The 55631-nt window shown below is 62.1% G+C and carries 58 protein-coding genes and 1 tRNA gene (1 of these 59 running past the window's edge); 27 read left to right on the forward strand and 32 right to left on the reverse strand.

Annotated features, from left to right (window positions below; translation table 11 throughout):
- The 5 genes from ACKUUH_RS06370 to ACKUUH_RS06390 all read left to right on the forward strand — a co-directional run.
- Positions 1–1052, forward strand: a 1052-nt coding sequence (locus ACKUUH_RS06370) for a UvrB domain 3-containing protein (protein WP_407949046.1), incomplete at its 5' end; no start/stop codon positions are given.
- Positions 1039–1308 carry a type I restriction enzyme endonuclease domain-containing protein gene (locus ACKUUH_RS06375; RefSeq protein ID WP_407949129.1) on the forward strand — a complete coding sequence of 90 codons (270 nt, stop codon included), beginning with the start codon at positions 1039–1041 and terminating at the stop codon, positions 1306–1308. The genes ACKUUH_RS06370 and ACKUUH_RS06375, both read left to right, overlap by 14 nt.
- 485 nt (positions 1309–1793) lie before the next feature.
- Entirely contained in the window at positions 1794–2306 is a 513-nt protein-coding gene (locus ACKUUH_RS06380) for a hypothetical protein (RefSeq protein WP_407949047.1), read from the forward strand.
- A 184-nt stretch (positions 2307–2490) separates the two neighbouring features.
- Positions 2491–2817, forward strand: a complete 327-nt coding sequence (locus ACKUUH_RS06385; RefSeq protein ID WP_407949048.1) for a hypothetical protein — start codon at positions 2491–2493, stop codon at positions 2815–2817.
- 202 nt (positions 2818–3019) lie between these two features.
- Positions 3020–3349: a PepSY domain-containing protein gene (locus ACKUUH_RS06390; RefSeq protein WP_407949049.1), complete on the forward strand. Its 330-nt coding sequence runs from the start codon at positions 3020–3022 to the stop codon at positions 3347–3349.
- A gap of 76 nt (positions 3350–3425) precedes the next feature.
- Here ACKUUH_RS06390 and ACKUUH_RS06395 read toward each other — a convergent pair whose 3' ends face one another.
- The 4 genes from ACKUUH_RS06395 to ACKUUH_RS06410 all read right to left on the reverse strand — a co-directional run bounded on the left by ACKUUH_RS06395 (position 3426) and on the right by ACKUUH_RS06410 (position 7885).
- On the reverse strand, positions 3426–4244 hold the full coding sequence (locus tag ACKUUH_RS06395) for an MBL fold metallo-hydrolase (protein WP_407949050.1): 819 nt from the start codon (positions 4242–4244) through the stop codon (positions 3426–3428).
- The gene (locus ACKUUH_RS06400) at positions 4241–5047 is read right to left on the reverse strand and encodes a TatD family hydrolase (RefSeq protein WP_407949051.1); all 807 of its coding nucleotides are present in this window, start codon (positions 5045–5047) and stop codon (positions 4241–4243) included. Before ACKUUH_RS06400 ends, ACKUUH_RS06395 begins: the two co-directional genes overlap by 4 nt.
- Positions 5044–6603, reverse strand: coding sequence for a methionine--tRNA ligase (gene metG / locus ACKUUH_RS06405; RefSeq protein WP_407949052.1), 1560 nt, complete (start codon positions 6601–6603; stop codon positions 5044–5046). Before metG ends, ACKUUH_RS06400 begins: the two co-directional genes overlap by 4 nt.
- A 118-nt stretch (positions 6604–6721) precedes the next feature.
- Positions 6722–7885: a DNA polymerase III subunit delta' gene (locus ACKUUH_RS06410; RefSeq protein WP_407949053.1), complete on the reverse strand. Its 1164-nt coding sequence runs from the start codon at positions 7883–7885 to the stop codon at positions 6722–6724.
- 173 nt (positions 7886–8058) lie between these two features.
- On the opposite strand from ACKUUH_RS06410, the gene phnC reads away from it, so the two are divergent.
- Genes phnC through ACKUUH_RS06435 form a run of 5 tightly spaced genes read left to right on the forward strand, consistent with a single transcriptional unit; the run spans position 8059 to position 12500 of the window.
- Complete coding sequence (gene phnC, locus ACKUUH_RS06415; RefSeq protein ID WP_407949054.1) at positions 8059–8868, forward strand: phosphonate ABC transporter ATP-binding protein; 810 nt, start codon at positions 8059–8061, stop codon at positions 8866–8868.
- 10 nt (positions 8869–8878) lie between these two features.
- Positions 8879–9760 carry a phosphate/phosphite/phosphonate ABC transporter substrate-binding protein gene (gene phnD, locus ACKUUH_RS06420; protein ID WP_407949055.1) on the forward strand — a complete coding sequence of 294 codons (882 nt, stop codon included), beginning with the start codon at positions 8879–8881 and terminating at the stop codon, positions 9758–9760.
- 7 nt (positions 9761–9767) lie between these two features.
- Positions 9768–10565: a phosphonate ABC transporter, permease protein PhnE gene (gene phnE / locus ACKUUH_RS06425; protein ID WP_407949056.1), complete on the forward strand. Its 798-nt coding sequence runs from the start codon at positions 9768–9770 to the stop codon at positions 10563–10565.
- A 14-nt stretch (positions 10566–10579) separates the two neighbouring features.
- On the forward strand, positions 10580–11635 hold the full coding sequence (locus ACKUUH_RS06430) for an NAD(P)-dependent oxidoreductase (protein ID WP_407949057.1): 1056 nt from the start codon (positions 10580–10582) through the stop codon (positions 11633–11635).
- Positions 11592–12500 carry a LysR family transcriptional regulator gene (locus tag ACKUUH_RS06435; RefSeq protein WP_407949058.1) on the forward strand — a complete coding sequence of 303 codons (909 nt, stop codon included), beginning with the start codon at positions 11592–11594 and terminating at the stop codon, positions 12498–12500. Before ACKUUH_RS06430 ends, ACKUUH_RS06435 begins: the two co-directional genes overlap by 44 nt.
- Here the strand turns inward: ACKUUH_RS06435 and ACKUUH_RS06440 are convergent.
- From ACKUUH_RS06440 to ACKUUH_RS06455, 4 genes are all read right to left on the reverse strand, one after another.
- Complete coding sequence (locus ACKUUH_RS06440; RefSeq protein ID WP_407949059.1) at positions 12484–13170, reverse strand: M23 family metallopeptidase; 687 nt, start codon at positions 13168–13170, stop codon at positions 12484–12486. The genes ACKUUH_RS06435 and ACKUUH_RS06440 overlap by 17 nt on opposite strands.
- A 141-nt stretch (positions 13171–13311) precedes the next feature.
- The gene (gene tmk / locus ACKUUH_RS06445; protein ID WP_407949060.1) at positions 13312–13950 is read right to left on the reverse strand and encodes a dTMP kinase; all 639 of its coding nucleotides are present in this window, start codon (positions 13948–13950) and stop codon (positions 13312–13314) included.
- Positions 13951–13954: 4 nt separating this feature from the next.
- The gene (locus ACKUUH_RS06450) at positions 13955–15112 is read right to left on the reverse strand and encodes a D-alanyl-D-alanine carboxypeptidase family protein (protein ID WP_407949061.1); all 1158 of its coding nucleotides are present in this window, start codon (positions 15110–15112) and stop codon (positions 13955–13957) included.
- A 42-nt stretch (positions 15113–15154) separates the two neighbouring features.
- Positions 15155–16159 (reverse strand): septal ring lytic transglycosylase RlpA family protein, encoded by a 1005-nt coding sequence (locus ACKUUH_RS06455; RefSeq protein WP_407949062.1) that lies wholly within the window; start codon positions 16157–16159, stop codon positions 15155–15157.
- Positions 16160–16350: 191 nt separating this feature from the next.
- Here ACKUUH_RS06455 and ACKUUH_RS06460 point away from each other — a divergent pair, with 191 nt between their 5' ends.
- Positions 16351–17685: an MmgE/PrpD family protein gene (locus ACKUUH_RS06460; RefSeq protein WP_407949063.1), complete on the forward strand. Its 1335-nt coding sequence runs from the start codon at positions 16351–16353 to the stop codon at positions 17683–17685.
- Positions 17686–17689: 4 nt separating this feature from the next.
- On the opposite strand, the gene ACKUUH_RS06465 is transcribed toward ACKUUH_RS06460, so the two are convergent.
- The 9 genes from ACKUUH_RS06465 to ACKUUH_RS06505 form a co-directional block, all read right to left on the reverse strand.
- On the reverse strand, positions 17690–18022 hold the full coding sequence (locus tag ACKUUH_RS06465) for a hypothetical protein (RefSeq protein ID WP_407949064.1): 333 nt from the start codon (positions 18020–18022) through the stop codon (positions 17690–17692).
- Between the two features lie 189 nt (positions 18023–18211).
- Positions 18212–18637: a hypothetical protein gene (locus ACKUUH_RS06470; protein WP_407949066.1), complete on the reverse strand. Its 426-nt coding sequence runs from the start codon at positions 18635–18637 to the stop codon at positions 18212–18214.
- A gap of 46 nt (positions 18638–18683) precedes the next feature.
- Entirely contained in the window at positions 18684–19580 is an 897-nt protein-coding gene (locus ACKUUH_RS06475; protein ID WP_407949067.1) for a haloalkane dehalogenase, read from the reverse strand.
- Between the two features lie 22 nt (positions 19581–19602).
- Positions 19603–20244, reverse strand: a complete 642-nt coding sequence (locus tag ACKUUH_RS06480) for a hypothetical protein (protein ID WP_407949068.1) — start codon at positions 20242–20244, stop codon at positions 19603–19605.
- A gap of 126 nt (positions 20245–20370) precedes the next feature.
- Positions 20371–20460 (reverse strand) — tRNA-Ser (locus ACKUUH_RS06485).
- Positions 20461–20526: 66 nt separating this feature from the next.
- Positions 20527–20943, reverse strand: coding sequence for a PaaI family thioesterase (locus tag ACKUUH_RS06490; RefSeq protein WP_407949069.1), 417 nt, complete (start codon positions 20941–20943; stop codon positions 20527–20529).
- 48 nt (positions 20944–20991) lie between these two features.
- Positions 20992–21414, reverse strand: coding sequence for a hypothetical protein (locus ACKUUH_RS06495; RefSeq protein ID WP_407949070.1), 423 nt, complete (start codon positions 21412–21414; stop codon positions 20992–20994).
- 15 nt (positions 21415–21429) lie between these two features.
- Positions 21430–21825 (reverse strand): hypothetical protein, encoded by a 396-nt coding sequence (locus ACKUUH_RS06500; RefSeq protein WP_407949071.1) that lies wholly within the window; start codon positions 21823–21825, stop codon positions 21430–21432.
- Between the two features lie 137 nt (positions 21826–21962).
- Entirely contained in the window at positions 21963–22580 is a 618-nt protein-coding gene (locus tag ACKUUH_RS06505) for a glutathione S-transferase family protein (protein ID WP_407949072.1), read from the reverse strand.
- 167 nt (positions 22581–22747) lie between these two features.
- Here ACKUUH_RS06505 and ACKUUH_RS06510 point away from each other — a divergent pair, with 167 nt between their 5' ends.
- From ACKUUH_RS06510 to ACKUUH_RS06520, 3 genes are all read left to right on the forward strand, one after another.
- Complete coding sequence (locus tag ACKUUH_RS06510; RefSeq protein ID WP_407949073.1) at positions 22748–24028, forward strand: MFS transporter; 1281 nt, start codon at positions 22748–22750, stop codon at positions 24026–24028.
- A gap of 112 nt (positions 24029–24140) precedes the next feature.
- Positions 24141–25433: an MFS transporter gene (locus tag ACKUUH_RS06515; RefSeq protein ID WP_407949074.1), complete on the forward strand. Its 1293-nt coding sequence runs from the start codon at positions 24141–24143 to the stop codon at positions 25431–25433.
- A gap of 72 nt (positions 25434–25505) precedes the next feature.
- Complete coding sequence (locus ACKUUH_RS06520; protein ID WP_407949075.1) at positions 25506–26549, forward strand: HpcH/HpaI aldolase/citrate lyase family protein; 1044 nt, start codon at positions 25506–25508, stop codon at positions 26547–26549.
- Positions 26550–26555: 6 nt separating this feature from the next.
- Here the strand turns inward: ACKUUH_RS06520 and ACKUUH_RS06525 are convergent, their stop codons facing one another.
- Positions 26556–27659: an NADH:flavin oxidoreductase gene (locus ACKUUH_RS06525; RefSeq protein WP_407949076.1), complete on the reverse strand. Its 1104-nt coding sequence runs from the start codon at positions 27657–27659 to the stop codon at positions 26556–26558.
- A 158-nt stretch (positions 27660–27817) separates the two neighbouring features.
- Between ACKUUH_RS06525 and hspQ the strand changes: the two genes are divergently transcribed.
- Together hspQ and ACKUUH_RS06535 are read left to right on the forward strand one after the other, a co-directional pair.
- On the forward strand, positions 27818–28150 hold the full coding sequence (hspQ, locus tag ACKUUH_RS06530; protein ID WP_407949077.1) for a heat shock protein HspQ: 333 nt from the start codon (positions 27818–27820) through the stop codon (positions 28148–28150).
- A 74-nt stretch (positions 28151–28224) separates the two neighbouring features.
- Positions 28225–28947 carry an acyltransferase gene (locus tag ACKUUH_RS06535; RefSeq protein WP_407949078.1) on the forward strand — a complete coding sequence of 241 codons (723 nt, stop codon included), beginning with the start codon at positions 28225–28227 and terminating at the stop codon, positions 28945–28947.
- Between the two features lie 4 nt (positions 28948–28951).
- Here the strand turns inward: ACKUUH_RS06535 and ACKUUH_RS06540 are convergent, their stop codons facing one another.
- Complete coding sequence (locus ACKUUH_RS06540) at positions 28952–29503, reverse strand: invasion associated locus B family protein (protein WP_407949079.1); 552 nt, start codon at positions 29501–29503, stop codon at positions 28952–28954.
- Positions 29504–29687: 184 nt separating this feature from the next.
- On the opposite strand from ACKUUH_RS06540, the gene ACKUUH_RS06545 reads away from it, so the two are divergent.
- The 3 genes from ACKUUH_RS06545 to ACKUUH_RS06555 all read left to right on the forward strand — a co-directional run bounded on the left by ACKUUH_RS06545 (position 29688) and on the right by ACKUUH_RS06555 (position 34209).
- A complete protein-coding gene (locus tag ACKUUH_RS06545) occupies positions 29688–31499 on the forward strand; it encodes an extracellular solute-binding protein (RefSeq protein ID WP_407949080.1) in 1812 nt (603 codons plus the stop codon).
- Positions 31500–31590: 91 nt separating this feature from the next.
- Positions 31591–32514, forward strand: coding sequence for an NAD(P)H-dependent flavin oxidoreductase (locus ACKUUH_RS06550; protein ID WP_407949081.1), 924 nt, complete (start codon positions 31591–31593; stop codon positions 32512–32514).
- Between the two features lie 33 nt (positions 32515–32547).
- Complete coding sequence (locus tag ACKUUH_RS06555; protein WP_407949082.1) at positions 32548–34209, forward strand: class I adenylate-forming enzyme family protein; 1662 nt, start codon at positions 32548–32550, stop codon at positions 34207–34209.
- 3 nt (positions 34210–34212) lie between these two features.
- On the opposite strand, the gene ACKUUH_RS06560 is transcribed toward ACKUUH_RS06555, so the two are convergent.
- From ACKUUH_RS06560 to ACKUUH_RS06570, 3 genes are all read right to left on the reverse strand, one after another.
- Positions 34213–34806: a VOC family protein gene (locus ACKUUH_RS06560; protein ID WP_407949083.1), complete on the reverse strand. Its 594-nt coding sequence runs from the start codon at positions 34804–34806 to the stop codon at positions 34213–34215.
- A 70-nt stretch (positions 34807–34876) separates the two neighbouring features.
- The gene (locus ACKUUH_RS06565; RefSeq protein WP_407949084.1) at positions 34877–35635 is read right to left on the reverse strand and encodes a histidine phosphatase family protein; all 759 of its coding nucleotides are present in this window, start codon (positions 35633–35635) and stop codon (positions 34877–34879) included.
- Positions 35632–36762, reverse strand: coding sequence for a CaiB/BaiF CoA transferase family protein (locus ACKUUH_RS06570; protein ID WP_407949085.1), 1131 nt, complete (start codon positions 36760–36762; stop codon positions 35632–35634). Before ACKUUH_RS06570 ends, ACKUUH_RS06565 begins: the two co-directional genes overlap by 4 nt.
- A 163-nt stretch (positions 36763–36925) precedes the next feature.
- Here ACKUUH_RS06570 and ACKUUH_RS06575 point away from each other — a divergent pair, with 163 nt between their 5' ends.
- Entirely contained in the window at positions 36926–38476 is a 1551-nt protein-coding gene (locus ACKUUH_RS06575; protein ID WP_407949086.1) for an acyl-CoA synthetase, read from the forward strand.
- A 1-nt stretch (position 38477) separates the two neighbouring features.
- Here the strand turns inward: ACKUUH_RS06575 and ACKUUH_RS06580 are convergent, their stop codons facing one another.
- From ACKUUH_RS06580 to ACKUUH_RS06595, 4 genes are all read right to left on the reverse strand, one after another.
- A complete protein-coding gene (locus ACKUUH_RS06580) occupies positions 38478–38675 on the reverse strand; it encodes a hypothetical protein (protein WP_407949087.1) in 198 nt (65 codons plus the stop codon).
- A gap of 99 nt (positions 38676–38774) precedes the next feature.
- Positions 38775–40253 (reverse strand): sodium/proline symporter PutP, encoded by a 1479-nt coding sequence (putP, locus tag ACKUUH_RS06585; RefSeq protein ID WP_407949088.1) that lies wholly within the window; start codon positions 40251–40253, stop codon positions 38775–38777.
- Positions 40254–40369: 116 nt separating this feature from the next.
- Positions 40370–40642 carry a hypothetical protein gene (locus ACKUUH_RS06590; RefSeq protein WP_407949089.1) on the reverse strand — a complete coding sequence of 91 codons (273 nt, stop codon included), beginning with the start codon at positions 40640–40642 and terminating at the stop codon, positions 40370–40372.
- 93 nt (positions 40643–40735) lie between these two features.
- Complete coding sequence (locus ACKUUH_RS06595) at positions 40736–41515, reverse strand: SDR family NAD(P)-dependent oxidoreductase (RefSeq protein WP_407949090.1); 780 nt, start codon at positions 41513–41515, stop codon at positions 40736–40738.
- A 156-nt stretch (positions 41516–41671) separates the two neighbouring features.
- Here ACKUUH_RS06595 and ACKUUH_RS06600 point away from each other — a divergent pair, with 156 nt between their 5' ends.
- Positions 41672–42325 (forward strand): DsbA family protein, encoded by a 654-nt coding sequence (locus tag ACKUUH_RS06600; RefSeq protein WP_407949091.1) that lies wholly within the window; start codon positions 41672–41674, stop codon positions 42323–42325.
- A gap of 24 nt (positions 42326–42349) precedes the next feature.
- Positions 42350–42793 (forward strand): hydrogenase, encoded by a 444-nt coding sequence (locus ACKUUH_RS06605; protein WP_407949092.1) that lies wholly within the window; start codon positions 42350–42352, stop codon positions 42791–42793.
- A 1-nt stretch (position 42794) separates the two neighbouring features.
- Here the strand turns inward: ACKUUH_RS06605 and mfd are convergent, their stop codons facing one another.
- Complete coding sequence (gene mfd, locus ACKUUH_RS06610) at positions 42795–46304, reverse strand: transcription-repair coupling factor (protein WP_407949093.1); 3510 nt, start codon at positions 46302–46304, stop codon at positions 42795–42797.
- A 16-nt stretch (positions 46305–46320) separates the two neighbouring features.
- Positions 46321–46617: a succinate dehydrogenase assembly factor 2 gene (locus tag ACKUUH_RS06615; protein ID WP_407949094.1), complete on the reverse strand. Its 297-nt coding sequence runs from the start codon at positions 46615–46617 to the stop codon at positions 46321–46323.
- 94 nt (positions 46618–46711) lie between these two features.
- On the opposite strand from ACKUUH_RS06615, the gene recG reads away from it, so the two are divergent.
- On the forward strand, positions 46712–48796 hold the full coding sequence (gene recG / locus ACKUUH_RS06620; RefSeq protein ID WP_407949095.1) for an ATP-dependent DNA helicase RecG: 2085 nt from the start codon (positions 46712–46714) through the stop codon (positions 48794–48796).
- On the opposite strand, the gene ACKUUH_RS06625 is transcribed toward recG, so the two are convergent.
- On the reverse strand, positions 48788–49522 hold the full coding sequence (locus tag ACKUUH_RS06625) for a DUF502 domain-containing protein (RefSeq protein WP_407949096.1): 735 nt from the start codon (positions 49520–49522) through the stop codon (positions 48788–48790). The two genes, recG and ACKUUH_RS06625, sit on opposite strands and share 9 nt — an antisense overlap.
- A 196-nt stretch (positions 49523–49718) precedes the next feature.
- Here ACKUUH_RS06625 and ACKUUH_RS06630 point away from each other — a divergent pair, with 196 nt between their 5' ends.
- From ACKUUH_RS06630 to ACKUUH_RS06645, 4 genes are all read left to right on the forward strand, one after another.
- Entirely contained in the window at positions 49719–50753 is a 1035-nt protein-coding gene (locus ACKUUH_RS06630) for a hypothetical protein (protein WP_407949097.1), read from the forward strand.
- Between the two features lies 1 nt (position 50754).
- Positions 50755–51759 (forward strand): phosphotransferase family protein, encoded by a 1005-nt coding sequence (locus tag ACKUUH_RS06635; protein WP_407949098.1) that lies wholly within the window; start codon positions 50755–50757, stop codon positions 51757–51759.
- Positions 51760–51770: 11 nt separating this feature from the next.
- Positions 51771–52154, forward strand: coding sequence for a DUF6285 domain-containing protein (locus tag ACKUUH_RS06640; RefSeq protein ID WP_407949099.1), 384 nt, complete (start codon positions 51771–51773; stop codon positions 52152–52154).
- A 148-nt stretch (positions 52155–52302) separates the two neighbouring features.
- Positions 52303–52890: a PAS domain-containing protein gene (locus ACKUUH_RS06645; RefSeq protein WP_407949100.1), complete on the forward strand. Its 588-nt coding sequence runs from the start codon at positions 52303–52305 to the stop codon at positions 52888–52890.
- Here ACKUUH_RS06645 and ACKUUH_RS06650 read toward each other — a convergent pair.
- The 3 genes from ACKUUH_RS06650 to ACKUUH_RS06660 all read right to left on the reverse strand — a co-directional run.
- Positions 52879–53901 (reverse strand): hypothetical protein, encoded by a 1023-nt coding sequence (locus tag ACKUUH_RS06650; RefSeq protein WP_407949101.1) that lies wholly within the window; start codon positions 53899–53901, stop codon positions 52879–52881. The two genes, ACKUUH_RS06645 and ACKUUH_RS06650, sit on opposite strands and share 12 nt — an antisense overlap.
- Positions 53902–53904: 3 nt before the next feature.
- Complete coding sequence (locus ACKUUH_RS06655; protein WP_407949102.1) at positions 53905–55413, reverse strand: MBOAT family O-acyltransferase; 1509 nt, start codon at positions 55411–55413, stop codon at positions 53905–53907.
- A 157-nt stretch (positions 55414–55570) separates the two neighbouring features.
- A protein-coding gene (locus tag ACKUUH_RS06660) for an acetyl-CoA acetyltransferase (protein ID WP_407949103.1) crosses the window boundary here: on the reverse strand, positions 55571–55631 show its final stretch. 1142 nt of this gene lie beyond the right edge of the window; the window shows 61 of its 1203 coding nt (coding positions 1143–1203); its start codon lies beyond the right edge, outside the window; its stop codon occupies positions 55571–55573.

Below are 55631 nucleotides of genomic sequence, written 5' to 3' on the forward strand. Positions count from 1 at the left end.
TCGACATCTACGACATCAGCCGCGCCGTCGAGGACGGCGCCACCGTTCCGATCTATTACGAGAGCCGCCTCGCGCGCATCGAACTGCCGGAGGATGAGAAGCCGCGGATCGATGCCGAGATCGCGGAACTGACCGAAGATGAGGCCATCACCGAGCAGGAGAAAATCAAGCAGCGATGGGCGACCGTCGAGGCGCTGGTCGGCTCAGACAAGCGACTGTCCATGGTGGCGGAGGACCTCGTCCGTCATTTCGAGGAACGCGTGGACGCCATGGACGGCAAGGCCATGATCGTCTGCATGAGCCGGCGCATCTGCGTTGCGCTTTACCGGAAGATCGTCGAACTGCGACCCGAATGGCATAGCGACGACGATGCCGAAGGCACGGTGAAGGTCGTGATGACGGGATCGGCCTCCGATCCGCAGGACTGGCAGCCGCATATCGGCACCAAGTCGCGCCGCGATCTTCTTGCCAAGCGCGCGAAGAGCCCCGGTGATCAATTGAAGCTCGTCATCGTCCGCGACATGTGGCTCACCGGCTTCGACGCGCCCTCGATGCACACCATGTATGTCGACAAGCCGATGCGCGGCCATGGGCTGATGCAGGCAATCGCCCGCGTCAATCGCGTCTTCCGCGACAAGCCGGCCGGTCTCGTCGTCGACTACATCGGCATTGCCCAGAACCTCAAAAGCGCGCTCAGCCAGTATTCGGCGGACGACCAGCGCCAGGCCGGGGTCGACGAAGCCGAGGCCGTCGCTGCGCTGATCGAGAAGTTCGATGTCGTGAAAGCCATGTATCACGGCTTCGACTATGCGAGCGGTCTTGCCGGAACGGGCCATGAGCGGCTTGCCGTTCTTGCCGGAGCGATCGACTGGATTCTCGGAAAGCAGCACGAGGCGGCCGCGCGCGAAACGACCGAGGATGGCAAGCGGCGGGAGAACCGCCGCTATCAAGACGCCGTGCTGGCGCTCTCCAAGGCTTTCGCGCTCGCCTCGGGCCGCGAGGCAGCGCGGCGCGGAGGAGGGGCTCACTCAGGACGAAATTGCCTTCTATGACGCTCTCGCGGAGAACGAGAGCGCTGTCAAAGCTATGGGGAATGATGCTCTCAAGCTGATCGCCCACGAGTTGCTGGAGAGCCTCCAGGGCAATGTGACGGTGGATTGGTCCCGCCGCGAAAGCGCGCGGGCCCGCATGCGGGTTCTGGTGAAGCGGATACTCCGCAAGCACGGATATCCGCCGGACATGCAGGACGCTGCTGTGCAAACCGTGCTGCGTCAGGCCGAGGCGCTGTCTGCGAGTTGGGTGGCTTAGGCGGGAGCTATAAGAACCGAGCGCGTTCGGAAAAACGGCCCGAAATTAGAAAAAACGCCTCAGGTTTTACGGAGGTTGGTGGCCAAAGGCTGCTCGGGAATGCATTCCTTGAAAGTGACATCTTGTGCAGGAACCGCGTCCTATAGATCCTGATCTTCCGGCAAGTGGGCGGCGTAAGTACCTGTAGCCATTAGAAAAAATTGGATATTTCCAGATTCTCTTTTTGTGCAACCAGATTCAGGTTTTATGCGATCCTACACATTTCTTGCCCCCAAAAACCCATATCCATTTCGCCGATAATATATATTATGAAGAATAATAATTCTGCCAAAGACCGGGTTTCCGCGCATTCTTCCACTCGAGGCCACACTTCGCCCTGAACCGGCCCTCATTGGGTAATTCGGTGGCGGGCTGAACGGAAAGCCCGCTCGTTTGTTCTTCCTTCAATGGGCGCTGGGGGCGTCGAAGTCTGGAGGAACAGATCAATGACGCAATTCAGAAAGATCCTGCTTGCCGGTACCGCAAGCTTCGCGCTCGTCGCGACGCCGGTTGTCGCGGCCGATGTTCTCGGCGGCGCCACGGGTGCTGCCTCGGGCACGGCCTCCGGCGCGGTCGACGCCACCGGCTCCGCTGCCGGCAACACCATCGGCGGCTCCGCTGAAACGGCTGGCGATGCCGAAGTTGGCGCTGGTATGGCCCAGATGGACACCGGCGGCAGCATCGACGTCGACACGCCCACACCGCCCGCATCTGGCGTCGAGAATGCACCCACGGCGCCTGCAGCGCCCGGCGCCGCTGACGTCGATCCCACCTCGAAGCTCACGGAGATGGGATACACCGACATCGCGCCGGCTGAAGGTTCGGTCACGTCAGGTGGCGAAGCGTCTTACACGGCCACCAATGCCGAGGGCCAGCGCGTCAACGTCGTCGTTGACGGGCGCACCGGCGCGGTTGTGAGCGAGCAGCCTGCGGACGAGACGCAGGACAGCATGGAGTAAATCCCGCCGGGAAACGCTCAGAGATCGGATGAGGATTGGCGCGGAATACAGCAGTATTCCGCGCTTTTCTGTGTGAAGGCACGGACCGTCTGCGTGAGAGATTTTCTCCCTTTTTCTGAACGGTCCCGCCGCCCGTCCGTTGGTCTGTGAGAGGCGCGGGGCCACGAAAACCAGGAGGAACATGATGATGAAGTTCAGACAGAAGCTGTTGGCCGGCATTGGCGTTCTTGCGCTCAGCGCGACCCCTACCCTCGCTGGCAATGCGCTCCCGCAGGAAGGCGCCGGCACGACGACCGGCGCCGTCGACGCCAGCGCACCCCAGAATGTCGAAGACCTGGGCTACAGCAACATCGAGCCTGTCCGCCGGGCCAGCGTCCCGGCTGATCGGCTCGCTTTCAACGCTGTGGACCCGGTTGGCAATCCGGTGCTGCTGATCGTCGACCGTTCGACGGGCCGCGTTGTCGGAGAAGGGGAAATGCGGACGCTCCCCACGCCATCGAAGAACCAGTAACTGCACGGACCGGCCGATTCACCGGAACCGCATGGGGCGCGTCCGCAAGACGCGCCTCTTTTGCGTTCGGTCTGCCTTGTTCTCGCCCGGTGAGCGGTATTTTCAAGGCCTTGTGAACCGAAGGCGTCCTCGCTGGTTGTTAAGGAAGGCGCGCCTGACCTTCCAGCCGGGCGCGCGAATTGCACACAGGAGGAACATTGCAATGACCGATCTCAGGAAACTTCTTCTCGCCAGTGCTGCCGGCCTCGCTCTGACGGCCGGTCCGGTCCTCGCGGAAGGCACCTACGATCAGGCGCCCGAGAAGGACATGCAGACCGAAGGTGCGATGGAGCTCGACACCTCTGCCGATACGGACTCCGTGGCGCAGCTCGAGTCCCTTGGCTACACGGATGTGGAGCCCATCGAGGCGCAGGGCGATGCCGCGCCGGAAGGCCAGGCCTACTTCACCGGCACCAACGCGGATGGCGATCCCGTGACCATCCTCTTCGACGAGGAGGCTGGCACCGTCATCAGCGAGGAGCCGTCCCAGTAATCGGCTTTTCGACCGGTGATATCCGGAAAGACGGCGCGGAAGTTTCGGCTTCCGCGCCGTCGCCGTTCATCGGGTATCAGAGCGTGAATTCGATCTGCATGCCGTCGAAAGCGGGCCGGACGCCTTCGGGCAGTTGCGCCGCCAGCTCCGCATAGTCGAGGTCGACATGCATGTTGGTGAGCACACCCTGTGGCGCCCTCGCCCGCTTCAGCCACTCGAGCGCCATCTCCACATGCGCATGCGTCGGATGCGGCGTGTAGCGCAGCGCATCGACGATCCAGCAATCTATTCCGTCGAGTAGCGCGAAACTTTCATCCGGTATGCCAACGGCATCCGCCGAATAGGCCAAGGGGCCGAAGCGGAAGCCCAGCGACCGGATGCTGCCGTGATCCTGGTCGAACGGAATGGCCTCGATGGTCCCGCCCGGCCCCTCGATATGAATGGCGTGCCCAGGTTTTTCGATCAGGTGATCGTTGAGGATCGCCGGATAACCCGAGCCCGGCTTCTCCCGGAAGCAGTAGCCGAAGCGCGACAGCAGCGTCTCATGGGTCGGCCGGTCCATCCAGCAATCGACACGGCGGCGCTTGTTGATGGCCAGCATCCGCAGGTCGTCGATCCCGTGGCACTGGTCGGCATGGTCATGCGTGAAGAGAACCGCGTCGGCCCAGCCGATCTTCGCATCGATGAGCTGGTCGCGCATGTCCGGCGAAGTGTCGACGAGCACAACCGTTTTCGCCGTCGGATCCTTGTCCCATTGCTCGATCAGCAGCGAGCACCGCCGTCTGCGGTTCTTCGGTTCTTCCGGGTTGCAGGCGCCCCAGAACGGCCCGCCAATGCCGGGCCGGGGCACGCCGCCGGACGAACCGCAGCCGAGGATCGTCGCGCGCAGCTTCATGGCCGCAGCACCGCTTCCGGCGGAACGCGGGCAAAGAGCTTCAGGAAATTCGCCGTCGTCGCCTCCGCGAGTTCGGCCGCCGTCACGCCTTTGATCTCCGCGAGCCTGGCTGCCGTGTGAACGACGAAGCTCGGCTCGTTGCGCTTGCCGCGTTTCGGCACCGGCGCGAGATAAGGCGCATCCGTCTCGACCAGCAGCCGCTCCATCGGAACTGCCGCCGCCGTCTCGCGCAGGCTCTCCGCGTTCCTGAAGGTCACGATCCCGGAAAAGGAAACGTAAAGCCCGAGTTCGAGTGCTTTTTCAGCGAGTTGTGGGCTGGAAGTAAAGCAATGCAGGAGGCCCGGGAAAGCGCCCTTCCCCATCTCTTCATCCAGTATCTGAGCCGTGTCCTCATCCGCATCGCGCGTATGCACGATGAGCGGCAGGCCCGTCTCGCGCGCCGCCGCGATATGCGCCCGGAAATTCCGCTGCTGCGCCTCGCGCGGGGAATGCTCGTAGAAATAATCGAGCCCCGTCTCGCCGATGCCGACGACCTTCGGATGCTTCGCGAGCTCCACCAGCGTCGCCTTGTCCGTCTCGGGCTCGCTCGCCGCCTCATGCGGATGAATGCCGACGGTGCAGAATACATGCGGAAAGCGTTCCGCCACTGCCTTCACCCGGTCGAACTCGCTCACCTTGGTCGAGATCGTCACCATCAGCCCGACGCCTGCCGCATGCGCGCGCGCCACCACCTCGTCGACTTCCGGCCCGAAATCGGGAAAGTCGAGATGGCAATGGCTGTCCACGAGCACCGGCAGCGTCATGACTGTGCGGCCTCCGGCTCGACATAGCGCGGGAACACGCCCTGCGGCGCGGGCAGCGGCGTGCCGGGCTTGAGCGCCCCTGCGGGCCCGAGCGTCGCGAAGCCGCGCGCCTCCGGTCCGAGCGAAAGCTGGTCCAGCATCTTCGCCGCCGATTCCGGCACCACCGGCTGCACCAGGATCGCGATGTGCCGGATCGTCTCCGCCAGCACATAGAGCACCGTCGCCATGCGCGCCGGATCGGTCTTCTTCAGCGCCCAGGGTGCCTGCTCGTCGATATAGCGGTTCGCATCGCCGCAGACGGACCAGATCGCCTCCAGCCCCTTGTGGAAGAGTTGCGCGTCGAACGCCTCCCGCACCCGGTCGAGAAGCCCATAGGCCGCATCGAGCAGCGCCTTGTCCGCATCGGTGAACGCGCCATGCTCCGGCACCGCGCCGCCGCAATTCTTCGCGATCATCGACAGCGAGCGCTGCGCCAGATTGCCGAGATCGTTGGCGAGATCGCCATTCGTCCGGTGCACGATCGCCTTGTGCGAGAAGTCGCCGTCATTGCCGAACGGCACCTCGCGCAGCAGGAAATAGCGCGAGGCGTCGAGCCCGTAGGTCGCCACGAGATCGGCGGGCGCGATCACATTGCCGAGCGACTTCGACATTTTCTGTCCCTCGACCGTCCACCAGCCATGCGCGAACACGCGCTTGGGCGGTTCGAGCCCGGCGGCGAGCAGGAAGGCCGGCCAGTAGACGGTATGGAAACGCAGGATGTCCTTGCCGATCATGTGCAGGTCGGCCGGCCAGTAGCGCTTGTAGGCGTCGGCCCCCGTGTCGGGATAGCCGACGGCCGTTATGTAGTTCGTCAGCGCGTCGAGCCACACATACATCACGTGTTTCTCGTCGCCCGGCACGGGGATGCCCCAGTCGAAAGTCGTCCGGCTGATCGAGAGATCGTGGAGCCCCCCCTTCACGAAACTCACCACTTCGTTGCGCCGCGCGGTCGGCGCGATGAAGTCGGGATGGCTCTCGTAGAATTTGAGCAGCGGTTCCGCCCAGGCCGACAGCTTGAAGAAATAGGAGGGCTCTTCGACCCATTCGCATTCGGCGCCCGTGGGCGCGATCTTCTTGCCGTTCGGGCCGGCGGTCAGCTCGTCCTCGCCGTAAAAGGCTTCGTCGCGCACCGCATACCAGCCGGAATAGGAACCGAGATAGATGTTCCCGCTCGCTTCGAGCTTCTTCCAGATATCCTGGCACGACGCCGTATGACGCGGTTCCGTCGTGCGGATGAACTCATCGTTCGAATAATTCATCGCCTCGCAGAGATCGCGGAAATTCTGCGACACGCGGTCGGTGAACGCCTGCGGCGTCACGCCCGCCAGCGCCGCCGCCTTCTCCACCTTCTGCCCGTGCTCGTCCGTGCCCGTGAGGAACATCACGTCGAAGCCGTCCAGCCGCTTGAAGCGCGCAAGCACGTCGCAGGCCAGCGTCGTGTAGGCATGCCCGATATGCGGCACGTCGTTCACGTAATAGATCGGCGTCGTAACGTAGAAGGCTTTGGGAGCGCTCATTCTTCTTTCGAACCGGGTTGTCTCGTTACATCCATATCGTCCCACCCTCCCCTGGGGGAGGGTCGAAAAATTCAAGCAAAGCGAGAATTTTTCGGGGCGAGGGCGCGGCCTGTGCCGTTCAAGCGCCGGCGCCCTCGCTCGCGACCGCTTCGAGCATCGAAAAGACGTTCAGAATCACGAGCTTGCGATCCGTGTTGAGCGCCTCGCCGCGAGCGGTCATTTGGCTGATCTTTTCCCATACCTCGACCCAGCGATCAAGGCTGCCCCCGGCCGCGAGCCGCTGCATCGCGGCCCCCTCTCCTGCCACGATGTCGGGTCCCGGATCGAGCCCCGCGCCTGCCCGCACGAGCCGTTGCAGCCAGTGCGTCAGGAGTTCGATCATCGTCTCGTAGGTCTCGCCCGCGCCTCGTTTGCCCGCCTTGTCGGCAAAGGCGTGAAGCGCGGCAATGTCGGGACGCGGCAATTGAACGAGGAGCGACGCGAGTTCCTTGTAGAGCGCGAGCCCGCCGCTGCCCGCAATCGAAAGCGCACGTCCCGCGCTCCCTTCGGCAAGATGCGCGAGCGCCGGCCGGTCCGCTTCCGGCGTCGCTGAAAATTTCCGCCGCTGCTCGTTCGCCCTCTCTTCAGCCTGGCCCTCCGCATCGGCGATCAGGGTCACGATGTCGTCCAGCCCCAGCGGTGTCATCCGCAGTGTGCGGCAGCGTGAACGGATCGTCGGCAGGAGCCGCCCCGGCTGATGGGAAAGCACCAGAAACAGCCCGTTCGCGGGCGGTTCTTCAAGTGCTTTCAGAAGAGCATTGGCCGCGTTCGTATTCATCTCGTCCGCGCTGTCGATCACGACCACGCGCCAGGCGCCACGTTCGGCTGCCGTCAGCGCGAAGAAATGGCCGATGCGGCGCACCTCGTCGACCGTGATCACCGTCTTCAGCTTCTTCGTCTTCTCATCCCAGGGACGCCGCACGGTGAGAAGGTTCGGATGGCTTCCGGCCGCGATCTGGTGGAAGGCACGCGAAGTCTCCGGCACCGAGAGGTCGCGCGCGCCCGCCGCCCTCGCCGCCTCCGCCGAGCCGTAATGCAGGACGAAACGCGCCATCCGGTAGGCGAGCGTCGCCTTGCCGATCCCCTTGGGGCCGGTCAGCAGCCAGGCATGCTGCATCCGCCCGCTCATGAAGGCGTCGAACAGCGCGCGCTCCGCCTCGGCCTGGCCTCTGAAACCGGCCGTCTCCCGCGGATGCGGGTACTCGCCCAGCCGGTCGCTTTCGGGAATCTCTGTCTCGCTCATGCCCTTTGGTAGCACGGGCCGCCGCGCCGCGTCATGCCCGGCCCCGCCATCCGAAATTGTCACGAGACTGAGACGAACCCGTCGTTTCGCCGTCACGGGCTCCTGTTAGACCGGCTTTACCGGTCAAAACCGCCATTCGTTCGGTTTTGTCGTTCATACCGACGGGGGCCTCGATGCTCGATCTCGACAATGTAACCGTCCGCTACGCCAATCGCGTGACCGCGCTCGAAGCGGCAAGCGCCTCCTTCCCGCGCGGGCAGTTCATCGTCCTGCTCGGCCCCTCGGGCGCGGGCAAGTCCACCCTGCTCCGCTGCCTCAACGGTCTGGTCCGCCCGGCCTCCGGCAAGGTCTCCCTGGAGGAAGGCGGCAACATCCTCGCGAGCCGCGCCGCGCTGCGCCAGCACCGCCGCCGTACCGGCATGATCTTCCAGCAGCACCACCTGATCGGCCGCCTCACCGCACTCCAGAACGTGCTCATGGGCCGCCTCGCCTTCCACACTACCCTGCGTTCCCTGCTGCCACTGCCGGAGGCGGACAGGCTCGTCGCCCTCGAGGCGCTGGACCGTGTCGGCCTTGCCGACCGCGCACTCCACAGGGCGGACCAGCTCTCGGGCGGCCAGCAACAGCGTGTCGGCATCGCCCGCGCTCTCGCCCAGAAGCCCAACCTCATTCTCGCGGACGAGCCTGTCGCCTCGCTCGACCCCGCCACCGCCGACAAGGTGCTCGCTCTCCTCCACCGCATCTGCTGCGAGGACGGCATCACTGCGGTCGTAAGCCTCCATCAGGTCGAACTCGCGCGCCGCTATGGCGGCCGGATCTATGGCCTGGCTGGCGGCCACATCGTCTTCGATGGCGCCGCCGCCGAACTCGACGCCGTCACACTCGATCGGATTTACGGCCCTGCCTCCATCCCCTCCGTTCAACCCGGCCCCCTTCAGACCGAGCCGAGCACGGCTCGCCTGAAGATGGCCAAAACAGCCTGAGGAAAGTTCGATGACATTCTTCCTGAACCGCCGGTCGCTGATCGCCTCCGTTCTTGCGGCCGCTGCCGCCTTCACGCCCCTCGCGGCATCCGCGCAGGAGCCGAACCCCGACACGCTCCGCGTCGCATTGCTGCCGGACGAAAATGCCGCAACGCTCATTCAGAACGCGCAGCCCTTGAAGGAATACCTTGCCGCGACGCTCGGCAAGAAGATCGAGATCATCGTCACCACCGACTATTCCTCCATGATCGAGGCCATGCGCTTCGGCCGCATCGAGGTCGGATATTTCGGTCCCTTCTCCTACGTCCTCGCGAAATCGAAGGCGCCGGAAATCGAACCCTTCGCCGTCGGCGTCGAAAAGGGCAAGCCCACCTACAACTCCGTTCTGATCGCAACGGCGGGCGGCCCGGTCGCTTCAGTCTCGGACATCAAGGGCAAGTCCTTCGGCTTCGGCGATCAGGCGTCGACCTCGAGCCACCTGGCGCCGCGCGCCCATCTCGCGAAACAGGGCCTTGTGGGCGGCGTGGACTACAAGCCCGTCCACCTCGGGACACATGATGCGGTCGCCCGCGCCGTTCAGGCAGGCCAGATTCCGGCCGGCGCCCTGTCCGAACCGATCCTGCGGACGCTCATCGAACGCGGCACGGTCGACGCGTCAAAGATCGTGGAACTCGACATCACCGCGCCGATCCCCAACTACCCGATCACCATGCAGGGATATCTGGCACCGGAACTGAAAGAAAAGATCCGCGCCGCCTTCCTTGAACTGAAGGACGAAACGGTTCTCGCCTCCTTCCGCGTCGAAGGCTTCCAGCCGACGTCCGACGAGTCCTACGACATTCTCCGTGAGACCGCGCAAATTCTGAACCTCGAACTCGCGCAGATGAACTGAGATGAGCATGTCGCAAACCTACGCGACGATCCTGGCCGAAGAGCGCCGCGGCGGCATTCGCCGTGCGGCGCTCGCGGCGATCGTCCTTGCCGTCTGCGTCGCGGCCCTCTGGATCACGGGCTTCTTCGACGGACGCCGCTTTGCCGAAGGCCTTCCGGCCCTTGGTCAGCTTGCCACCGAAATGGTGCCGCCCGACTTCGGTCGCTGGCAACATTGGTTGAGGCCGCTTCTCGACACGCTCGCCATGTCGGTCGCCGGCACCGTCCTCGCCGTCGTCGTTTCGCTGCCGCTTGCAATCCTTGCCGCACCGAACACATCGCCCAACGCGTTGCTCTGCCAGATCACGCGCACGGTCCTCGCCTTCCTTCGCTCGGTCCCGGAAATCATTCTGGGCGTCATCTTCGTCGCGGCGGTCGGCTTCGGTGCCTTGCCGGGCGTTCTCGCCCTCGCGCTTCACTCGGTCGGCATGGTCGGCAAGTTCTACGCGGAGGCGATCGAGCATGTCGATCCGAAGCCGCTGGAGGCTGCACGCGCGGCCGGCGCCACGCCCATGCAGGTCATCGTCCATTCGGTGTTGCCGCAGGTCTTCCCGCAACTCGCCGACATCACGCTTTATCGCTGGGAATATCACTTCCGCGCCTCCGCCGTGCTCGGCATCGTCGGTGCGGGCGGCATCGGCTTCGAGTTGATGGCGGCGCTGCGCCTCATCGCCTACGACCAGGTCTCGGCGATCCTGCTCTCGATCCTCGCCTGCGTCGTCGTTGTCGACGCGCTCGGCGCTAGGCTTCGCAAGGCGCTCAAGTAGAAGAGAAGAAACGAATGCAAAAGAAGAAAATTGTCGTCACCAATCGCGTCTTTCCGGAAACGCGGGCCCTTCTCGAAGCCCATGCGCAGCTTGTCGTCAACCCGGATGAAGCGCCATGGCCGCCGGAGCTGTTGCGCGAACATTGCCGCGATGCTTTCGGCCTCATGGCCTTCATGACGGACAGCATCGGTTCGGATTTTCTGGCCGCATGTCCGCAGCTCCGCGTGATCGGCGCGGCGCTCAAGGGTTACGACAATATCGATATCGAAGCCTGCACGCGCGCGGGCGTCACCGTCACCATCGTGCCCGACCTGCTGACCGTCCCCACGGCGGAACTTGCCATCGGTCTTATGCTCGCCCTCGGGCGCAACATTGTCGCGGGCGACACCGCCATCAGAAGAGACGGCTTCGCGGGCTGGCGCCCTGCCCTTTACGGCACGGGCCTCGACGGCGCGACGGTCGGCATTCTCGGCTTCGGTCTCGTCGGACAGGCCATCGCCGAACGTCTCGTTTCTTTCCGGTGCCGTATCGTGGCGTCGGATGCGGCGGCACGACCGCAAGGCGGCAATCCGCATGTCACCTTCGCGGACATGGAGAGCGTCATTGCCGAAGCGGACTGGCTTGTTCTTGCTCTGCCTCTCACGGACGTCACGCAACACATCATCGGCCGTGCGGCCATCGCGCGCATGAAACCCGGTTCCCGCATCGTGAACCCCGCGCGCGGCTCGCTTGTGGACGAAGCGGCGATTGCCGACGCGCTTGAAACGGGTCACCTGGCAGGCTACGCGGCCGACGTCTTCGAATGCGAAGACTGGGCGCGCGATGAACGGCCCGGCGAAATAGAACCGCGCCTCCTCGGTAATGCCGCGCGCACGGTCCTCACCCCGCATATCGGTTCTGCCGTTGTCGATGTCAGGCGCAACATCGAACTTTCGGCGGCGCGCGGCATTGTCGACGTCCTCGCCGGACGTGCTCCCGCTCATGCCGTGAATGCTCCCGCCGGTACTCTCCTGGAAATCATCGAAGATGTTGAACCTGCTCCATACAAGAACATTTCTGGCGGTCGTTGACACAGGCGGCTTCCGCGCCGCCTCGCGCGTTCTCGATATCGCGCCTTCGACCATCATGGACCATGTCGGCCAGCTTGAGGCTGAACTCGGCGCCTCGCTGATCGTGCGCCGCCGCGGTTCGGCGCAGCCGACGCCGCAAGGCGCGGCCTTCCTGCCGCTGGCACGCGCGCTCGTCTCGACCGCCGAACGCGCCCATGCCGTCGTTGCCGGCGGCCCCCTGCGTCTCGCCGCATCGAGTAATATCGGCACCTACATGCTTCAGGCGCCGCTTGCCGATTTCCGGCAGCGATATGGTTCCGATGTCGATCTCTGGATCGGGAGCAACCCGGCCGCTTTCGAGAGGCTCAGTCAGGGTGCGGCCGATCTCGCGATTGTCGAATGCTGGCAACCCTCGGATGAATTCGAGGAACATCGCTGGCTCGACGAGCGTCTGGTCGTCATCGTCGATCCCGCCCATCCCTGGGCGGCGCGCGAAAGTCTGGAGGCGGAGGAATTGATCGGCGAGAGGTTGCTCGGTGGCGAGCGTGGAACGGGGACGGGTACGCTCCTCCGCCGGCGTCTCGGGCCGGTCGCCTCGCAGCTCACCACCGTCGACGGCTTCGGCAACACGGAGGCCGTAAAGCGCGCCGTGCGCGCGGGGCTCGGCATTTCCCTCGTCATGCAGGCATCGGTGACGGACGAAGTTGCGGCAGGCACGCTCGTAGCCTTGCCCCTGAAGGACAAGGAACTCGTGAAGGAAACAAAGATCGTCCTCCGTCGCGACATGCCGAAGGGCTCCGCCGCGCGGCGCTTTCTCGGTCACGCGCTGATGCGCGGAGTAAAGCCTGAAGAAATTTTATCCGGTGGTTCTAGCGCGCAGCGCTGAGGCCGTCGTCGCGTGTCTGTGCGAGCTGACGGTCTCCGGGCCGCTTCACGGCCGCTGCGAGCACATTGACCTGCGCATTCAGATCCTCCGCGAGAGGATCGACCCTCTCCTCATTGACCGCCACTTCGTAATAAAGATGGTTGCCGGTTGCGAGGCCCGTCATCCCGACATATCCGATGACGTCGCCCTTCCTCACCCCTGCACCAGGACGAATGCCGGGCGCGAAGCCCGCGAGATGCGCGTAATAGGTTTCGACGGTTTCCGAATGTTTGATCGTGACGAGCTTGCCGTAGTTTCCGCGCCACGCGGCGATGCCGACGATGCCGTCTTCGGTCGCGTAGACCGGCGTCCCCTTCGCTGCCGCGTAGTCGACGCCCTTGTGCATCTTCCGCGTCTTGAGGACGGGGTGCACGCGCCATCCATAGCCGGATGTCATGCGTGCCTTGGTCACGTCGATGGGGTCGCCGAAATGCAGCGGCCGGTCGGGGTAGCTTGCAGGTGCCTGGGCGGGTCTCGTCAACGGCAGAACATACGCCACCGTCGCGACGTCGTTTTCGTTGCTGCGGGCATGGGCCGAAAAAGCGGGGATAACAAAAAAGACGGAGAGGAGAAGAAGCGCGGCGCCGGAGGGAAACGATTTGCCAAAGTTGATCCGGTGTCGTCGTTTCATCGGCGATCCTTCTTCTTCGTGTGGCCGGCGCGGTCGCCGGAATACTCTCTCGGGGATAAGTTGACTGGGAGTTCTATAGTCGAGGACCCGGCCCGGGGCAAATGTCTTTAACCAAACTCTTTGTTACGGTTCGGTGACATTTCAATGACAGTCGCGGTCGAGATATCCCCGAACCACGGCCCAGATGGCCTCCGCCACCTCGCCCTTGTCCCTCTCCGCATCGATGACGACGCAGCGTTCCGGCTCATTTTTTGCAATGTTTAGAAAGGCTTGGCGCAATGTCTGGTGGAATTCGATTTCCATGCGCTCATAGCGGTCCTCGCCATTCGCGCGCCGGCCAGCCCTGGCGAGCCCCGTCTCCGGCGAGAGATCGAGGACAAGCGTCAGTGCCGGCATGTCATCGCCGACCACTAACTCTCTGAGATCATTCACGAATTTCTGTCCGAGCCCCTGCGCGACGCCCTGATACGCCATCGTCGAGTCGGCAAAGCGGTCGCAGACCACCCACTCGCCACGTGCCAGCGCCGGACGGATCGTCTGTGCGAGATGATCTTCACGCGCGGCAAACATCAGCAGGGCTTCGGCCTTGGGCGTCCAGCGGTCCGTGTCGCCATTGACGATCAGTCTACGGATCGCTTCCGCTCCCGGCGCCCCGCCGGGCTCACGCGTCACGACAACCTTGTGGCCTTGCTCTTCGAGCTTCGCCGCGAGAAGACGCACCTGCGTCGACTTGCCTGCACCCTCTCCGCCTTCGAGCGTGATGAAGCGTTTGCGCGGCACCGGCTCAACTGCCGCCGAGAAGCATGTGCTTGAGAGAGCCCATGGCGCGCCCGAAGATGCCCTGGCGCTCGACGGCGCCACCGGCGACGAGCGGATACTCGCGAACCGGCATCTGCGGCGCCTCGACACGCAGCGTTCCGACGCGCTGGCCTGCGGCAACAGGCGCTTCGATCGGCGCGTCGTAGACAAGCGTTACCTTCATGTCCTTGCGCTGCTCAGGGGACATGATGATGTCGATGTCGGTCTTGCTGACGAGCGGCACTTCGCCATAGGTGCCTTGCCAGACGGGTGCATTGTCGATCGGCGTCCCGGCGGTGAAGAGCTTGTAATGCTTGAAGGAACGGAAGCCCCAGTCGAGCAGGCGCACGCTTTCGTCCGCGCGCGCCTTCTCGCTCGGCAAACCGTTAAGCACCAGAATGAGCCGCTGATCCTTGCGCTTCGCGGACGCGACAAGGCCGTAGCCCGAAGCTACCGTGTGCCCCGTCTTCAATCCGTCCACTGAAGGATCGAGATAGAGCGCGGGATTGCGGTTGCCCTGCTTGATGCCGTTCCAGGTGAAGTCCGTCTCCTTGAAGATCGGATAATATTCGGAGAAATCGGAAATCAGGTGACGGGCAAGAACCGCCAGGTCGCGCGGCGTCATCAAATGATCGGGATGCGGCCATCCGGTTGAATTTTCGAAGTTGGAATTCTGGAGTCCGATCTCCTTCCCGCGCTCCGTCATCGCTTCGGCGAAGGCCGATTCCGAACCCGAGAGCGCTTCGGCCGTCGCTATGCAGGCGTCGTTACCGGATTGAACGATGATGCCGCGCAGGATCGCATGGACGGGCACCGTCGTATTCAAATCGGCGAACATCGTCGAGGAACCAGACGCCGCACCGCCGGCGCGCCATGCGTGCTCGCTGATCTTGAACTCGTCGTCCATCGACACACTGCCGTCGTCGAGCGCGTTGAACAGCATTTCCAGCGTCATGAGTTTGCTCATGCTCGCCGGATGCATCTGCTCGTCGGCATTCTTCCCCCACAACACCGTCCCGGTGTCGTAGTCCATGAGAATGGCATACTCGGCCTGGGTGTCGAACGCCTGTGCATTGCGCGGCGCAACGAGGAGCACGCAGAACATGGCCGTGAAAAATGCGGAGATCAGTGTCAGGTGCTTCATAAGTCTCGCTCTGGCTTTGGACGCTTCCGGTTCACCGAAGCATCAATCGACGACAATTCGGGCGCCTTTGTGGCCTTGCGCAATGACGCTCTGGAGTGAGCTGTCCGCCGCAGGCACATCGCTGAGCGGTCCGACACGGACCCTGTAATACGGCGTTCCGTCGATCATGGTGGTCTGGATTTCCACCTGTCCGACGCCGGTCAGTTGCTGGCGCACCGCCTCCGCGTTCTGGAGGTTCTGGAATGATCCTGCCTGCACATAGAGATTGCCGGGGCCAGTTACCGGAACCTGATCGACGGTTTCGGCGCTGCGAGGCGCGGGGGTGTCGGAAATGGGGCTCATCGTTGCCGTGGGAGCGGCGGGCGGCGGCGCGCTTGCAGCGCCCGACGGTGCGGCAAGGACAGACGTGGAAACGGAGGCAACGGCTGTCACCGGTGCGGTGCCCGATACCCGGCGTTCGTCGTTCGGAGTTACAACCGGCGGCGCCACGAACGTCTCGGCAACGGCTCTTCCATCTCCGATACCGCCCTCGAGCGGCGCGCGTCCGATATACTGAACGCGAACCTTGGCCGTGCCCTTCTGCATGAACCCGAGCATGTCGGCTGCTTTCTTCGACATGTCGATCTCGCGGCCGGCGGCAAAGGGTCCGCGATCGTTGATACGCACGATCAGCGACTTTCCATTTTCAAGATTGGTCACGCGCGCAAGAACCGGCATCGGCAGCGTCGGATGTGCTGCGGTTAGCTGGTTCTCGTCGAAGACTTCGCCATTGGCCGTGCGCTTGCCGTGGAACTGCGGGCCGTACCAGGAGGCGATGCCAGTCGAGTCGTACTTTTCGTTTTCGCTCGGGTAATACCAGATGCCGTTGATCTGATAGGGGTTGCCGACTTTGTAGACACCCCCGCCCTGTTTGAGCGGCGAGGAGCGCGGCGTCTCGGTGGTGCCGCAAGCCGCAAGCACGAGGGCGAGCGGAACGACAAAGGCAAGGATAACGGCGCGCGGCATCATGGGGCCGCGGCGAACCGTTTCTTGAGGTCGAATGAACATCGGAAAACCCCGTCCGAGGACTCTGGCTGCTCCAATCGGCAGCGAATCACCCCGCGAACACAATGGAATCTCTTATAATCAGCCGCGCTTGCAGCGGCAAGAAGCGGCTCGGAAAGGACCATTTGCGGCGCTGTATGAATGATCCCATCATGCCCGAATGAACATTCCGTTTGCCAACGAAAAGAAACGCCGTGAACCATTCCCGCCCTGCCGCCGGCCCCTCCCTCACCGAGACATTGGTCCCGCTCATCCGCGCGAAGCCCGTAAACGACGCGGATATCGAGGCAGCGGCCCTTTTCACGCTCGATGCTGTTGCTAACAGCCTGGCCGGGCGGAATTCGGCGCCGGGCCGCATTCTGCTTGATTGGTGGCGTGCTTCGCCCTCCAACGCCGCCCCGGATCCGGGCCGCGAAGCCTTTTTGATGGGCGCTCTTTGCCACATTCTGGAAACTGACGACCTCCATCGGGAGTCGGTCGTACATCCCGGCTGCGTCGTCGTTCCTGCGGCATGGGCGCTCGCAAGGAAGCGTGGAGCAACTGGACGGAGTTTTCTCACTTCCGTTCTCCACGGCTTTGAAGCAGCGGCGCGGGTTGGAATGGCGGTCGGTCCGGCCCACTACAAAATCTGGCACAACACGGCGACCTGCGGACCTTTCGGTTCGGCGATGGCGGCCGCCGCGCTGTTGGGCCTCGAAGATGGCGAGGCCGTTCATGCGCTCGGCAATGCTGGAAGCCAGTCGTCCGGTCTCTGGCAGTTTCTCGAAACCGGCGCCATGACGAAACATCTGCACGCGGGCCACGCCGCTGAAGCGGGCATACGCGCGGCCGAACTTGCCGCCTTCGGCTTTACGGGCCCTCCGAAAATCCTTGAAGGCGACAAGGGATTCTTTCGGGCTGCCTGCCCCGACGCCGATCCGGAAGCGGTTATTCGGGATCCGTCAGCGCCCTGGCAACTGACCCGGACCTCGATAAAGCCCTGGCCCTCCTGCCGCCACACGCACCCGACGATCGACGCGGCGGAGGAGCTGCGAACCCGGCTGATCGCCGATGGGCACGCACCGGACGACATCGCCGCTGTCGAGGTTTCGACTTACCAGGCCGCGCTCGATGTCTGCGACAGGCCGAAGGCTACAAGCGACTACGAGGCAAAATTTTCTCTCCAGCACGCCGTCGCCGCTGGCTTGCTCCTGTCCCGCGTCGATTTTGAGGCGTTCGGTCCGGAAGCGCGGCAGCGCTGTGCGGACCTCGCTACGCGCGTGCAGGTGAACGCCGAGAACCCCTGGGCTTCGGCTTACCCGAAATCATGGGGAGGACGCGTACGCGTAAAGCTCACCGGCGGTGAGGAATACGAAGCAGCGCGAACCAACGCCAAGGGCGATCCCGAAGCGCCGCTCAGCCGGAACGATATGATCGCCAAGGCCGAGATGCTCCTCCGCCACGGCGGCGTTGCAGCGCCTGCAGCCATCGTCGATGGGATATTGGCTCTTCCGCTGGACAGCCCCCTGCCCGACCTCAGTCTGACGTAGGACCTTAGCCTGCGTTTTCCAGCATTGGCTTGACGTAGCTCAGATAAGCCTGGCCGAAGAACCCGATAAGGAACGGCAGCCATATCCAGGCCGTTCTCCAGCGGAGCTTCGTCTTCTTCTTCTTGCCAGGTTTTTCCGGCGCAGGAGCGGCGCTGCTGGGCGCCGGTTCCGTTGCGGGTGCCGCGGCCGCGGCAGACTCGGCGGCCGGAGCGGAAGCCTGCTCCAAGGCCAGCGCGCGCGCAGCCTGACGTTCCTGGATGAACTGACGGATCATAAAAAGGCCGAGCAGCATGATGATGCTCAGCGGAATCCACGGCGACGTTAAATCAACCGGCACAACGACACTCCCCCCAAAACTACGTCCGCGGCACTTCTGCCGTCTTTTGTCCCATTTTGGCAAGCCTAGCGGGGACTTGCAAAAGGGAATTCACGTTAACCATACGCTTTTCGCTGGAGAGGCTCTTTCTGCAGTCCAAAAAGCACAGCTCTTCAGGTGGAACGCGAGGAAGGACGGCTGGTCTAGGCCTCAGCGTCGCTGCCTGAGGGAGAGGACCAGAAACAGGAGCGCAACAGGCAGCGCTGCAAGGCTTGCATAATGTTCGGGCGGGTGATGTCCGGAAACCGAGCCCTTCAGAAGCCACCCATCCATGGCCATCAGGCCACGCTCGACGATCATGAGCAGAAGAAACAGCGGAACGAGCGTCCTGTAGCGCAGGCTGACGGCAAGCTGTGCAAGCGCGCAAGGAATCTGCATGGAGCCCATCCACGCGAACATCGCAATGATCGTGTCGCGCCGTTCGGTGAGGTCCATTCCCGCAATGACGCCTGCTCCACCGTCCGGCAGGAAGAAATGGATAGATCCCGCGATGAGGTTGAGGGCGCCCGCAAGAGTCAGGAACCACGCGGACAGGAGCGCGCCTCGGTAATCGTCATTCGTGCTTGCCGGTAGCATTCGAACCTTCCTTTGTGCTGTCGGCCTGTTGGCCACTCGCGCCTGGCTAGCGATCCAGAAAGCGGAGAATGCATTCCACGAGAATTTCGGGGGCATCTTCCTGAATGAAATGATTGGCGTGCTCGATGACGAAATGGTCCTGACCCTTGGCGCCGGGAATGGCTGCCTGCGCCCGCTTGTCCCATCCCTGGGAGACGGGATCGAGCGCACCGAAGATCGTCAGGAACGGCTTGTCGAAGGTCTTGAGCTTCTCCCATGCCTTCCTGTTGAGCGGCGCACCGGGATTGTCGGTCTGAACCGCGATCAGAAGCGGAAACTTGATGATGCCGGCCTCGTACTCGGACGAAGGAAACGGTGCGAGATAGGCTTGCTTCTCGGCTTCGCTCAACTGATGGGTCATGCCGGGTTGCAGCATGTCCCATGGGAAGTGAGTGGCGTCGCGCATCATACCGACCCACATCTTCATGAAGTCGCTCTCGCCTTCACCAAGCGGAAGACCCGTGTTCGAAGCGATGACGCGCGTAAACCTCTCCGGGAACTCGGACACGAGATAGAGCCCGATCGTGCCACCCCAGTCCTGGCAGAAAAGCGTGATGTCTTCGAGGTCGTTCGCGACGAGCCACTTGGACATCCAGTCGTAATGCCTCGCCAGCGTGTAGTCTTGCCGCGCCGCCGGCTTATCGGATCGCCCGCATCCGACGAGATCTACGGCGATAACGCGTCGCCCGGATTTCGCAAGCGCAGGCACCATCTTTCGGTAGAGAAATGCCCATGTCGGATTGCCGTGCATCAACAGGATGGGCGCTGCATCGGCGGGCCCCTCTTCAATGTGGTGAATCCGGATGGGTGTGCCGTCTTCGTCGCGAATTTCCGTGTAATGCGGTTCGAAGTTGTAGTCGGGAAGATTTTCGAACCTCTCATCCGGTGTGCGAAGGACTTTCATTTCCTGCTCCTCGGACTTTTGTTCAACTGGTGGAAAGAAGGATGACGCTCTGACCGAGCGCCGCCGCAAGCGCGAGCACGAGAGGAACCCAGAGCATCGGACCTGGATAGGCCCTGAGCACGATGCGCGTTGGAAACGAGAACGTCTCGGCGGTTGCCGCAAACTTGAAGGCGTGAGCGGGTCCGAAACGCGGGTCCACGACGAGCTCGATCATGTCGCGCCGGCTGCGGTAGCGCATGAAGCCGACAATGGTCCAACCGGGATCGGGCGCAACACGCCACGCATCGAAATAACCGCCAACCTTTCGCGCCACGATCGCCGGATGTCCTCCTCGTGCGAGAAGCGCGCGCAAGAAGACTTTGGTGTAGCGGTTGAGCAGGACCGAACCGGACACCAGCTCGCCTGTCTCAGGATCGGGAACAGGACCGGGCTCGATCTTCACGAGGTTGAGCATGACGAACTCGCGCCCGTCGTCGGCCTCGAGAAAACGGCGCATCGTCTCGACGTCGTTGCGCTCATCGCCGTGAATGGATTGCATTTTGGCGAGATAGCTCTGTATCTCGTCAGGGCGCAGAGGCCCGTGCCAATTGCGGTACCAGCCGAAGAAAACCACGCCAGCGGCAAACGCTAGGCCCCAGACCCAGATCCCGGATTCGTAAAGCACCTCGTCACCTCCCCCGCATCGTTGTAGCGGCGGAGATTAATTGACACGCAAAATGTCAAAAATATCAACAAGACAAAATCGGCGCCTGCGGTGTCTGACGCACTGCCCTGAACGGTGGATATGAGGTGGCGGATGGGGTGGGATTCGAACCCACGGTGGGCGTTAACCCACGCCGGTTTTCAAGACCGGTGCCTTAAACCACTCGGCCACCCATCCAGTTCCTTGGTTATCCTTTGAGAAGCCGTTTCTCAACCGGGAATTGTTGCGAAGGCCGGAAAGATGTCAGCGGCCGATCTTGAACGTGGCGCTTCCCCTCGCAACCAGCTCTCCGCTTTCGTTGCGCAGCTCCCCTTCGGCAAACGCAATCGATCTGCCGCGATGGCGGACCCACCCCTCTCCGATCAGCTTGCCCTTGTCGGCACGCCCAACGAAGCTCGTTTTCAGTTCAAGAGTGACTTGCGGCGTGCCCGGCACCTCATGCGTGAGCCTTACCGCATGACCGCACAATCCGTCGAGCATGGCAGACAGAAAGCCGCCAAAGATGCGTCCGCCGCGATTGACGAAGGCGTCGCCGGCCTCGAACGAGGCGCGGATGTAGCCCCGCGCGGGATCCTTTTCGAGCACCTTCTTGCCGAGCGTCACGGCCGCGGGCGATTCCCAATCCGGATCGAGCGTGGGATTGTCTGCCGCTTCGCTCATGCTTCTTTCTCCTTTTACTCATCCGCCGGGGTCGACCCCACTGGACGTTCAGGAGGTCGGATTGGGGAACGGCGGCACGAATGTCTTTTTGAAGCGCTCCTTGCAGGCGGCGTGTTCCGCAGAAAGGAGTTCATATCCCTCCGCGGTGCATGCCTTGTCCGCGCGATACTCGGCGACACCGTTGTTGGTGCAGCCGCGAAGGTCGGGGTCCCACAGGAAGACACAAACCATGGGAATATAGCGTTCATTGCACGGAAGTTCGCGAATGTATTTCTGCTGCTCCGGTGTCCGCCGGTTCCACCAGGCGATGCCGTCTGCCGGTCGGGTCCCGTTCGTCTCGCTATTGATGCAATCGGGAATATCCGACGAGCCTTGTGCGTCCGAGCCTTGTGCCGCGGCACTCTCGGTGTAAGAGCCTGCGATGCAAAGGCCAAGACCCAGCAGCAGGCAGACCTGAACCAGAATTTTCATAATTCACCTGCCTGATCAGGACGAGGCTGGGAACGGCGGCACGAATGTCTTTTTGAAATCTTCCTTGCAGGCGGCATGCTCCGCGGAAAGCAACTCGTACCCCTTCTTGCTGCATGCCTTATCCGCACGATATTCCGCGACGCCCCGGTTAGTGCAGCCCCGCATGTCGGGATCCCACAGAAAGACGCAGACCATCGGAATATATCGCTCCTCGCACGGAAGCTCGCTGATGTACTTTTTCTCCTCCGCAGAGCGCCGTCCCCACCAGGCTGCCGTCGCCTGAGGATTCCCGCTTTTGTCGGAGTCGATGCATTCCGGAACGCCCTGCGCCCGCACCTCACCCGCACCGGCAAGCGAAAGACCGGCGACCGCCAAGCCGAGAGTCAGACAGAACTGGACAAGAATTTTCATGATGCGTCCTCCCACGCTAGCCCCCCAACTAGTAACTCATCTTTACGAGATTGACAGATTTCGATCAATCCGCAAGGGGACGCAGGAGAATTGCGCCGATCCCGTCAAAAAGACCGGGACCGGCGCTGTGCGGTCGTTCAGGCGCTTGCTGCGGCGGAAGGACGAGATTTCATCCGCTCGAACCAGGCGCCGATATTCTTCAGTTCGGGGTTGAGCGGCTGCCCGACGGCGGTGCCGAAATCGAGGAAGCCGAACAACAGGATATCGGCGAGCGTTATCCGCTTTCCGGCCAGATAGTCCTTTCCAGCCATCAGTTTGTCGAACCAGGCGAGCTTGTCCTGGGCAATCGCCTTGAGGCCGTCGGCCGCCTCGGGAAGACAGCGCATCCGGTCCTTGAACATCGGAAGTCCCTCGGAAAAACGGAAACCGTTCGCCAGCGGCTCACAGACGTTCAGGTCGACGCGGCGCGTCCACATGCGAGTCTCGGCGCGCTCCTCCGGCGTCGTGCCGATCAGCGATCCGCCCGGAAACTTTTCGTCCAGATACTCGCAAATCGCGGTGATTTCGGAGAGATAGCTGCCGTCATCGAGCTCGAGCGAAGGTGACTGACCTGCCGGGTTCTTTGCGAGGTAGGGCTCCTTCCGATTTTCGGCCTGCATGATGTCGACTTCCACGAAAGGAAGCTCGATGCCCTTCTCGCTCATGAACATTTTCACGACGCGAGGATTTGGACCGATCGAATTGTAGAATTTCATTGTGATGTCTCCCTGTGATCCGGTGTCTTCATGTTGCCGGTATGGCTTCATGATTAGCCGAATGTGCCGGGATACGCCACATTCCGTGCCTTTTTCTGCCTTGGCGATCCTGCGCCGCATGTTTATCTAGGCACAACCCGGCGGCAGACCGGGAACAGGGAGGCGGCATGAGCGCACATCATGAGGCGGCAGGACGAGACGAACCGGGCGGAAGTTTTTTCTACGGCTGGCTTGTTGTGGCGGCGGTGATGGTCGTCATGACCGTCACGGCGGGTCTCGGCTTTTACAATCTGTCCGTGTACCTGAAGGCCTTCATAGCAGAACGGGGTTTCTCCGTTTCGGCGACATCCGGTGCAACGGCCTGCTTCTTCGTGGCTTCCGGTTTTACCGGCCTTGCCGTCGCGGCGCTCATCGACAGATACGATCCGCGCTGGGTCATCACTGGTGGAGCGATCCTGAGCGCTATTGCGACATTCGGCGCGGGATATGTCACGGAACTCTGGCAGCTCTATGCTTTTTATGTGCTCTTCGGCATCGGTTATGCGGGTGCCGCGCTCATTCCGGGCACCACGCTCGTTGCCAGATGGTTCGTACGCAGACGGTCGATTGCGCTCTCCATTGCATCGACCGGCCTTTCGTTAGGCGGCATTCTGCTGACGCCCGTGTCCGCGAGCATGATCGAGCATTTGGGAATCGAGGGCGCGACGCCATGGCTCGCGGCGGGCTTCCTGCTCGGCGTGATACCTGTTTCATGGATACTGATCCGCCCTTCCCCGCAAGCCATGGGACTCGGCCCCGACGGCGATCCTGTTCTGCGCGACGAGAGCGGTGCACCGCTCCCCGCCGACGGAATTGACTTCGAGAGCGCAACCCGGAGCCGCTTTTTCATTTTCACGACTTCGGCATTTATTTTCGCAATGATGGCGCAGGTCGGCGTCATCGCCCATCTGTTCCGTCTTGTTTCGACGCGCAGCGGCAGCAACGACGCGGCGGCACTCGCCGTCGCGACCATGGCGACGGCAAGCATTGTCGGCAGGCTTCTGGGCGGTTGGGGCCTCACCTACATGTCATCGCGGCATTTCGTTTTCGGGCTCACACTTGTCCAGGGGGTGGCGCTCGCGCTCTATGCGTCGGTGGAAAGTTCCCAGGCTCTGCTCGCGACGACCGTTCTGTTCGGTGTGACGGTGGGCAACCTCCTCATGATGCAGCCGCTTTTGCTTGCGGAAGCTTTTGGGCTCAAGGCCTATGGCCGCATCTTTTCTTTCAACCAGCTGTTCATGACGCTTGGCGTGGCGACGGGGCCCGCGGCCATCGGATTCCTCTACGAATGGCTGGGCGGCTACGACGTCGCCTTTCTCGTGATGGCTGCTGCCTCCTGCCTCGCGTTTTTCCTCACTCTGGCGGCAGGGCCGGTGGATGCCTTGCTGCGGGCGCGCCGGAGCACATGAACATAATCACCGGTAAAGCGCGGCTCTGGAAAATCTGCTTGGGTGCCTTGGCCGAAAGGGCTATCTAGGTCCCATTGAGCCATTCAACGAACTGTCTGTCGGAGCCCTGAAAATGGATGCTGGCCCGGAGCCAGAAAGCCCGCGCGCTCCGGCTCGCGGCCCGATCTTCTACGGCTGGTATATCGTCGGCACGGTCTTCGTCATCCATACCGTGTCCTGCGGATTGATCTTCTACAATCTGTCGATCTTCCTGAAGGCTTTCGTCGCGGAAGCAGGCTTCTCCGTATCCGCAACGTCCAACGCAACCGCTCTCTTCTTCATTTCGTCCGGATTTGCCGGCCTTGCCGTTGGCTGGCTGCTGGACCGGTACGACCCTCGCTGGATCGTGACCTTCGGTGCGCTTCTCTCGGCCGCCGTCCTCGCAACCGCAGGTCATGTCGGCGAGCTGTGGCAGCTATATGGCTTCTACGCGCTTTTTGGGATTGGCAATGCCGCCGTCGCTGTCATCCCGGGCATGACAATCGTTGCGCGCTGGTTCACAAGGCAGAGGTCGAAGGCAATAGCCTATGCGTCGACCGGGCTTTCGCTCGGCGGCATCGTCTTTACGCCGATTTCCGCAACACTGGTTGAAAGATACGGTCTCGGTGAAGCCGCGTACTGGCTGGCAATCGTTCTCGTGCTCGGCGTCGTACCGATTGCACTGATCATGCTGCGCCGGAGCCCCGAGGCGATCGGTCTCGCACCGGACGGCGATCCGCCGCAGCGCAAGGCGGATGGCAGCATCATGCCGCCTGACGGCGTTGCTTTCGAGGCCGCGCTCCGCAGCCGCTTCTTCATTCTCTGCACGACTGCCTTTGTGTTCTCCATGATGGCGCAGGTCGGCTCTCTGGCACATCAGTTCCGCCTCGTGGCAACGCGCACCGGCGATGATCATGTCGCGGCCCTCGCCGTCTCGATCATGGCGGCCTCAAGTATCGCCGGGCGCCTCATCGGCGGCTCGCTCCTTTCGCGCATCGCATCGAAGCACTATCTCTATGCCATCTATGTGCTGCAGGGTGTTTCCTTCCTCGCCTTCGCCTTCGCAGAAGGCGTTGTGGCGCTTTTCATCGTCTCCGCGATGTTCGGGGCGACGGTCGGCAACATGCAGATGATGCAACCGCTGATCATGGCCGAAGCATTCGGATTGAAGGCCTACGCGCGGATCCTTTCCGTGGCGCAGATGATTACGACCTGCGCGAATGCGGCAGGTCCTGCCCTGCTCGGCTTCCTCTACGCAACGACAGGTGGCTATCAGATGTCATATCTCGCGATCACGGTGTCGTCGGTGTTGGGGTTCGCGAGCCTCTATGCCGCGGGGCCGGTCAGGGCGCTGATCGACGCGGAGGAGAAGGACCTACGTCCCTGAAATGGCTCATGGATTTCATGTTGCACCGCCGCTAGACTGCGCCCCACCCTCACTTATCCCTCACGGATTGTCATGAAACTGCCATCGAACTTTTACAAACCGCTCGCGATCGGCGCTCCGGACCCCTATCGAGAACTCCCGGTGGCTCTCGAACGGATGATCCACTTTTTCCCCGGCCATAACGAAAAGGTCCGGGCGCGGGTCGGCGACATGATCCCGCAGGTGGACGTGCTGCTCGGCAACCTCGAGGACGCGATCCCGGCCGACCAGAAGGAGGCCGCGCGCAGGGGCGTGATCGAGGTTGGCAAGGCGCATGAATTCGGTTCGACGGGATTCTGGGTGCGGATCAATCCTCTCAATAGCCCGTGGATGCTCGACGACGTCATGGAACTCGTGGCCGAGATCGGCGACAAGCTCGACGTCATCATGCTGCCCAAGGTGGAAGGCGCCTGGGACATCCACTATCTCGACCAGCTTCTCGCCCAGCTCGAAGCCAGGCATGGGCTCAAGAAGCCGCTCCTCATCCATGCGATCCTCGAAACGGCGCAGGGCGTGAAGAATGTCGAGGATATTGCCAGCGCATCGCCGCGCATGCACGGCATGAGCCTCGGGCCTGCCGACCTCGCGGCGTCGCGCAAGATGAAGACCACCCGTGTCGGCGGCGGCCATCCCTTCTACCGCGTGCTCGAAGACCCCAGGGAAGACGGCAGCCCGCGCGTCGCCGCACAGCAGGATCTCTGGCATTACACCTTTGCCAAGATGGTCGATGCCTGCGTCGCTAACGACATCAGGCCCTTCTACGGTCCCTTTGGCGACATTCAGGATCTGGATGCCTGCGAGCAACAGTTCCGCAATGCGTTCCTGATGGGATGCGTCGGCGCCTGGTCGCTGCACCCGAACCAGATCGCAATTGCCAAGCGCGTCTTCAGTCCCGATGCGGATGAAGTGATCTTCGCCAGGAAAATCCTCGACGCCATGCCGGATGGCACCGGCGTCGCCATGATCGACGGCAAGATGCAGGACGACGCCACCTGGAAACAGGCGAAGGTGATTGTAGACCTGGCGAGGAAGGTTGCGGAAAAAGATCCCGACCTCGCCAAGGCCTACGGCTTCTGATCTGCCTTACGACAACGTCGCGAGCGCGGCGGGGTTGAACGCCATGAGCTTGTCGAACGCGCCCTGATGCACCTTCTGCGCCCATGCGGGATCGACGAGGAGCGCGCGGCCGACGCCGACGAGATCGAACTCGCCCTTCTCCAGCCGGTCCAGAAGCTCGTCGATGCCCGTCGCCTCCGAGCTCTCGCCGCCGAAGGAAGCGATGAACTCGCCGGACAGACTGACGCTGCCGACCGTGATGCTGGGCTTGCCGGTGAGCTTCTTCGTCCAGCCCGCGAGGTTGAGGTCCGATCCCTCGAACTCGGGCTCCCAGAAACGGCGCTGCGAGCAATGAAAGGCGTCGACGCCCGCGTCGGACAGCGGCTTGAGGAAAGCTGCGAGTTCGTCCGGCGTCGTGGCGAGCTTCGCCGTGTAATCCTGTTGCTTCCACTGCGAGAAGCGCAGGATCAGCGGGAAGTCCTTGCCGGCTTCGCGGCGGATCGCCTCGACGATCTCGACGCCGAAGCGCGTACGCGCAACGAGATCGCCACCATATTCGTCCTCGCGCTGGTTGGTGCCTTCCCAGAAGAACTGGTCGATGAGATAGCCATGAGCGCCATGAACTTCGACGCCGTCGAAACCGACCTTGCGAGCATCGGCTGCCGCGCGGCCAAAGGCTTCGATCGTGTCCTTGATCTCCTGCTTCGTCATCGGCTCGGAACGCTTCTTCCCCGGCGCCACGAGGCCCGAGGGGCCGTGGCTCGGCAACCCCGGATTGGTTGCCTTTTCGGGGTTGCGCGTCATCCCCACATGCCAGATCTGAGGCATGATCTTGCCGCCCACGGCGTGCACTTCCTCGACCACACGCTTCCAGCCTTTGAGAGCCTCTTCGCCCCAGAACTGCGGCACGGCGGGATCGCCCGTCGCGACCGGCGAATTGACCGTCGTTCCCTCAGTGATGATGAGGCCGCATTCAGCTTCGGCGCGCCGGCGATAATAGGCGGCGACTTCCGGGCCGGGGATGCCGGCTGGCGATTTCGAACGCGTCATGGGCGCCATGACGACGCGATTGGGCAACTCGAGCCCGTTGAGTATAAAGGGCTCGAACAAGGGGGCCACGGAACGGCTCATGGATTTTTCCTCGAGTGGGTGAGATTTCGATAGCCGCCATATGGGGCATTTGTTCCCGAATGGCAATGCTGCGTCGCAACTCCCTGTTATGCCAATGGTTTTTCCCGGCGGGGCCAAGCTGTTACAGTCACGTATGTTTCGAGAAACGGAAGCCGGCCATGCAAGTTAACCGGGAAGCAAAGTTCAGGATCGGACAGGTCGTCCGGCACAGGTTTTATCCCTTCCGGGGCGTGATCTTCGACGTCGATCCGACTTTCAACAATACCGAGGAATGGTGGCAGTCGATTCCCGAGGAAGTCCGGCCGCGCAAGGACCAGCCCTACTATCACCTGCTGGCCGAGAACTCGGACACGGAATACGTCGCCTATGTTTCCGAACAGAACCTGCTGCCGGATGAGTCGGGCGAGCCCGTGCGCCATCCCCAGGTGCAGGAACTCTTCGGTCCGATGAAGGACGGCTTCTATTCGGTCCGCGCAAAATCCGCGCACTGATTCCCTCCAGAACCGTGCTAGATCGTTTTCCGGACGGGTGCGCGAAGACACACGGCGGTTAGAGGGGCAGCAGATTGCGGCGAGACAGACGAACCTATCTGATCCGCAGGATCGTGGACGGCTGGAACAGGTTCTATGTGAACCGCTTTATCGTACCGGCCTTCGATTCTGTGGGCCCGGGCATGGACGTGTCGAGCCCGCGCAACATAGAGATATGGGGCGCCGGGATCAGGGCAGGCAGCCATCTTCATCTGCACGCCTCCCATGGCAGTCTCGTACGTCTCGCGACGTGGCGCACCGGCGAGCGCGAGGGTCGCATCGTCATCGGAGACTGCGTGCTCATCAGCCCAGGAACGCACATCGTCGCATCCGAGGAAATCGTCATCGGCAGCGACACGATGATTGCGAGTAACTGCTACATCTCGGATTCGGACTGGCACGACACTTACGATCGCACGGCCGAACTCGACAAGCACAAGCCGATCAGGATTGGCGAGAATGTATGGCTGGGTGTGCGCGTGATCGTGGGCAAAGGCGTCACGATCGGCGAGAACAGCATCATTGGCGCCGGTGCCGTGGTCACACAGGATATTCCCGCCAACTGTATCGCTGCCGGTAATCCGGCTCGCGTCGTGCGAGAGCTCGATCCGGCGCGCGAATTCAGGAGACGTTCGTCGCTGTTCCGGGACCTGGAAGTGCTCGAGCGCGATATGGACAATCTGATGCGCTATATCCTGCGGGAGAACACGACTCTCGGATGGCTCCGGAGCGTGTTCTCGCCGTCACGGACTGATTGATCCGTCAGGATTTCGGTACAGGTACCGCCGCAATCGCCTTGGAGACGCCGTCGAGCTTTACCGGCACATTCACGTCGCCCTTCCCCACGAGCCGGAAGGCAATCTTCATCTCAGTACCGTTCTTGATTGCGTCGAGCCGCTCCTTGGTCAGGAGTATCTCGGTCTGGCAACCGCCCGGCAGGCAATACAGGAACTGCTGGCTGAACTTTTCCTTGTCGTCCACGTTCCAACCTATGCCCGCCGGAAGAAAGGTTCCGAGCGGCGTGATGGCGAACATGAACAGATCCTGCTTACCGTCTTCGTTGACGTCTTTGGGACTGTAGCCGATCCCGACATAGGCGATGGGTTGTTTGTCTTCGCCGATCCGAACATCGACAAAGGCGTGGCACTGCTCGGCACCAGCCTCGTTCTTTTCGCAGCGGGTGCTCCAGGTGCCGAAATTTTTGGTGTTTGCCTCGGGCTGGGTGCCTGCGCTCTGTGCACTGGCCGGGACGAGACCGGCTCCAGCGATGAAAGCCGCGGCAGCGACGCCGGAAAGCAAGCGTCGAAGTAGCATGATTGAAATCCTTTCGGGAGCTGAGCAAAGCATTTCTGCCGGCCGCGATCGCGACCTGCATTGAGCGGTACCCTCGCATTTCGGCATAAAGAAGGCACAGGGAATCTTTGAAGAATCGGCGGATTTGCTTAACTCTGGCGGTCTTAACCACGTCCGGTCACGCACCGGAAAGCGGAAGGCGCCGATGAACTTCCTTTTGACGCCGGGAAGAGGCTTGTCTGTGGCCCTTGTAGCCTTGGCCGTTCTGTTCTGTGGAGCTCTTCCGGCCGCGGGAGCCAGCCATGCAATCGCCATGCATGGCGATCCTCTCTACCCGCCGGATTTTGCGCATTTCAGCTACGTCAACCCCGAGGCACCCAAAGGCGGCTCCATCGTTTTCGGCGCGACCGGTTCCTTCGACAGCCTAAACCCCTTCATCGTGCGCGGCACCGCCGCCATCGGTTTGCGCGAGCATGTGTTCGAGAGCCTGCTGGCGCGCGGCTACGACGAACCGTTTACGTTGTACGGTTTGCTGGCCGAGACGGTCGAGATGCCGGACGACAGAAGCTCCGTCACCTTTTCGCTCAACCCGAAGGCACATTTCTCGGATGGCAAGCCCGTCACGGCCGACGACGTGATCTATTCGCTCGAAGCGCTGAGGGGCAAGGGGCGGCCGAACTACAAGACCTATTATTCGAAGGTCGAGAAGATCGAGAAACTTGGGCCGCGCAAGGTCAGGTTCGTCTTCGGAGCGGAACGGGACCGGGAAATCCCGCTCATTCTGGGCCTCATGCCGATCATTCCGAAGCACATATACGAGAAGCGCGACTTCGGCGATGCGGGTTTCGACACGCCGATCGGAAGTGGCCCCTATTTCGTCGAGAACCTGCAGCCTGGCTCCCGCATCGTCTATCGCCGCGACCCGGACTACTGGGGCGCCGCGCTCCCGGTGAATGTCGGACAGAACAACATCGACCGGCTCACCTACGAGTATTTTCGTGATGCGAATGCATCCTTCGAGGCCTTCAAGACCGGCATCTACCATGCTCGTCCCGAAGACGACCCGGGCCGCTGGACGACGGGATATGATTTCCCTGCCCTGCGGGCCGGAAAGGTGCGCAAGGAAATCTTCGAAAGCGGTATGCCTTCAGGCATGTACGCCCTCGTCTTCAATACGCGGCGGCCCGTCTTCGCCGATCGCCGCGTACGCGAGGCGCTCATTCAGCTTTTCAACTTCGAATGGGTGAACAGGAACCTCTATTACAGCGCCTATGTCAGGACGCAGAGCTTCTTCGACAATTCCGAACTCGGGTCGCATGGACGTAAAGCGACGGCACGCGAACGCGCGCTGCTCGCGCCCTTTCCAGGAGCGGTTACCCCGGACATCATGGCGAATGGCTGGCAGGCTCCCAATGGCGACCCGGCGGGCCAAGACCGCGAGAACCGCATGCGCGCTGTGGCGCTGCTGCGTGAGGCGGGTTTTGAAGTCCGGGACGGACGCATGACGAACGCAGAAACCGGAAGGCCGCTTACCTTCGAAATACTGGTTGCGACACCCGCCGAGGAACGCCTCGCCCTCACCTATGCACGAATGGCGAAGCGCGTTGGTGTGGAGGCTGCGGTGCGTAACGTCGATCCGAGCCAGTATCAGGAGCGGCGCAGCAACTATCAGTACGACATGATTTTCAACAGCTGGTTTTCATCCCTGTCGCCAGGCAACGAACAGAGTTTCTACTGGGGTTCGGAGGCTGCGGATGTTCCGGGGACGCGAAATTACATGGGGGTGAAGGAGCCCGCGGTAGACGCAATGATTGTCGCGATGCTGGAAGCGCGGAGCCGCGAGGAGTTCATTGCAGCGGTGCGGGCAATGGACCGGGTTCTTCTCTCCGGCGCCTACATGATTCCCCTCTTCCATCAGCCCGATCAATGGCTCGCCTTGTGGAAGAAGGTAAAGATTCCGGAACGGACGTCGCTCTACGGATACCGCAGCAGCACCTGGTGGATCGAAGAAAAATAGTTGGCAGGGCGAGCCTCAGCATGAAGTTCTGACGCATGCGGGCCCCTCTCCTGCTATCCTCGTCAAAAAGAGGATTCGGGGGAAGATGCCAATGGAGGACCGGATCGGAAAGTGGCGGGAGCGCCTGAAGCTGCCGCTCGTCGCCGCGCCCATGTTTCTGATTTCCGGACCGGAGCTTGTGCTCGCCGCATGCAGGGAGGGTGTTATCGGCACCTTCCCGACACCGAACGCGCGCACCGTCGCCGATCTCGATGAATGGCTCGACCGGATTACGTCCGGACTGACGGCCAAGGACGCGCCATGGGCGGCGAATGTCGTCGTCCATCGGTCCAACGCACGGCTCGACGAAGATCTCGACCTCGTCGTCCGCTACAAGGCACCGCTCGTCATCACGGCGCTTGGCAGCCCCCACGCCATCGTGGAGCGGGTGCATGCCTATGGCGGCAAGGTCTTCGCGGATGTGAACTCCGTTGCATTCGCACGGAAGGCCGCGGCGGCGGGGGTCGACGGACTGGTTCTGGTGGCGGCAGGTGCAGGTGGTCATACGGGGCAGATGACCGGGTTTTCCTTTGTGCCGGCGGTTCGCGAATTCTTCGAGGGGCCGCTTATTCTCGGCGGCGGCATCAGCGATGGTGCGGGCATCCGGGCGGCAGAAGTGCTCGGCGCCGATCTCGCTTACATGGGCACGCGCTTCATCGCCTGCGAGGAAAGCCTCGCCGTTCCCGCCTATCGCGACATGCTGGTGGCATCCACGGTCGATGATCTTATCCTCACCCGCGCGATCACGGGCGTTGCCGCCAACTGGCTGAAGCCGAGCATAGCGAACGCCGGCATGGACCTCGATGCGATGGAGAAGAACCCGGACATCGATTTCACCGATCCGCAATCGGGCGCAAAGCGCTGGGCTCAGGTCTGGTCGGCGGGGCACGGCGTCGGTCTGATCGACCGCACGGAAACGGTGACGAGCCTCGTTGCGCGGCTGAAACGGGAATACGAGGCGGCGAAGCGCAGATAGGAACGGTCAGGTGGGCTTTGGGAGGAGCGGCGCATGATCCTGGTTTCGAAAGACGAGATCGCAAAGCAGACCAGCGCGGGCTGGTGGGGCAAGGAAACGATCGATGTCCGGTTTCGCGCCAACGCGGCAGCGACGCCGGACCGGCTTGCCGTCGCCGATCCGCCGAACCGGGAAGAAATCGACGGAGCCGCCCCCCGCCGCCTCACTTATGGCGAACTCGCAAGAGAGGCGGACCGCATCGCAACCGGTTTCCTCGACGCGGGACTTCGCAAGGGCGACATCCTCGCCGTTCAGCTCCCGAATACGACGGACCTCGTTGCGATCTACCTCGCGGCCTGGCGGATCGGGCTCGTCGTGACCCCCTTTCCCGTGCAGTGGCGCGCGCATGAGCTCGGCGACGTGCTGGCCTTCGTGGACGCGAAGGCAGCATTCACCGCGCGAACGATCCGCGGCAACGATCACGGCACGATGTTCGGGACACTGAAGGCAAAGCTCCCGTCCCTTGCGCATGTCTTCATTGCCGGTGAGACCGATTGGCCGGAAGCCGATGCCGCGCGGCTCGACGGCCTTCCGGAAAACGACGCGAACGAGGCCGCAACGGTCTGCTGGACGTCGGGCACCGAAGCGCGGCCGAAAGGCGTTCCCCGCAGCCACAATCACTGGATGATCGCCGGTATCGCCTGCGCGGATGCTGCTCGTCTCCGGCCCGGCGACGCGGTGCTGAACCCCTTTCCGCTCGTCAACATGGCCGCCATCGGCGGCTGCTTCATGCCCTGGCTGCTGACGGGCGGCACGCTCGTGCAGCACCACCCTTTCGATCTGCCCGTCTTCCTCAGGCAGCTTGTCGGCGAGAGGATCGCCTACACGGTTGCACCGCCCGCCGTCCTCACCATGCTGCTCAAGGAAGAGAAGCTGATGGCGAGCCTCGACTTCTCCGCCGTGCGCAGCATTGGCTCCGGCTCGGCGCCGCTCTCGCCATGGATGGTCAAGGTCTGGCAGGAGCAGTACGGGCTTCCCATCGTCAACATCTTCGGCTCGAACGAGGGCACATGCCTCATCTCGGGTGCGGATGATGTGCCCGACCCGGAAGAACGGGCGCAGTTCTTCCCGCGTTTCGGCGTCAATGGGTTCGACTGGCCCGCGAAGATCGCGACGGCCATCGAAACGAAGCTGGTGGACTTGCAGACAGGTGAGGAAATCGTGGAGGCCGGACGCCCCGGCGAATTGCTCATCAAGGGCGCAACGGTCTTCGCTGGTTATTTCCGCGCGGGAGACGGCGGCGGACCTGCCGATGCGATCGACAGGGACGGGTTCTTCCACACTGGCGATGTCTTCGAGATCGCGGGACCCGGCAATCGTTACTACCGCTTCGTCGAACGGGCGAAGGACATCATCATCCGTGGCGGCATGAACATTTCGCCGGGCGAGATCGACGGACTGCTCGCGGGCCTTCCAAAGATCAAGGAGGCAGCCGTCGTCGGCTATGCGGACCCGGTGATGGGCGAGCGCATCTGCGCCGTCGCCGTGCCCGCGGAGGGAGAGAGCGTGACACTCGACGATATCCGCGCGCATCTCATGAAGTCGGACATTGCCGCCTACAAGCTGCCCGAACGGCTGGAACTCGCCGAAGCTCTGCCCCGCAATCCGCTTGGCAAAGTGCTTCGGCGCGAACTTCGCGCGATGATCGGCGGTTGAAACTCAGTCCGCCGCGTTCAGGAGCTTCAATCGCGCCTTCTTCAGCGCGCGGGTCTTCTCTGTCCATTCGCGAATGGCCTGCGCCACACGGCCGCCTTCGGCTTGCATGATCTCGTCATGCTTCGCATCGCGCACGGTGATTTCGCAGGCAAGCCCGTTCGGATCGAAGAAGTAGATCGAGTGGCAGAAGTGATGGTCGATGGGACCGAAAACCGGAACTTTCGCTTCCTTGAGCCGGGCGATGAAATCGTCGAGCTCCGCGCGCGTCGTAACCTCGAAGGCGAAGTGATAGTCCTCGATACCGTCCTTCATGCGGAAGACCGCATCGTCGGCACTTCCCGGCTCGTCGAAGAAAGCAATGAACTTGCCATCTCCCATCTCGAAGAAGAGATGCATGAAGGGCCGGTCCTTGCCGCCCGGATCGCGGTCGAAGGCAAGTGCCGCCGCGGGCTTGAGGCCCAGGAGGTCGACATAGAATTTTCGTGTCTCGTCGGCATCGCGGCAGCGATAGGCGATGTGATGAAACCCCGTGATCTTCGGCGCGGGTGTTTTCGCGTCACCGATATGGGCGACAGTGCCGAGAAGCTCGTTACTCATCCTCTCCTCCCAGAAAGACGAACGGCCTGATGGAAAGGCTAGGCCCCGGCGCTTCGAAAAGCCAGAGGCGCTAGCGCGGCTGGATGGAGAAGATCGCTTCCAGGCTCGTCATGTTCATCCCGTGCTTCACATAATTGTACGGTGTGACATTGACGGATTTTATGAGGGCTCGTTCGATTTCCGTGCCCACGCGGCCGTCGGCGGCGGGGACCATGTCGAAGTCGATGACGTTGATGCAGGCAGGGTCCTGCTCAAAGGCACGGACGGCGCCGAGCGCCCGCTCGACCGAGCAGCCGGTGGCGGCCCAGCCGAGAACCAGCCGGTTGATGCCCTCATGGGCGGCAATCAGCATTGTATGCCAGCCGGGCTCCGCGAGGAGCCGCTCGACCGCCGAGACGGTGCGGCGGAGCGCATCGGCGAAGACTTCGCCGCCCTCGAGCATGGTCGCGCCCGGCTCCCCCGCCATGTCGAAGTGATAGGCCATCTTCGCGGCGAGTTCCGCACGGCTCGAAATCTTGCCGAAGCTGCCGCCGTGAATTTCGACGAGATCAGGCTCTTCTTCAAGGAAGGGCACCTTGCCCTCCTGCGCCGCGAGGACATGTTCGGCCGTCTGCCTTGTCCGTGGGACGCCGGAGCAAACGGCACGGTCGAGAACGACATGGGAGAGCGCCTGTCCAGCGGCCTTCGCCTGCTCCTCACCGAGCGGCGTCAGGGGCACGACTTTCGTGTCGCCCCCGGCAGCCCTGATCTCCGGCCCGAAATAGTCGACATGGCCGTGGCGCATCAAGTAGATGCGCCGCCGCCCTGTCGTGCCGGGAAGCGCGCTCAAATCGCTTCCGCTTTCTTGAGGCCCGCGACATCGCCGTCGGAGAAGCCCCAGTCCTTCAACGCGCTTTCGGTGTGTTCGCCGATGGTGGGCGCGGGGCCTTGAATCTTCGATTCCGTGCGCGAGAAGCGCGGCGCGATATTGGGCTGCGCCACGCCGTCGATCTCGACGATGGTCTGGCGCGCCTTGTTATGCGGATGGTCGATCGCTTCCTTGATCGACAGAACCGGCGCGAAGCAGATGTCGGTGCCTTCCATGATCTCGCACCATTCGTCGCGCGTCTTTGTCTTGAAGACCTCCGCGATCTTCTTCTTCATGGCGGGCCATTGCGCGCGGTCCATCTGCGCATCCCAGAGGCCGTCGGTGAGGCCCGCCTTCTCGCGCAGGATGGCGTAGAACTGCGGCTCAATGGAGCCGATGGAAATCCATTGCCCGTCCTTCGTCTCGTAGGTGTCGTAGAAATGCGCGCCGCCATCGAGCATGTTCGTGCCATGCGGCTCCTGCCACATGCCGGACGCCGTGAAGCCATAGAACATGGCCATGAGCGAGGTCGCGCCATCCGTCATGGCGGCATCGACGACCTGGCCCTTGCCGCTGCGCTGCGCTTCCACGAGCGCGGCCAGCATGCCCATCGCCAGGTAGAGCGCGCCACCACCGAAGTCGCCGACGAGGTTCAGAGGCGGAACGGGCTTCTCGCCCGGACGGCCGATGGCGTGCAGCGCGCCGGTGAGCGAGATGTAGTTGATGTCGTGGCCGGCGGCATTCGCCAGCGGGCCGGTCTGGCCCCAGCCAGTCATGCGGCCGTAAACGAGCTTCGGATTGCGCTTGAGGCAGACATCGGGCCCAAGGCCGAGCCGCTCCATAACGCCTGGACGGAAACCTTCCTGCAGGATGTCTGCCTTTTCGATCAACTTGAGGCACGCCTCGACCGACTCGGGTTTCTTGAGGTCGAGCGCGACCGAGCGGCGGCCACGCGATCCGATGTCGTATTTGGAGCCGCCGCGCGCGCCCTTGCGGTCGATACGGATAATGTCGGCGCCCATGTCCGAAAGCAGCATGGCGCAGAACGGGCCCGGACCGATGCCCGCAAATTCGACGATCCTGATACCGCTAAGGGGTCCGCTTCCCATCTCTTCGCTCCCGTTAAGTCAGCCATTGCATGGCGTTGCTGTTCGTTGCCAGATTTGTACAGCTTGCCGGATGGCACGTAAACGCCGGGAGGCCAGCTTCCGATCTGACGCAGCGTCCCGCTTGCGCCCGGAGAAAGGCGACCTTACAAACCGGTGCATGGTCATGCCCGCTCCCTCCATCGCCCGTGGCTATTCGGGCGAAGCCAGCCCCGAACGTTTCAACATCGCGCGCTATTGCCTGGCGCGCGGCGCCGCCACCACGCCCGGCAAGACGGCGCTCGTCGTCGTCGCAAACGCCGATGCGTCCCTCGATGAGGCTGAGCGCTGGACCTATGGCGAACTCGACGATGCGGTACGCCGCGTGGCTGCTGGCCTGCTTGCCGAGGGATTCCGGCCCGGCGACCGGATAATGATCCGTATGCCGAATACGTCGGAATATGCATTGATGTTTTTCGGCGCATTGGCGGCGGGGATCGTTCCCCTGCCCTCATCCTCCCAACTCACGCCCGCCGAAGCCGATTTCCTGCTTTCCGATTCAGCGGCGAGCGCCGTTGCGCTGGCGCCGGGCATGAGCGTGACGGCCGAAGGTGTGCGCGTCTTCGATGGGGCGGCGATTGCAAAGCTGCGGCGGCATGAGCCCCTGCCGGGCTATGCGGACACAGCGGCGAACGACCCGGCCTTTCTCGTCTACACATCGGGCACCAGCGGACGGCCCAAAGGCGTTCTGCATGCGCATCGCAGCGCGTGGGGCCGCAGGCCCATGTATCGCGGGTGGTACGGCATGGAGGCGGACGACGTGATGCTCCATGCCGGCGCTTTCAACTGGACCTATACGCTCGGCGTCGGCCTCACGGACCCCTGGGCGAATGGTGCGACGACCGTTCTCTACAATGGCGAGAAGGACGTGCAGGTCTGGCCGAAGCTGATGGAGAAGACGCGTGCAACGCTCTTCGCCGCCGTGCCGACCCTTTACCGCCAGGTGCTGAAATATTGCGACCTTGCCGCTCATGACCTCTCCTCGCTCCGGCATGGCCTGACGGCGGGCGAGGTCTTGTCGCCCGCGCTTCTTGATCACTGGCGCGAGGCAACCGGCAAGGAACTCTACGAGGCACTCGGCATGAGCGAGTGCTCGACCTATGTCTCGACGGGACCGGGCATGGCAATCCGGCCGGGCAGTCCCGGCAAACCGCAGCCGGGACGATGCGTGGCGGCGCTGCCCGTCGAGGGCGGAACGGAGCCTCTACCCGCCAGCGAGACCGGGCTCCTTGCGGTTCACCGGTCCGACCCCGGCCTCATGCTCGGTTACTGGCGCCGCGCCGACGAGGAGGCGGAAGTCTATCGCGGGGAATGGTTCGTCGGTGGCGATCTCGCGAGCTTCGATGCCGACGGATACATGTGGTACCACGGCCGTGCCGATGATCTCATGAACGCGATGGGGTATCGGGTGTCGCCGCAGGAAGTCGAAGCAGCGCTCGCGAGCCATCCGGATGTTCAGGAAGTCGCCGTGACGGAGCTTCACGTTCGCGAGGATGTCAGCATCGTCGCCGCTTTCGTCGTACCGAAGGAAGCGAGCGAACCGGATGCGTCGTCGATCCTGAAATGGGCGGCAGACCGCCTCGCCGCTTACAAATGCCCGCGCGAGGTCATCTTCGTGGAAAGCCTGCCACGGACGGCGAACGGCAAGGTGATGCGCCGCGCGCTCGCCAAGGGCTAGATCAGCGATCTGAGGGAACCGTTTCCGTGCTCGCTGCCAGAGGAGCGGCGTTCGCGTCCGGGGTCGCCTCGGCGGCGAAGGTCACTTCCACCTGGCGGACGCGGTCGACAAGCGCCACCGTCGCGGCGACGGGGTTCGCATCGAGCGCCCATACGCAGACAAAAAAGCCGACGATGACACCGACCAGAAAGTTGGACATGACGGCCCGGGACCTCCTCGCCCCTCGAAGTCGCGTCGAATCAGTGGAACAAGGGTGCGGAGGAGAAAGGTAAAAAACAAGCAAAATCAATGGCTTGTGTCAAAACGGGACGTTTTGAGGTCTAGTCTTCGCGGCCTGTCGGTGCATCGCGACGAGCGCCTCTTCCGGCGCCTTCCCCAGCAGGCTGACAGCGAGAATGCCTGCGCTCGCGACGAAAAATCCGGGAAGAATTTCATAGATGTCGAAGAGTCCGCCCGATAGCTGCTTCCAGACGATCACCGTGACGGCACCGGCGATCATGCCTGCGAGCGCTCCATTGCGCGTCATGCGCGACCAGAAGAGAGAGAAGAGGACGACGGGACCGAACGCCGCACCGAATCCTGCCCATGCATACGCGACGAGAGAAAGGACGGTACTGTCCTTGTCGAGGGCGAGAAAAAAAGCGGCGACGGAAATCACCAGGACCGAAAGACGCCCTACTCTGAGGAGTTCCTTGGCCTCCGCGCGGGGACGCAGAAGCCGCTTCCAGAAGTCTTCGGCGATGACGCTCGACGAGACGAGAAGCTGAGACGATACCGTGCTCATGATCGCAGCAAGCACCGCGGCGAGAAGCACGCCTGCAAGCCAGGGGCTGAAGAGTGCTTGCGACAAGGCAAGAAAAACCGTTTCCGGATTGTCGAGCGGTGCGGTGGCGAAATAACCGATGCCCGCGAGTCCCGTCGCAATGGCACCGTAGAGCGCGAGCACCATCCATGTCATGCCGATCATCTGCGCCTGGGGCATATCGCGCTCGTCGCGAAGCGCCATGAAGCGCGCGAGAATGTGCGGCTGGCCGAAATAGCCAAGCCCCCAGGCCATGAGCGAGACGGCGCCGATGAATGTCGTGTCTTGGAAGGCATCGAACACGCCGGAAGGCGCAACCTCCACCGTAGCCGTGAGCATCGCATCCCATCCCCCCATGGACGAGATGGCGACGGCCGGCACGATCATAAGCGCAAAGAACATCATGATGCCCTGAACCGTGTCGGTCCAGCAGACGCCGAGAAAGCCACCGATCGCCGTGTAGGAAAGGATGCTCGCCGTGCCGATGACGAGGGCGATGCGGTAGTCGAGGGCGAAGACCTGTTCGAAGAGAATGGCGCCCGAGACGAGACCGGCCGAAGTGTAGATCGTGAAGAAGATCAGGATGACGAATGCGCTCGCAACGCGAAGCACGCGGCTCTTGTCGGCAAAGCGGTTCTCGAAATAGTCCGGCATGGTGAGCGCGTCGCCCGCGATCTCGGTATACCGGCGCAAGCGCCGCGCAACGAAACGCCAGTTGAGAAGCGCGCCGGCGACGAGGCCGACGGCGATCCATATTTGATTGAGGCCAGAGGCATAGATAGCGCCGGGCAGACCGAGCATCAGCCAGCCACTCATGTCGGAGGCGCCTGCGGACAGCGCCGCGACGGTGCCGCCAAGCTGGCGTCCACCGAGAATGTAATCCTTGAGATTGGCGGTATAGCGATAGGCCGCGGCGCCGAGACCGAGCATGGCGAGGAGGTAGACCGCGATGACGGTTCCGGATATTCCGGTCATCGCGCCGCTCTCGCCCAGGAAATGACGGAAAGGACGATCGCAAGCGCCGGAAGCGCCAGTACGATCCAGGTCCAGATTGTCAGTCCACCGATCATGTTCCCCCATGCGCGAGGGTGCTACATGACAGGCGGCCCTCCCTGCTGACTTAGCCAATAACCAATCGGATTTGCAAGCGTGTCTGCCGGGGGTTCCAGCGGTTTGACGCTGTGATATTGGCCGTACTGCCCCTTATGGCCGTAGCTCGAGTCGATGCGATATTCGTGCTGGACGTGCTCGCGCGCGACGGAAACCTTGCGGCCGAAGCTGAAGGCAGCCTGCATCGGATCCAGACCATAGGTCCAGACGCAAGCAAGGAAGCCCAGAACGAATCCGGCGACCAGTTTTCCCACGTCGTTTTTCCTTCTGTCGCAAGTGCCGCAACATATGGAAAATCATGTGTGATTATAATTAACAAACGGTTACCGTCTGTTGCGGCAGTTACGTCAGAGTGATTGCCCGTCGTCCGTCGTGAAGAGCGACCCCGTGATAAAGCGGCTGTGATCCGAGGCGAGGAGAAGCAACGTGCCGTCGAGATCCTCCTCGAGACCGAGCCGGCGGCGTGGCCAGGTCCTGATCTGCTTCTGTCCACCCTCGGATTTGAACCAGTCGGAATTGAGCTCGGTCTCGATAAAGCCCGGGCACATGGCATTGACGTTGATCTGGTGACGCGCCCATTCCTTGGCCAGCGACTTCGTCATCATTCCGATCGCTGCCTTCGTCATGCAATAGATCGTGAGGCCCGGCAGGACCGTATGCGCGCCGATGGAGGCAATGTTGATGATACGTCCTCCTTGTCCGCGCGCGATCATGGAACGGCCGGCCGCCTGCGCCATGAAGAAGGCACCGCGCACATTCGTGTCGAACATCGTGTCGAAGCCTTCGGGCGTCACGTCGGCTGGAAGTGCCTGCACGTTCATGCCGGCATTGTTGACGAGGATATCGAGCGGCCCGAGATCTCCTTCGACCGTCGCAACACAATCCGAGATGCTTTGCGTGTCCGTGACGTCGAGCGCGACGGCGGCGACGGCGCCGCCCATGGCCTCGATTTCCTGCTTGAGGGTCTGGAGGCGATCGCCGCGCCGCCCGGTGATTGCGACCTTCGCGCCCGCCTTTGCGAGAATCAGGGAAAACCGGCGGCCAAGCCCGCTGGTAGCACCCGTGATGAGCGCGACCTTGCCCGTCAAATCGTAGCTCGGCAGCGTGATTTCCGTCGCGTCGGCCATGTGAAATCCGTCCCCTCTTATCCAGTTGATTTTGCGCGGGTTTTCGCGGCAGCGGCATCCTAGAAGCAGGTTGCTCTCCGTCAAGCCGCCGCGCGGCTTGCCCCGCACCGCCCTGCGTCCCCATAATCGGCACCGCAACACGGAAGGGAGGCCGCAATGCAGCTCGACGTCGTCTCCGATACAGTCTGCCCCTGGTGCTACATCGGCAAGAAGCGCCTCGATCAGGCGCTTGCCATGCATGGCGGCGACGGCATCACACTTGCCTGGCGGCCTTTCCAGCTCGACGCCTCGATCCCGGAAGGCGGCGTCGACCGCAAGGCCTACATGGAAAAGAAATTCGGCGCGGAACGCGCAAAGACGGTCGGCAACACGATCCGCGAGCTTGGCGAAGCGGCCGGCATCACATTCCGCTTCGACAGGATCGAACGTTCACCCAACACGCTCGACAGCCACCGGCTGGTCCGTTGGGCCGGCACGGCCGGATGCCAGAACGAGATGGTCGATATTCTGTTCCGCCGTTACTTCGAAGACGGGGAGGATGTCGGTTCGCACGCTATCCTGCTCGATGCAGCGAACGAAGCCGGGATGGATGTCGATATCGTCCGCGATCTTCTGCAGAAAGACGCCGACAAGGAACTGATCCGCCGTGAAGATGCGATGGCGCGTCAGATGGGTATTCAGGGCGTGCCGAGTTTCGTCATCAACTCTCAATGGGTGATGGTCGGCGCGCAGGAACCCGAAACACTGGTCAGGATGTTCGACAAGTTGCTCGCGCGTGAAGCTGAGGAAGCCGAGGCGGCAACCAGCTAGCCGCATCTTTTTTGGGGGATCAACATGACATCGCAACTCTCGCCGCTCGGGCGGCAACTCATCCTGCTTGGCATGATCCTCTTCATGCTGGGCCTGCTCACCGGTTTCGTCTCAGGTGCCTTCGCCAATCCGCGCATGGGACTTTCGGCCCATCTCGAAGGGCTGATGAACGGCACTTTCCTCGCGGTGCTTGGCCTCTTCTGGCATCACCTGGCGCTCGCGCGCGGCGTTCTGCTTTTCGCGTTCTGGATGGTCGTCTACGCGGCCTATGCAAACTGGCTTGGCGTCCTGCTCGGCGGTATCTGGGGCGCCGGCGGCTCGATGATGCCGATCTCGGCGAATGGTCTCATGGGCAGCAGCTTTCAGGAGGGTGTGATTGCCTTCCTGCTGATCACGATCTCCGGCGCCATGGTGATCGGCGTCGCCCTCGTGATCTGGGGACTGTGGCGAGCGAAGCCGCAAGGCTGACTTACGCTGCCTTCGTCTGACCGGCGAGCTTCGCGAGTGTGCTCATGAGCCGGTATGCGCCCGTGAGACGTTCCGCGGGCGTTTCCCAATCGCGCTTGAAGACGAGCTTGTGGTCCGGGCGGAGTTTCGCTTTGCCACGCTCGTCGTTGATGAGTTCGACAAGAGCCGCTGGATTAGGGAAGGTGTTGTCGCGCAGTGTCAGCACGATGCCCTTGGGGCCTGCCTCGATCTTCTCGACGTTGGCCGAGCGGCACAGCCCCTTGATTTCGACAATCTTCAGCAGGAACTCGACCTCCTCAGGGAGCTTGCCGAAGCGATCGATGAGCTCCGCGGCAAAGCCGTCGATTTCGGCTCTCGTCTCGACGTCGGACAGACGCCGGTAGAGCGCCATGCGGGCATCGAGGTCGGGGACATAATTGTCGGGAATGAGAACGGGCGTGCCCACATTGATCTGTGGCGACCAGTGGCCGTCCTCTTCCTCGCCGGTGCCGCGCATGGAGGCAACGGCTTCTTCGAGCATCTCCTGATAGAGCTCGTAACCGACTTCACGGATATGACCCGATTGCTCGTCGCCGAGCAGATTGCCCGCGCCGCGAATGTCGAGATCGTGGCTGGCAAGCGAGAAACCCGCGCCGAGCGAGTCGAGAGATTGCAGCACACGTAGCCGTCTTTCGGCGCCGGGCGTCAAGGTCCGGTGCGGCGGGACGGTCAGATAGGCATAGGCACGCGCCTTGGAACGCCCCACTCGCCCGCGCAACTGATAAAGCTGCGACAGGCCGAACATGTCGGCGCGATGAACGACAAGCGTATTTGCTGTCGGAATATCGAGCCCGGACTCCACGATCGTCGTCGAGACGAGGACGTCGTATTTGCCGTCATAGAAGGCGGTCATCTTGTCTTCGATCTCGCCTGCCGCCATCTGTCCGTGCGCGGAGATGAACTTGATTTCCGGCACGTATTGGCGAAGGAACTCCTCCGCGTCACCGAGATCGGCGATGCGCGGTACGACATAGAAGCTTTGTCCGCCGCGATAATGCTCGCGCAGCAAGGCCTCGCGCACGACTACGGAATCGAAAGGCGAGACATAGGTGCGCACGGCCAACCGGTCTACCGGCGGTGTGGCGATGATCGAGAGTTCACGCACGCCCGAAAGCGCGAGTTGCAATGTGCGCGGGATCGGCGTTGCGGTCAGGGTCAGCACATGAACTTCGGCCCGCAGCTTCTTCAATTGTTCTTTGTGAACGACGCCGAAGTGCTGCTCCTCGTCGACGATGACGAGACCGAGATTGCGGAACTTCACCTGCTTTCCGAGAAGCGCGTGTGTTCCGATCACGATATCGATATCGCCACTTGCAAGCCCTTCTTTCGCTTCCGCCATATCCTTCGCGGAGACGAGGCGTGACATCTGGCGGACCTTGACGGGAAGACCCTGAAAACGCGTGGCGAAGGTTCGGTAGTGCTGGCGGGCAAGAAGCGTGGTCGGCACGATAACCGCCACCTGATAGCCAGCCATGGCGGCGACGAATGCCGAACGAAGCGCAACTTCCGTCTTGCCAAAGCCGACATCGCCGCAAACAAGCCGGTCCATCGGACGTCCGCGCGCAAGGTCTTCGAGCACCGCTTCGATGGCCTGAAGCTGATCGTCCGTTTCCGTGAACGGAAAACGCGCGCAGAACTCGTCGTAGGAGCCCGGCTGCGGCTCGATCTTCGGTGCGCTCTTGAGCTCGCGCGCGGCCGCGATGCGGATGAGTTCACCCGCCATCTCGCGGATGCGCTCCTTCAGGCGTGCCTTGCGCGCCTGCCACCCTGTGCCGCCGAGCCTGTCGAGCTGTGCATCGCTCTCGTCGGCGCCATAGCGCGACAGGAGTTCGATGTTCTCGACCGGCAGGTAGAGCTTGTCTCCACCGTGATAGACCAGCAGCAAGCAGTCATGCGGCGCGCCCATGACGTCGATTGTCTGCAGGCGCTCGAAGCGGCCAATGCCGTGATCGACATGAACGACGAGATCGCCGGGGCTCAGGCTTGTCGCTTCGGTGAGGAAGTTTTCCGCGCGCTTCTTCCGCCGTTGACGGATGAGTCTGTCGCCGAGGACATCCTGTTCGCCGATGACGGCAATCTCGTCTGTCTCAAACCCCGTCTCGATACCGAGAACAATCAGTGAAACAACGTGTTTGTTAACGGCGTTAACATCTTTCCAGTTATCGGCAATGAGAACATTTCCGATACCGTGATCGCCGAGAACTTGCTGAAGCCGGTCGCGCGACCCCTCGCTCCAACTCGCAATGACGACACGCTTCCCCGACTTCCGAAGGCCCGCTATATGGCCGCCGAGAACCTCGAAGATGTTCACGCCTTCCTGGGAGCGTTCTGGCGCAAAGCTCCGGCCCTGCCGGCCGCCGAGATTGATGCCTGCACCTTCAGGCACGCTGAACGGGGAAAGAGCGCGCACGCGCCGTTCGTCCGTCAGCGTCTTCCATTCATCGCTCGTCAGGTAGAGCGCTTCGGGTGGCAGCGGCTTGTAACTCGGCGCATCCGTCGCGAGCTTTGCGTCACGCGCCGTCTTTCGTGCTTCCGCTCGCGCCTCGTAGTAATCGTCGATCAGTTCAAGACGGGCATCCCTTGCCTCCTCTACCTGAGCATCGAGCGTGAGAAGCGCGCCGGGTACATAGTCAAAAACAGTTTCGAGCTTTTCGTGAAAGAGCGGCAGCCAATGCTCCATGCCCGCATGCTTGCGGCCCTGGCTTACTGCCTCGTATAGCGGATCGCCGTCGGTCACCGCACCGAGCCGCGAAACATATGCCGCGCGGAAGCGGCGGATCGTCTCGCTCTCGAGGTGAATTTCGCTTGCAGGAACAAGTTCGATGCCTTTGAGCTGGCCGACGGTCCGCTGCGTCGCCGCGTCGAAAGTCCGGATCGCATCCAGCGTGTCGCCGAACATGTCGAGGCGAACGGGGAGATCGAAGCCCGACGGATAGATATCGACGATGCCGCCGCGTACGGCGAACTCGCCAGGCTCGCGTACGGTTCCCGTACGGTTGTAACCGTTTGCGGCGAGATAAGCGGTGAGCCCGTCGAGGTCTATGCGGTTTCCGGTACGGGCCGACCAGGCGGAGACCTTCACCATCTCGCGGGGCGGGACCCTTTGCAGCATCGCGTTGACGGTCGCCACCACCACGAGCGGCCTGGCGTTGTCCGTTTCGGCGCGCGCCGCAAGCCGCGACAACGCGGCCATACGCCGGGCACTGATGTCGCCCTGCGGCGACACGCGGTCATAAGGCAGGCAGTCCCAGGCCGGAATCGCTTCGATGTCCAGGTCCGGGGCAAAAAAGGCAAATGCCTCGAGAAGCGCGCTCATGCGCGCATCGTCGCGCGCGACATGGACGACCGCGCCGCCGGAATCGGCATGGACCTGCCGCGCCATGTCGGCGAGCGCCAGCGCGTCAAAACCCTCAGGCACCTCGCCCAGAGTGAGACGGCCCGGCGCCGATACGATCTCCGCAAGCTTCTTCAACGAGTTGGCGGCCTGGCTATCTCTGCCAGAGCGGTCCCTTCATGTGCTTGAATGTCCGGATACGGGCGAAAAGCGCCGTATCGTGTTCGGGGGCCACGTTTTCGCGCCCGGTGACCCAGTTGTAAAGCGTCGTGTCCTCGATGCCGATCAGGCTCTCGAACTCATCGACCTCGGAATCGGACAGGGAATCCAGGGTTTCGTCCGCGAAGTGGCCCAGGATCAGGTCCATTTCCTTGATGCCCCGATGCCAGGCGCGGAACCGGAGCCGCCTCAGGCGCGCGTCCCGGTCGAGCGGGCTGTTATCTTCGGCCATATATCTCTCCAATGCGCATGGGCGGGATATAGACCGTGAGCGCCCACATGTCATTAGAATGGCCTCATGATTCCCCTTGATGGTCGGGGCTGCGATGCGGCCTGAAATCCTTTTTCCGCTTTTTGCCCCGGCGCGCTCGCTGCCGGGCATAGGCCCGCGCCTCGAAAAGCTGGTCGAAAAGCTCGCCGGGACGAAGGTGATCGATCTCCTGTGGCACCTGCCTTCGGGCCTTATCGACCGGCGGTCCCGGCCAAAAATCGCCGAAGTCCGGGATGGAGAAGTCGCCACCATCGAGGTCACGGTGGGGCTGCATATACCGCCCCGTACCAAACGGCTTCCCTACCGGGTCCACGTCTTTGACGAGACGGGCGAGATGCAGATCGTCTTCTTCAATCCCCGGCCCGACTACATAGCCAAAACAATGCCCGAGGGTGAACGGCGTATCCTCTCCGGACGGGTCGAGTTCTATCAGGGCTCGCCTCAGATGACGCATCCGGACCACATCGTGCCCCTGGATGAGCTCAAGGATCTGCCGCTTCTTGAGTCCGTCTACCCGCTGACAGCCGGCCTGCCCCTCAAGTCGATCCAGAAGGCGGTGCGTGGCGCCCTGCCCCTCGTCCCGGACCTGCCCGAATGGCAGAACGGCCCCTGGCTCAAGGCGCAGCGTTGGGGCCCTTGGCGGCCCTCGCTTCTCGATGCCCATGCGCCGCAATCCGCGCGCGACGTGGAGCCTTCCGCTCCCGCACGCGCTCGCCTCGCCTACGACGAATTGCTGGCCAACCAACTCGCTCTCGGATTGGTCCGCTTGCGCATGCGCCGGCTGCCGGGCCGTTCAATCGAAGGGGATGGCCATCTTCGCTGGAAGGTCGAAGCCGCCCTGCCCTTTGCGCTCACGGGCGCGCAGGCAAGGTCTCTTGCCGAAATCGACGCCGATATGAAAAGTCAGCATCGCATGCTGCGTCTTCTTCAAGGCGATGTCGGCAGCGGGAAGACAGTCGTTGCGTTGCTTGCAATGCTGACGGCGGTCGAGGCGGGCTTCCAGGCGGCCATGATGGCGCCGACCGAGATCCTCGCGCGCCAGCATTATGCGACGCTCGCGCCGCTTTGCGAGGTGGCGGGCGTCCGCATCGAACTGCTGACGGGCCGCGAGAAAGGCAAGCGCCGGGAGGACCTTCTCGGCGCCGCCGCAAGCGGCGAGGTAGATATTCTCGTCGGTACGCACGCCCTGTTCCAGGAAGACGTCGCATTCCGCGCGCTCGCCTTCGCCGTCGTCGACGAGCAGCATCGCTTCGGCGTACATCAGCGGCTCATGCTCACATCGAAGGGCGGACCGGGAACGGATGTGCTCGTCATGACCGCCACCCCCATTCCGCGCACGCTCACCCTCACCGCCTATGGCGACATGGATGTGTCGAGACTTGACGAAAAGCCACCGGGAAGGAAGCCGGTCGATACACGCGCCTTGCCGCTTGAAAGGCTGGAGGATGTGGTATCGAGCCTCAACAGAGCGATCGCAGGGAACGCGCAGGTCTATTGGGTTTGTCCGCTTGTCGAGGAGTCCGACGAAGTGGATGCCGCCGCCGCCGAGCAGCGCTATGAACATCTGCACGCCGTTTTCGGCAATATCGTCGGTCTCGTCCACGGGCGTATGAAGCCCGTGGACAAGGACGCCGTTATGGCACGTTTCGAGAGCGGCGAAATCAGGATTCTTGTCGCGACAACCGTTATCGAAGTTGGTGTCAACGTGCCCGGCGCGACCGTCATGGTAATTGAGCACGCGGAGCGTTTCGGCCTGGCCCAGCTTCATCAGCTTCGGGGTCGCGTCGGCCGTGGCGGAGACAAATCGAGCTGTCTTCTTCTCTATCAGGCGCCACTCGGGGAGACGGCTGCCGCTCGCATCAAGATCATGCGCGAGACGGAGGATGGCTTCAGGATCGCGGAAGAAGACCTGCGCTTGCGCGGTGCGGGCGAGCTACTCGGCACGCGCCAGAGCGGCCTGCCCAACTTCCGCATTGCCGATATCGAGGAACAGAAAGACCTGCTCGCCGCCGCGCATGACGACGCGCGCATGATCATCGAGCGCGATCCGGACCTCGAAAGCGAACGCGGCAAGGCACTGCGCATCCTGCTTTATCTCTTCGAACGCGATGAGGCGATCCGCTATCTCCGGTCAGGTTGAAGCGGGATTGGAAACCGGTACCACCGTCTCGACGGCGTCCTTCATTCTGTGCGGCGGCTCCACGAGCCCTGCGGAGATAATGAGTTTCGCCCCCTCCTCTATCGTCATGTCGAGAACCTGCACGTCTTGCTTGGGCACAAAAAGGAGAAAGCCCGATGTCGGGTTCGGCGTCGTCGGAAGGAAAACGCTGATAAGCTCTGTCCCCGTTTTGTGGACAAGCTCTCCCTTCGTTTGTGTCGTGATGAAGACGATGCAGTAGATACCCTTCCGCGGATACTCAATCAGCCCCACTTCGCGGAACGACGCGGCGGATTGCGAAATCACCGTCTCGAAAATCTGCTTCAGCGCACCGTAAATGCTTCGCACGACCGGCATCCGCGAAACGACACGCTCGCCGAATGTGAGTACCGCCCGCCCGAAAAAATTCGCCGTCAGCGCGCCGAGCAGCGTGAGCAGAACGAAGGCGATCAGAAGGCCGAGGCCCGGAAGGTCGAACGGCAAATAATTGTCGGGCTGATACTGGCTCGGGATCAACGGCGTGAACCAGGTATCGACGAGGTCGATGAACCAGCGCACGATCCAGATCGTGAGGCCGATGGGCGCGGCAACGACAAGCCCGGTGAAGAAGTAGTTTCTGAGCCTCGTCATGAAGCCGACATGCCGTGGCGGCAGAATCAAAGTCGGCTCATCCGGCCGGCCGGCGTTTTCGCTGTCCTGATCGCTCATTCGGTCTGCAGCATCCTCCCGCCAGGTCCCGTTCGGCGCCGTGTTGACGCCGGGGCGCGCTGGCCTCCAGCTCGCCCTTATCCTTCATATCATTGCAGGGCTTCCCTGTCAGGCGCATGCGTTTCATCATGGACGGACAGAAATCGCCGCGGGACGATCGGAAGCCCGCCGGAACAGACCCCAGGGAGAGAATGGCATGGCCACCGCCCAGCCCGGAACGATGATCCGGCTTCTGCCGGAGGATGAATACACCCATACGCCGGACGCCGCCTCGAACTATAACGAGAGCATGTATTTCAACGCGTTCGACCCGCAGACGAAGATCGGCGGCTGGTTCCGCCTCGGCAACCGGCCGAACGAAGGCTACGCGGAAATGTCCGTCTGCCTGTACCTGCCGGGTGGACGCATCGCATTCGCTTATGCGAAGCCGAAAATCTCCGGCAACGAGGAGATGAACGCCGGCGGTATGGAGATCGAGGTGGTCGAGCCGTTCAAACGTCTGCGCCTGACCTTTTCCGGCAAGGTCGTCGTTCTCTCCAATCCCCTCGACATGGCGGACCCCGCCAAGGCCTTCAAGGAGAACCCGGTCGTTCCATGCGAGGTGGAACTCGACTACGAAGGCGTCTCGCCAATGTTCGGCGGCGAGACCGTGAAGGAAGACGGTTCACCCCTGGACCTCGATCCGGAGAAGTCCTTCGCCAAGGCGCATTACGAGCAGCACATGGCCGCAAAGGGACGCTTCAAGGTAGGTGAAGAATGTTTTGACATTCGCGGCTTCGGCCTTCGTGACAAGAGCTGGGGCCCCCGCTATTGGCAGGCGATCCACTGGTACCGCTGGCTGCCGATGAACTTCGGGCGCGATTTCGGCATGATGATTTCCATCGTCACGAACGACGAGGGCAAACAGCGCCAGGGCGGCATGGTTCTGAAGGACGGTAAGTACGACCTCATAAAGTCATGCACCATCGACAGCGACTGGGATGAGAACTGGTACCAGACTGCCCTTCGCGCTCACGTCGAAACGGAAAGCGGCGCAACCTACGACGTCGAAGGCCGGGTTCTCTCGCTCATTCCGCTTCGCAACCGGCGCAAATCTCCCGATGGCGCAGAACTCAATACCCGCATCACCGAAGGAATGACCGAATACCGGTGCAACGGCATGACGGGCTACGGGCTCTCCGAATATCTCGACCAGATCGTGGATGGCCGCCCTGTTGGAGCGGGACACTGACATGGCCGAAGGGAGCAACCCGATCGAGGCGCCTCTCGCCAAGGTTGTGAAAACTCATATCAAGGGTGCAACGGGGATAAGTGGCCTGAAGCGTCTCTCCGGCGGTGCCAGCCAGGAAACCTGGTCCTTCGATGCGACAACGGCTGGCGACCCTGTCCAGCTGATCTTGCGACGCGCGCCGGGTGGTGCCCGCCCTCCGAGTGAAACGGCCGTCGGTCTCGCCACGGAGGCAAAGCTGATCGAACTTGCCGGCGCCGCCGGTGTGCCGGTTCCAACCGTGCGTTATGTGCTCGCGAAAGAGGATGATGTCGGCGACGGTTTCATCATGAACCGGATCGCAGGTGAGACCATCGCGCGCAAAATTCTGCGCGACGAAGAATTCGCCGATGCCCGGCCGAAACTTGCGCGCCAGTGCGGTGAAATTCTGGCGAAACTCCACAGCGTCGACCGCGCGACCCTGCCGCCTCTTCGCATCTCCCCTGCAGAGTCCGAAATCGCGCAATACCGGAATATCTACAAGGCACACGGTCATCCGCATCCGGTGTTTGAACTGGCCCTGCGCTGGCTGGCGGACAACACGCCACCACCGGGCACCGCCCACACGCTCGTCCACGGCGACTTCCGGAACGGCAACCTGATGATAGGTCCGGACGGTGTTCGTGCAGTTCTCGATTGGGAAATCGCCCATGTCGGCGACCCGATGGAAGATCTCGGTTGGATATGCGTGAACTCTTGGCGCTTCGGCAATATCGACCAGCCCGTCGGCGGCTTTGGCACGAGAGAAGACATGTTCGAAGGTTACGAAGCCGCGGGCGGCGGCAGGGTCGATCCCGATCGCGTCAAGTTCTGGGAAGTCCTGGGGACGCTGAAATGGGGAATTATGTGCACGATCATGGTGACGGCTTTCAAGACCGGGGCGGATCGCTCGGTCGAGCGCGCAACCATCGGACGGCGCTCTTCCGAGACGGAAATCGATTTGTTGCGCTTGCTGGCGCCACTTGCCTGAGGGGGTGAAGAATGCAGGACCAGCCGACGGCCAGTGAACTCGTCGGAGCTGTTGCGGATTTTATCCGCAACCACGCCATGCCGCAGTTGCAGGGCCATGCCGCATTTCATGCGCGGGTTGCCGCAAACGCTCTCGACATCGTAAAGCGGGAGCTGGAAGTTGCGCCCGCGGCCAATGCGAATGAAATGGCGCGTCTCAAGGCATTGCTTGGGATGGAGGGAACGCTGGAGGACCTCAACCGTGAGCTTTGCCGGCGGATCGAAACGGGGGACGTCGGTCTCGATACGCCGGGGCTTAAGGACCACCTTTGGCGCACCACGCTTACCAAGCTTTCGATCGACCAGCCCAACTATTCAGGGTACCGCCGCGCGCTCGACGAGGAGGCCAAAGCCTGAGCGCGCCCCTCTGGAGCGAGCTTCGCGCTGGCCTTTGGTAAAATGCGGGTTCTTGTTTGGTGCGGTGATCATTTGGTAAGCCTTAGGCGGCACACTTTCCCGCACCCGGACACAGAAGGTCCGGATTGTTCCGTTGCGGCGTTCGTCGATGGAGCTTGCGAAGATCGCCTGGTCGTCGTCGCCTGCACCGCTTGCGAGCAGCGTGCCGCGCTCATCGACGCGTATTTGGGAAGCGGCCTTGTCCTACCGCGAGATCGATATTACCGGCATCCCGGAGCGCCATCCGGTTCGCTGTTTCCAGGGCTACTGGAATAGCCGGGCCGGCGCGGGAAACCCGCCGCTCCGCAGCCAAATTAATCCCGCCGATATTGCAAGCATATTGCCGTGGTTGCTGGTGCTCGAAACGCTGCGGTTCCACGACAAGCGTGAATTCCGTTATCGTCTTGCCGGTACGGGATGCACTGAGCTGTTCGGCGTCGATTACACAGGAAAGATGCTCGGCGAAAACCTGACCCCGGAAGGCACCGAGATCAGGCAGAGGGAATTCAACAGCGTCATCGAAACGTGCCACCCGATTTTATCGACGACGAACTTGCCAATAAAGGCAAAGGATTTTATCGCCGTTCACCGCGGTGTCTTCCCCGTCTCCCTGACAGGATCCTCGATAGACCAGATCTTCGTGGTAGTCGCACCAACTGCCACTGAGTGCTCCGTTCGTCTCCCTTTATCGTCCTGAGGCACTTTCGAGCCGGGCTTCATAGAAAGCCAGCCGGCGCGCATAGGCGCCGCGAACCTGCGCCGCATCCATCTCTTTCAGGTCGAGAGCGCCGTCTGAGCCGCCGCTCAGCAGGTTCCCGGCGATGATCGTGTTCGCTGCCTCGGAATAGTGTGTGCCGTCATAGGTATTCGATCTGTCGATCGTCATGGCTGAGGGAACGCCGTAATCCACGAAGCGATCGAACTTCGTCGACGCGAGGTGAAGTACCTTGACATATTCATCGAGCCAGCCCTTCTCCCCGTAAGCGTTGATCGCCCATGCAGAGATCGGCGGAACGTAGCCAGCCAGAACCGCTTCGGGAAAGATTGCGCGCATCTCGTCGTAGAAAGAAACGCGATCCTTCGCAACAAACCGGCCTGCAAAGAGGTCACGAATGGGCTTTGCGGGATCGTATGGGGGCGCGCCCGGCGCAACGTGGCATATGAACTCCCGGTCATAAACGCGATCGAGTGGCGATTTGCCGAACAATGTCTGCAGCGACATCGAAAGCGCATCGATAGAGAGATAGGCAAGGTAAGGCGGCTTTGGTGCTTCTTCTTCCCGGATGAATTGGGGGATATCTGTCCCACCAATTCGCTCCCGGAAGGCGGCGCCCGGAACGCCCATGATAACGAGTTTCGGATGAAATCCGTTGGCGCGCAGGTACCGGGCATAAGCAACGGCCTCAGCTGCCTTGCCGGCGGAGAATGCGAAGTTGAAGCACTTGTATCCTTCGATCTTGTTTTCCGGCAGAAGCGTCACGCGGCTGTCGCCGAAGATGACGCAGTCGTACCGATCTTTCTTCGAGAGAAAGAGGTTTGTCTTGCTCAACCTTTCGTTGAAGGCATAGTTCACGGTCCCGACCTTGTTGCCGCCGAAGTACCAAAGCGGATCGACAACCGCATTGGCGATGAAGACAGCCAACGCAACGGCAACCACCGCAGCGGTCAGCGTCGCAAGATAGGCGGGTGCGTATTTGCTCATCGTCATGGGTCAGAACTGGAAATAGAGGAATTCGCTGATGCGCTGAAGGCTGAGGAGCGAAGCCGCCGCCGCAAGGCCCATCGCAACGGCCACAGGCTTGCTTGGACGCCAGAGAAAGAGCCGCATGTAACGCGTATGATCCACGGGCAGGAGCAGCGGATCTCCGCGCCGGTCGGCCCATTTGTAGTTGAAAGCTGGCCGCACCATCGCAAGCCATTGCTGCGTGTTGGGCCAGAACCAGAGGATACCCATCCAGAACAGAAGCCAGCCCATATCCTCCATCATCCTGCCGGCTTCGGAGATGTCCGGCACGGCAACAAGACCTCGATAGATCGCCGTCGCCGTGTCGAGATCGGCGGCGCGGAACAACACCCATGCAAGCGCAACGCAGAGAAAGGTCAGGGTGCGGGCAAAACCGCGGGACCACCAGGTGTTGATCCGCCGGATCGGCAGCGCGTTCCACCCGTGGTTGACGATCAGCATCAGCCCGTGCGCGGCACCCCATAACATGAACGTCCAGGCCGGCCCGTGCCACAACCCGCCAAGAGCCATGGTTATAAAGAGGTTCAGATAGCGCCGGACCTTGCCGCGCCGGTTACCACCGAGCGAGATGTAGAGATAGTCGCGCAGGAAACGAGACAGTGTCATGTGCCATCGGCGCCAGAAGTCGCTGATGTTCAGTGCCTGATATGGCGAGTGAAAATTGAGCGGCAGCTTTATGCCGAAGATACGAGCCGCCCCGATCGCCATGTCCGAATAACCGGAGAAGTCGAAATAGAGCTGGAAGGTATAGGCGAGCATGCCCTCCCACGCATCGAAAAATCCGATCTCCGCACCGTTTGCGGCCCGCGCAAATACCGGCGCAGCAACGAGTGCGACGTTGTCCGCCAGCACGACCTTCTTGAAGAGTCCGGCAAGGAAGATCGTGAGGCCGATCATCACGTTCGCACGATCGAAGGCGAAGCCGCGCTGGAGCTTTGTCTGAGAGAAGATTTCCTTGTGATGAACGATCGGACCCGCAATGAGCTGCGGGAAGAACATCACGAAGAAGCAGTATTCGAGGAAGGAGTGCGGCTCCACATCGCCGCGCCGGGCATCCACCAGATAGGCGATCTTCTGGAAGGTGAAGAAGGAGATCGCGAGCGGCAGGACGATGTGCTGCAGCGGTATGTCGGTTTCAAGAATGGTATTCGACGTTCCGATCAGGAAGTCCGTGTATTTGAAGTAGCCTAGGGAAGCTAGATCGACCGTGACACCGAAGGCAGTCAGCGGTGTCGCCCACCCTCCCCGGGGTTTCAGCCGTTCGACAAGGATCGCCTGTGCCGTCAGGAAGTTGAAAACGGCAAGTCCGATCAGCAACGGCAGATAAACGGGATTCCACCAGCCGTAAAAGAAGAGCGAAGCGAGGACGAGGAATCCCAGGCTCGCCTCGCGGCCGAGCCGCGCCCGGATGGCGAAGCACAACAGGGCCGTCAGCGGCAGGAAGCCAAAGAGGAAAACGGGTGAATTGAAGAGCAATTGGCGAGACGGGCTCCAGCCCCTTGGAGGATAAGATCAGATGGCGGAATCGGGCGGTCGTCCGCCTTCGGGAGCAGGATGTTAGGGAGAACAAAGGCATAAAAAAGGCCGGGAGCGAGCTCCGGCCTTCTTCATGGCGTTTTCGAGCAATAGCCGGTCAGGCGCCATAGGCCCCGACGATGGTGACCGAGCAGACGTTCGACGCCGGAGCACCGCCG

Source organism: Parvibaculum sp., assembly GCF_045863935.1.
Lineage (GTDB): Bacteria > Pseudomonadota > Alphaproteobacteria > Parvibaculales > Parvibaculaceae > Parvibaculum.

Bases quoted from the DNA above. Each gene is read 5' to 3' on its own strand.
- ACKUUH_RS06380 (WP_407949047.1), top strand. From the start codon at position 1,794: ATGACGCAATTCAGAAAGATCCTGCTTGCCGGTACCGCAAGCTTCGCG.
- ACKUUH_RS06385 (WP_407949048.1), top strand. From the start codon at position 2,491: ATGATGAAGTTCAGACAGAAGCTGTTGGCCGGCATTGGCGTTCTTGCG.
- ACKUUH_RS06390 (WP_407949049.1), top strand. From the start codon at position 3,020: ATGACCGATCTCAGGAAACTTCTTCTCGCCAGTGCTGCCGGCCTCGCT.
- ACKUUH_RS06395 (WP_407949050.1), bottom strand. From the start codon at position 4,244: ATGAAGCTGCGCGCGACGATCCTCGGCTGCGGTTCGTCCGGCGGCGTG.
- ACKUUH_RS06400 (WP_407949051.1), bottom strand. From the start codon at position 5,047: ATGACGCTGCCGGTGCTCGTGGACAGCCATTGCCATCTCGACTTTCCC.
- metG (WP_407949052.1), bottom strand. From the start codon at position 6,603: ATGAGCGCTCCCAAAGCCTTCTACGTTACGACGCCGATCTATTACGTG.
- ACKUUH_RS06410 (WP_407949053.1), bottom strand. From the start codon at position 7,885: ATGAGCGAGACAGAGATTCCCGAAAGCGACCGGCTGGGCGAGTACCCG.
- phnC (WP_407949054.1), top strand. From the start codon at position 8,059: ATGCTCGATCTCGACAATGTAACCGTCCGCTACGCCAATCGCGTGACC.
- phnD (WP_407949055.1), top strand. From the start codon at position 8,879: ATGACATTCTTCCTGAACCGCCGGTCGCTGATCGCCTCCGTTCTTGCG.
- phnE (WP_407949056.1), top strand. From the start codon at position 9,768: ATGTCGCAAACCTACGCGACGATCCTGGCCGAAGAGCGCCGCGGCGGC.
- ACKUUH_RS06430 (WP_407949057.1), top strand. From the start codon at position 10,580: ATGCAAAAGAAGAAAATTGTCGTCACCAATCGCGTCTTTCCGGAAACG.
- ACKUUH_RS06435 (WP_407949058.1), top strand. From the start codon at position 11,592: ATGTTGAACCTGCTCCATACAAGAACATTTCTGGCGGTCGTTGACACA.
- ACKUUH_RS06440 (WP_407949059.1), bottom strand. From the start codon at position 13,170: ATGAAACGACGACACCGGATCAACTTTGGCAAATCGTTTCCCTCCGGC.
- ACKUUH_RS06450 (WP_407949061.1), bottom strand. From the start codon at position 15,112: ATGAAGCACCTGACACTGATCTCCGCATTTTTCACGGCCATGTTCTGC.
- ACKUUH_RS06455 (WP_407949062.1), bottom strand. From the start codon at position 16,159: ATGTTCATTCGACCTCAAGAAACGGTTCGCCGCGGCCCCATGATGCCG.
- ACKUUH_RS06470 (WP_407949066.1), bottom strand. From the start codon at position 18,637: ATGCTACCGGCAAGCACGAATGACGATTACCGAGGCGCGCTCCTGTCC.
- ACKUUH_RS06475 (WP_407949067.1), bottom strand. From the start codon at position 19,580: ATGAAAGTCCTTCGCACACCGGATGAGAGGTTCGAAAATCTTCCCGAC.
- ACKUUH_RS06490 (WP_407949069.1), bottom strand. From the start codon at position 20,943: ATGAGCGAAGCGGCAGACAATCCCACGCTCGATCCGGATTGGGAATCG.
- ACKUUH_RS06495 (WP_407949070.1), bottom strand. From the start codon at position 21,414: ATGAAAATTCTGGTTCAGGTCTGCCTGCTGCTGGGTCTTGGCCTTTGC.
- ACKUUH_RS06500 (WP_407949071.1), bottom strand. From the start codon at position 21,825: ATGAAAATTCTTGTCCAGTTCTGTCTGACTCTCGGCTTGGCGGTCGCC.
- ACKUUH_RS06505 (WP_407949072.1), bottom strand. From the start codon at position 22,580: ATGAAATTCTACAATTCGATCGGTCCAAATCCTCGCGTCGTGAAAATG.
- ACKUUH_RS06510 (WP_407949073.1), top strand. From the start codon at position 22,748: ATGAGCGCACATCATGAGGCGGCAGGACGAGACGAACCGGGCGGAAGT.
- ACKUUH_RS06515 (WP_407949074.1), top strand. From the start codon at position 24,141: ATGGATGCTGGCCCGGAGCCAGAAAGCCCGCGCGCTCCGGCTCGCGGC.
- ACKUUH_RS06520 (WP_407949075.1), top strand. From the start codon at position 25,506: ATGAAACTGCCATCGAACTTTTACAAACCGCTCGCGATCGGCGCTCCG.
- ACKUUH_RS06525 (WP_407949076.1), bottom strand. From the start codon at position 27,659: ATGAGCCGTTCCGTGGCCCCCTTGTTCGAGCCCTTTATACTCAACGGG.
- hspQ (WP_407949077.1), top strand. From the start codon at position 27,818: ATGCAAGTTAACCGGGAAGCAAAGTTCAGGATCGGACAGGTCGTCCGG.
- ACKUUH_RS06540 (WP_407949079.1), bottom strand. From the start codon at position 29,503: ATGCTACTTCGACGCTTGCTTTCCGGCGTCGCTGCCGCGGCTTTCATC.
- ACKUUH_RS06545 (WP_407949080.1), top strand. From the start codon at position 29,688: ATGAACTTCCTTTTGACGCCGGGAAGAGGCTTGTCTGTGGCCCTTGTA.
- ACKUUH_RS06550 (WP_407949081.1), top strand. From the start codon at position 31,591: ATGGAGGACCGGATCGGAAAGTGGCGGGAGCGCCTGAAGCTGCCGCTC.
- ACKUUH_RS06555 (WP_407949082.1), top strand. From the start codon at position 32,548: ATGATCCTGGTTTCGAAAGACGAGATCGCAAAGCAGACCAGCGCGGGC.
- ACKUUH_RS06560 (WP_407949083.1), bottom strand. From the start codon at position 34,806: ATGAGTAACGAGCTTCTCGGCACTGTCGCCCATATCGGTGACGCGAAA.
- ACKUUH_RS06570 (WP_407949085.1), bottom strand. From the start codon at position 36,762: ATGGGAAGCGGACCCCTTAGCGGTATCAGGATCGTCGAATTTGCGGGC.
- ACKUUH_RS06575 (WP_407949086.1), top strand. From the start codon at position 36,926: ATGCCCGCTCCCTCCATCGCCCGTGGCTATTCGGGCGAAGCCAGCCCC.
- ACKUUH_RS06580 (WP_407949087.1), bottom strand. From the start codon at position 38,675: ATGTCCAACTTTCTGGTCGGTGTCATCGTCGGCTTTTTTGTCTGCGTA.
- putP (WP_407949088.1), bottom strand. From the start codon at position 40,253: ATGACCGGAATATCCGGAACCGTCATCGCGGTCTACCTCCTCGCCATG.
- ACKUUH_RS06595 (WP_407949090.1), bottom strand. From the start codon at position 41,515: ATGGCCGACGCGACGGAAATCACGCTGCCGAGCTACGATTTGACGGGC.
- ACKUUH_RS06600 (WP_407949091.1), top strand. From the start codon at position 41,672: ATGCAGCTCGACGTCGTCTCCGATACAGTCTGCCCCTGGTGCTACATC.
- ACKUUH_RS06605 (WP_407949092.1), top strand. From the start codon at position 42,350: ATGACATCGCAACTCTCGCCGCTCGGGCGGCAACTCATCCTGCTTGGC.
- ACKUUH_RS06615 (WP_407949094.1), bottom strand. From the start codon at position 46,617: ATGGCCGAAGATAACAGCCCGCTCGACCGGGACGCGCGCCTGAGGCGG.
- recG (WP_407949095.1), top strand. From the start codon at position 46,712: ATGCGGCCTGAAATCCTTTTTCCGCTTTTTGCCCCGGCGCGCTCGCTG.
- ACKUUH_RS06625 (WP_407949096.1), bottom strand. From the start codon at position 49,522: ATGAGCGATCAGGACAGCGAAAACGCCGGCCGGCCGGATGAGCCGACT.
- ACKUUH_RS06630 (WP_407949097.1), top strand. From the start codon at position 49,719: ATGGCCACCGCCCAGCCCGGAACGATGATCCGGCTTCTGCCGGAGGAT.
- ACKUUH_RS06635 (WP_407949098.1), top strand. From the start codon at position 50,755: ATGGCCGAAGGGAGCAACCCGATCGAGGCGCCTCTCGCCAAGGTTGTG.
- ACKUUH_RS06640 (WP_407949099.1), top strand. From the start codon at position 51,771: ATGCAGGACCAGCCGACGGCCAGTGAACTCGTCGGAGCTGTTGCGGAT.
- ACKUUH_RS06645 (WP_407949100.1), top strand. From the start codon at position 52,303: ATGGAGCTTGCGAAGATCGCCTGGTCGTCGTCGCCTGCACCGCTTGCG.
- ACKUUH_RS06650 (WP_407949101.1), bottom strand. From the start codon at position 53,901: ATGACGATGAGCAAATACGCACCCGCCTATCTTGCGACGCTGACCGCT.